This window comes from Campylobacter estrildidarum, assembly GCF_005406205.1.
GTDB lineage: Bacteria > Campylobacterota > Campylobacteria > Campylobacterales > Campylobacteraceae > Campylobacter_D > Campylobacter_D estrildidarum.
The window spans coordinates 1-55,388 of record NZ_NXLZ01000007.1 but is presented as its reverse complement, the minus strand read 5'-3'; the positions used below and the strand labels follow the sequence as shown (position 1 = coordinate 55,388).

The 55,388-nt window shown below is 29.4% G+C and carries 72 protein-coding genes, 1 tRNA gene and 1 pseudogene (1 of these 74 running past the window's edge); 35 read left to right on the top strand and 39 right to left on the bottom strand.

Going from position 1 to position 55,388, the window contains the following annotated elements; genetic code table 11:
* Positions 1-797, bottom strand: partial view of a multidrug ABC transporter permease/ATP-binding protein gene (locus tag CQA69_RS05070; protein ID WP_137620721.1) — the 5' end (the start) only. It extends 835 nt beyond the left edge of the window; 797 of the gene's 1,632 nt are visible here — the first part of the coding sequence; its start codon is at positions 795-797; its stop codon lies off the left edge, out of view.
* A gap of 193 nt (positions 798-990) precedes the next feature.
* Here CQA69_RS05070 and fmt point away from each other — a divergent pair, with 193 nt between their 5' ends.
* The 26 genes from fmt (at position 991) to CQA69_RS04940 (ending at position 21,237) form a co-directional block, all read left to right on the top strand.
* On the top strand, positions 991-1,908 hold the full coding sequence (gene fmt / locus CQA69_RS05065; protein ID WP_137620720.1) for a methionyl-tRNA formyltransferase: 918 nt from the start codon (positions 991-993) through the stop codon (positions 1,906-1,908).
* Entirely contained in the window at positions 1,889-2,524 is a 636-nt protein-coding gene (locus CQA69_RS05060; RefSeq protein ID WP_137620719.1) for a biotin--[acetyl-CoA-carboxylase] ligase, read from the top strand. The genes fmt and CQA69_RS05060 overlap by 20 nt, the downstream gene beginning before the upstream one ends.
* Complete coding sequence (locus tag CQA69_RS05055) at positions 2,521-3,306, top strand: ParA family protein (RefSeq protein ID WP_137620718.1); 786 nt, start codon at positions 2,521-2,523, stop codon at positions 3,304-3,306. The genes CQA69_RS05060 and CQA69_RS05055 overlap by 4 nt, the downstream gene beginning before the upstream one ends.
* A gap of 3 nt (positions 3,307-3,309) precedes the next feature.
* Positions 3,310-4,149 carry a ParB/RepB/Spo0J family partition protein gene (locus tag CQA69_RS05050; RefSeq protein ID WP_137620717.1) on the top strand — a complete coding sequence of 280 codons (840 nt, stop codon included), beginning with the start codon at positions 3,310-3,312 and terminating at the stop codon, positions 4,147-4,149.
* Positions 4,150-4,225: 76 nt separating this feature from the next.
* The gene (locus tag CQA69_RS05045) at positions 4,226-4,660 is read left to right on the top strand and encodes a FoF1 ATP synthase subunit B' (protein WP_137620716.1); all 435 of its coding nucleotides are present in this window, start codon (positions 4,226-4,228) and stop codon (positions 4,658-4,660) included.
* Entirely contained in the window at positions 4,661-5,167 is a 507-nt protein-coding gene (locus CQA69_RS05040; protein ID WP_137620715.1) for a F0F1 ATP synthase subunit B, read from the top strand.
* Positions 5,167-5,688 (top strand): F0F1 ATP synthase subunit delta, encoded by a 522-nt coding sequence (locus tag CQA69_RS05035; RefSeq protein ID WP_137620714.1) that lies wholly within the window; start codon positions 5,167-5,169, stop codon positions 5,686-5,688. Before CQA69_RS05040 ends, CQA69_RS05035 begins: the two co-directional genes overlap by 1 nt.
* A gap of 12 nt (positions 5,689-5,700) precedes the next feature.
* Positions 5,701-7,206, top strand: coding sequence for a F0F1 ATP synthase subunit alpha (gene atpA / locus CQA69_RS05030; protein WP_137620713.1), 1,506 nt, complete (start codon positions 5,701-5,703; stop codon positions 7,204-7,206).
* Positions 7,207-7,215: 9 nt separating this feature from the next.
* Positions 7,216-8,100: an ATP synthase F1 subunit gamma gene (gene atpG / locus CQA69_RS05025; RefSeq protein ID WP_137620712.1), complete on the top strand. Its 885-nt coding sequence runs from the start codon at positions 7,216-7,218 to the stop codon at positions 8,098-8,100.
* Positions 8,101-8,125: 25 nt separating this feature from the next.
* Positions 8,126-9,517, top strand: coding sequence for a F0F1 ATP synthase subunit beta (atpD, locus tag CQA69_RS05020; protein ID WP_137620711.1), 1,392 nt, complete (start codon positions 8,126-8,128; stop codon positions 9,515-9,517).
* Entirely contained in the window at positions 9,510-9,899 is a 390-nt protein-coding gene (gene atpC / locus CQA69_RS05015; RefSeq protein ID WP_137620710.1) for an ATP synthase F1 subunit epsilon, read from the top strand. Before atpD ends, atpC begins: the two co-directional genes overlap by 8 nt.
* A 3-nt stretch (positions 9,900-9,902) precedes the next feature.
* Complete coding sequence (locus tag CQA69_RS05010; protein ID WP_137620709.1) at positions 9,903-10,457, top strand: MotA/TolQ/ExbB proton channel family protein; 555 nt, start codon at positions 9,903-9,905, stop codon at positions 10,455-10,457.
* Positions 10,458-10,467: 10 nt separating this feature from the next.
* Positions 10,468-10,857, top strand: coding sequence for an ExbD/TolR family protein (locus tag CQA69_RS05005; protein ID WP_137620708.1), 390 nt, complete (start codon positions 10,468-10,470; stop codon positions 10,855-10,857).
* Positions 10,858-10,861: 4 nt separating this feature from the next.
* On the top strand, positions 10,862-11,641 hold the full coding sequence (locus CQA69_RS05000) for a TonB C-terminal domain-containing protein (RefSeq protein WP_137620707.1): 780 nt from the start codon (positions 10,862-10,864) through the stop codon (positions 11,639-11,641).
* Positions 11,642-11,657: 16 nt separating this feature from the next.
* Entirely contained in the window at positions 11,658-12,872 is a 1,215-nt protein-coding gene (gene tolB, locus CQA69_RS04995) for a Tol-Pal system protein TolB (RefSeq protein ID WP_137620706.1), read from the top strand.
* Positions 12,873-12,939: 67 nt separating this feature from the next.
* Positions 12,940-13,437, top strand: coding sequence for a peptidoglycan-associated lipoprotein Pal (gene pal / locus CQA69_RS04990; protein ID WP_137620705.1), 498 nt, complete (start codon positions 12,940-12,942; stop codon positions 13,435-13,437).
* A gap of 3 nt (positions 13,438-13,440) precedes the next feature.
* Positions 13,441-14,391: a tetratricopeptide repeat protein gene (locus CQA69_RS04985; protein WP_137620704.1), complete on the top strand. Its 951-nt coding sequence runs from the start codon at positions 13,441-13,443 to the stop codon at positions 14,389-14,391.
* Between the two features lie 12 nt (positions 14,392-14,403).
* The gene (locus CQA69_RS04980; protein ID WP_137620703.1) at positions 14,404-14,967 is read left to right on the top strand and encodes an FKBP-type peptidyl-prolyl cis-trans isomerase; all 564 of its coding nucleotides are present in this window, start codon (positions 14,404-14,406) and stop codon (positions 14,965-14,967) included.
* The gene (gene fabD, locus CQA69_RS04975; protein ID WP_137620702.1) at positions 14,967-15,890 is read left to right on the top strand and encodes an ACP S-malonyltransferase; all 924 of its coding nucleotides are present in this window, start codon (positions 14,967-14,969) and stop codon (positions 15,888-15,890) included. Before CQA69_RS04980 ends, fabD begins: the two co-directional genes overlap by 1 nt.
* The gene (locus tag CQA69_RS04970; RefSeq protein ID WP_137620701.1) at positions 15,887-16,573 is read left to right on the top strand and encodes a 5'-methylthioadenosine/adenosylhomocysteine nucleosidase; all 687 of its coding nucleotides are present in this window, start codon (positions 15,887-15,889) and stop codon (positions 16,571-16,573) included. Before fabD ends, CQA69_RS04970 begins: the two co-directional genes overlap by 4 nt.
* Positions 16,570-17,325, top strand: coding sequence for an ATP-binding protein (locus tag CQA69_RS04965; protein ID WP_137620700.1), 756 nt, complete (start codon positions 16,570-16,572; stop codon positions 17,323-17,325). Before CQA69_RS04970 ends, CQA69_RS04965 begins: the two co-directional genes overlap by 4 nt.
* Before the next feature lie 10 nt (positions 17,326-17,335).
* Entirely contained in the window at positions 17,336-17,857 is a 522-nt protein-coding gene (locus tag CQA69_RS04960; protein ID WP_137620699.1) for an isochorismatase family cysteine hydrolase, read from the top strand.
* Positions 17,858-17,968: 111 nt separating this feature from the next.
* Positions 17,969-18,463, top strand: a complete 495-nt coding sequence (locus CQA69_RS04955; protein ID WP_137620698.1) for a hypothetical protein — start codon at positions 17,969-17,971, stop codon at positions 18,461-18,463.
* A gap of 196 nt (positions 18,464-18,659) precedes the next feature.
* On the top strand, positions 18,660-19,274 hold the full coding sequence (gene recO / locus CQA69_RS04950; RefSeq protein WP_137620697.1) for a recombination protein RecO: 615 nt from the start codon (positions 18,660-18,662) through the stop codon (positions 19,272-19,274).
* Positions 19,271-19,675 carry an rRNA maturation RNase YbeY gene (gene ybeY, locus CQA69_RS04945; RefSeq protein WP_137620696.1) on the top strand — a complete coding sequence of 135 codons (405 nt, stop codon included), beginning with the start codon at positions 19,271-19,273 and terminating at the stop codon, positions 19,673-19,675. Before recO ends, ybeY begins: the two co-directional genes overlap by 4 nt.
* Before the next feature lie 104 nt (positions 19,676-19,779).
* Positions 19,780-21,237, top strand: a complete 1,458-nt coding sequence (locus CQA69_RS04940; RefSeq protein WP_137620695.1) for a DASS family sodium-coupled anion symporter — start codon at positions 19,780-19,782, stop codon at positions 21,235-21,237.
* Here CQA69_RS04940 and CQA69_RS04935 read toward each other — a convergent pair.
* The 25 genes from CQA69_RS04935 to mqnP all read right to left on the bottom strand — a co-directional run bounded on the left by CQA69_RS04935 (position 21,224) and on the right by mqnP (position 36,882).
* Positions 21,224-21,424: a hypothetical protein gene (locus tag CQA69_RS04935; RefSeq protein ID WP_137620694.1), complete on the bottom strand. Its 201-nt coding sequence runs from the start codon at positions 21,422-21,424 to the stop codon at positions 21,224-21,226. The two genes, CQA69_RS04940 and CQA69_RS04935, sit on opposite strands and share 14 nt — an antisense overlap.
* A gap of 24 nt (positions 21,425-21,448) precedes the next feature.
* On the bottom strand, positions 21,449-21,835 hold the full coding sequence (locus tag CQA69_RS04930; protein WP_137620693.1) for a hypothetical protein: 387 nt from the start codon (positions 21,833-21,835) through the stop codon (positions 21,449-21,451).
* A gap of 260 nt (positions 21,836-22,095) precedes the next feature.
* Complete coding sequence (bamE, locus tag CQA69_RS04925; RefSeq protein WP_137620692.1) at positions 22,096-22,419, bottom strand: outer membrane protein assembly factor BamE domain-containing protein; 324 nt, start codon at positions 22,417-22,419, stop codon at positions 22,096-22,098.
* Positions 22,419-22,622, bottom strand: coding sequence for a YqaE/Pmp3 family membrane protein (locus CQA69_RS04920; RefSeq protein ID WP_137620691.1), 204 nt, complete (start codon positions 22,620-22,622; stop codon positions 22,419-22,421). Before CQA69_RS04920 ends, bamE begins: the two co-directional genes overlap by 1 nt.
* 209 nt (positions 22,623-22,831) lie before the next feature.
* Positions 22,832-23,050 carry a hypothetical protein gene (locus tag CQA69_RS04915; protein WP_137620690.1) on the bottom strand — a complete coding sequence of 73 codons (219 nt, stop codon included), beginning with the start codon at positions 23,048-23,050 and terminating at the stop codon, positions 22,832-22,834.
* Positions 23,050-23,181: a hypothetical protein gene (locus CQA69_RS09280; protein ID WP_281275578.1), complete on the bottom strand. Its 132-nt coding sequence runs from the start codon at positions 23,179-23,181 to the stop codon at positions 23,050-23,052. The genes CQA69_RS04915 and CQA69_RS09280 overlap by 1 nt, the downstream gene beginning before the upstream one ends.
* Before the next feature lie 167 nt (positions 23,182-23,348).
* On the bottom strand, positions 23,349-24,287 hold the full coding sequence (gene trxB / locus CQA69_RS04910; RefSeq protein WP_137620689.1) for a thioredoxin-disulfide reductase: 939 nt from the start codon (positions 24,285-24,287) through the stop codon (positions 23,349-23,351).
* Positions 24,288-24,411: 124 nt separating this feature from the next.
* On the bottom strand, positions 24,412-24,726 hold the full coding sequence (trxA, locus tag CQA69_RS04905) for a thioredoxin (protein WP_137620688.1): 315 nt from the start codon (positions 24,724-24,726) through the stop codon (positions 24,412-24,414).
* A 53-nt stretch (positions 24,727-24,779) separates the two neighbouring features.
* Positions 24,780-25,118 carry a YraN family protein gene (locus CQA69_RS04900; RefSeq protein ID WP_137620687.1) on the bottom strand — a complete coding sequence of 113 codons (339 nt, stop codon included), beginning with the start codon at positions 25,116-25,118 and terminating at the stop codon, positions 24,780-24,782.
* Positions 25,118-26,368, bottom strand: coding sequence for a homoserine dehydrogenase (locus tag CQA69_RS04895; RefSeq protein WP_137620686.1), 1,251 nt, complete (start codon positions 26,366-26,368; stop codon positions 25,118-25,120). Before CQA69_RS04895 ends, CQA69_RS04900 begins: the two co-directional genes overlap by 1 nt.
* Before the next feature lie 4 nt (positions 26,369-26,372).
* Positions 26,373-27,575 carry an LL-diaminopimelate aminotransferase gene (locus tag CQA69_RS04890; protein WP_137620685.1) on the bottom strand — a complete coding sequence of 401 codons (1,203 nt, stop codon included), beginning with the start codon at positions 27,573-27,575 and terminating at the stop codon, positions 26,373-26,375.
* 10 nt (positions 27,576-27,585) lie between these two features.
* Positions 27,586-28,392, bottom strand: a complete 807-nt coding sequence (locus CQA69_RS04885; RefSeq protein ID WP_137620684.1) for a hypothetical protein — start codon at positions 28,390-28,392, stop codon at positions 27,586-27,588.
* Positions 28,386-29,402, bottom strand: a complete 1,017-nt coding sequence (locus CQA69_RS04880) for a hypothetical protein (RefSeq protein ID WP_137620683.1) — start codon at positions 29,400-29,402, stop codon at positions 28,386-28,388. The genes CQA69_RS04885 and CQA69_RS04880 overlap by 7 nt, the downstream gene beginning before the upstream one ends.
* Entirely contained in the window at positions 29,395-30,078 is a 684-nt protein-coding gene (gene rlmB / locus CQA69_RS04875; RefSeq protein ID WP_137620682.1) for a 23S rRNA (guanosine(2251)-2'-O)-methyltransferase RlmB, read from the bottom strand. Before rlmB ends, CQA69_RS04880 begins: the two co-directional genes overlap by 8 nt.
* Before the next feature lie 13 nt (positions 30,079-30,091).
* The gene (gene rsmI, locus CQA69_RS04870) at positions 30,092-30,916 is read right to left on the bottom strand and encodes a 16S rRNA (cytidine(1402)-2'-O)-methyltransferase (RefSeq protein WP_137620681.1); all 825 of its coding nucleotides are present in this window, start codon (positions 30,914-30,916) and stop codon (positions 30,092-30,094) included.
* A 2-nt stretch (positions 30,917-30,918) separates the two neighbouring features.
* Positions 30,919-31,119, bottom strand: coding sequence for a 50S ribosomal protein L31 (rpmE, locus tag CQA69_RS04865; RefSeq protein WP_137620680.1), 201 nt, complete (start codon positions 31,117-31,119; stop codon positions 30,919-30,921).
* Between the two features lie 79 nt (positions 31,120-31,198).
* The gene (locus CQA69_RS04860; protein ID WP_137620679.1) at positions 31,199-31,855 is read right to left on the bottom strand and encodes a 16S rRNA (uracil(1498)-N(3))-methyltransferase; all 657 of its coding nucleotides are present in this window, start codon (positions 31,853-31,855) and stop codon (positions 31,199-31,201) included.
* Between the two features lies 1 nt (position 31,856).
* The gene (locus CQA69_RS04855) at positions 31,857-32,264 is read right to left on the bottom strand and encodes a hypothetical protein (RefSeq protein WP_137620678.1); all 408 of its coding nucleotides are present in this window, start codon (positions 32,262-32,264) and stop codon (positions 31,857-31,859) included.
* Between the two features lies 1 nt (position 32,265).
* Positions 32,266-32,691 (bottom strand): c-type cytochrome, encoded by a 426-nt coding sequence (locus CQA69_RS04850; RefSeq protein WP_137620677.1) that lies wholly within the window; start codon positions 32,689-32,691, stop codon positions 32,266-32,268.
* Complete coding sequence (locus CQA69_RS04845) at positions 32,691-33,272, bottom strand: 6-pyruvoyl trahydropterin synthase family protein (protein ID WP_137620676.1); 582 nt, start codon at positions 33,270-33,272, stop codon at positions 32,691-32,693. The genes CQA69_RS04850 and CQA69_RS04845 overlap by 1 nt, the downstream gene beginning before the upstream one ends.
* Positions 33,269-34,012, bottom strand: a complete 744-nt coding sequence (locus CQA69_RS04840) for a 7-carboxy-7-deazaguanine synthase QueE (RefSeq protein WP_137620675.1) — start codon at positions 34,010-34,012, stop codon at positions 33,269-33,271. Before CQA69_RS04840 ends, CQA69_RS04845 begins: the two co-directional genes overlap by 4 nt.
* 2 nt (positions 34,013-34,014) lie before the next feature.
* Positions 34,015-34,977 (bottom strand): GTP 3',8-cyclase MoaA, encoded by a 963-nt coding sequence (gene moaA, locus CQA69_RS04835; protein WP_137620674.1) that lies wholly within the window; start codon positions 34,975-34,977, stop codon positions 34,015-34,017.
* A gap of 15 nt (positions 34,978-34,992) precedes the next feature.
* The gene (locus CQA69_RS04830) at positions 34,993-35,511 is read right to left on the bottom strand and encodes a DUF6115 domain-containing protein (protein WP_137620673.1); all 519 of its coding nucleotides are present in this window, start codon (positions 35,509-35,511) and stop codon (positions 34,993-34,995) included.
* The gene (locus CQA69_RS04825) at positions 35,504-36,007 is read right to left on the bottom strand and encodes a hypothetical protein (RefSeq protein WP_137620672.1); all 504 of its coding nucleotides are present in this window, start codon (positions 36,005-36,007) and stop codon (positions 35,504-35,506) included. Before CQA69_RS04825 ends, CQA69_RS04830 begins: the two co-directional genes overlap by 8 nt.
* Entirely contained in the window at positions 35,998-36,882 is an 885-nt protein-coding gene (gene mqnP, locus CQA69_RS04820; protein WP_137620671.1) for a menaquinone biosynthesis prenyltransferase MqnP, read from the bottom strand. The genes CQA69_RS04825 and mqnP overlap by 10 nt, the downstream gene beginning before the upstream one ends.
* A gap of 71 nt (positions 36,883-36,953) precedes the next feature.
* Between mqnP and miaA the strand changes: the two genes are divergently transcribed.
* A complete protein-coding gene (gene miaA, locus CQA69_RS04815; RefSeq protein WP_137620670.1) occupies positions 36,954-37,817 on the top strand; it encodes a tRNA (adenosine(37)-N6)-dimethylallyltransferase MiaA in 864 nt (287 codons plus the stop codon).
* Here the strand turns inward: miaA and CQA69_RS04810 are convergent.
* Positions 37,807-38,373 (bottom strand): manganese efflux pump MntP, encoded by a 567-nt coding sequence (locus CQA69_RS04810; protein ID WP_137620669.1) that lies wholly within the window; start codon positions 38,371-38,373, stop codon positions 37,807-37,809. The genes miaA and CQA69_RS04810 overlap by 11 nt on opposite strands.
* Positions 38,374-38,517: 144 nt before the next feature.
* Between CQA69_RS04810 and CQA69_RS04805 the strand changes: the two genes are divergently transcribed.
* The 4 genes from CQA69_RS04805 to CQA69_RS04790 all read left to right on the top strand — a co-directional run bounded on the left by CQA69_RS04805 (position 38,518) and on the right by CQA69_RS04790 (position 40,135).
* Positions 38,518-38,592, top strand: a tRNA-Glu gene (locus CQA69_RS04805).
* Positions 38,593-38,716: 124 nt separating this feature from the next.
* Entirely contained in the window at positions 38,717-39,355 is a 639-nt protein-coding gene (gene sodB / locus CQA69_RS04800) for a superoxide dismutase [Fe] (RefSeq protein WP_137620668.1), read from the top strand.
* A 91-nt stretch (positions 39,356-39,446) separates the two neighbouring features.
* Positions 39,447-39,662 carry a class I SAM-dependent methyltransferase gene (locus CQA69_RS04795; protein ID WP_137620667.1) on the top strand — a complete coding sequence of 72 codons (216 nt, stop codon included), beginning with the start codon at positions 39,447-39,449 and terminating at the stop codon, positions 39,660-39,662.
* A gap of 110 nt (positions 39,663-39,772) precedes the next feature.
* The gene (locus CQA69_RS04790) at positions 39,773-40,135 is read left to right on the top strand and encodes a hypothetical protein (RefSeq protein WP_137620666.1); all 363 of its coding nucleotides are present in this window, start codon (positions 39,773-39,775) and stop codon (positions 40,133-40,135) included.
* An 11-nt stretch (positions 40,136-40,146) separates the two neighbouring features.
* On the opposite strand, the gene CQA69_RS04785 is transcribed toward CQA69_RS04790, so the two are convergent.
* Positions 40,147-41,352, bottom strand: a complete 1,206-nt coding sequence (locus CQA69_RS04785; RefSeq protein WP_137620665.1) for a saccharopine dehydrogenase family protein — start codon at positions 41,350-41,352, stop codon at positions 40,147-40,149.
* 90 nt (positions 41,353-41,442) lie between these two features.
* Here CQA69_RS04785 and CQA69_RS04780 point away from each other — a divergent pair, with 90 nt between their 5' ends.
* Positions 41,443-42,942: a putative transporter gene (locus CQA69_RS04780; protein ID WP_137620664.1), complete on the top strand. Its 1,500-nt coding sequence runs from the start codon at positions 41,443-41,445 to the stop codon at positions 42,940-42,942.
* An 89-nt stretch (positions 42,943-43,031) separates the two neighbouring features.
* The gene (locus tag CQA69_RS04775) at positions 43,032-44,396 is read left to right on the top strand and encodes a hemolysin family protein (protein WP_137620663.1); all 1,365 of its coding nucleotides are present in this window, start codon (positions 43,032-43,034) and stop codon (positions 44,394-44,396) included.
* Between the two features lie 2 nt (positions 44,397-44,398).
* On the opposite strand, the gene CQA69_RS04770 is transcribed toward CQA69_RS04775, so the two are convergent.
* Genes CQA69_RS04770 through tig form a run of 10 tightly spaced genes read right to left on the bottom strand, consistent with a single transcriptional unit; the run spans position 44,399 to position 53,093 of the window.
* Positions 44,399-45,583, bottom strand: a complete 1,185-nt coding sequence (locus CQA69_RS04770; RefSeq protein ID WP_137620662.1) for a metallophosphoesterase family protein — start codon at positions 45,581-45,583, stop codon at positions 44,399-44,401.
* An 8-nt stretch (positions 45,584-45,591) separates the two neighbouring features.
* Positions 45,592-45,801 carry an alkylphosphonate utilization protein gene (locus CQA69_RS04765; RefSeq protein ID WP_137620661.1) on the bottom strand — a complete coding sequence of 70 codons (210 nt, stop codon included), beginning with the start codon at positions 45,799-45,801 and terminating at the stop codon, positions 45,592-45,594.
* Positions 45,794-46,513: a TerC family protein gene (locus CQA69_RS04760; RefSeq protein WP_137620660.1), complete on the bottom strand. Its 720-nt coding sequence runs from the start codon at positions 46,511-46,513 to the stop codon at positions 45,794-45,796. Before CQA69_RS04760 ends, CQA69_RS04765 begins: the two co-directional genes overlap by 8 nt.
* A gap of 14 nt (positions 46,514-46,527) precedes the next feature.
* Positions 46,528-47,103 (bottom strand): phosphoribosylglycinamide formyltransferase, encoded by a 576-nt coding sequence (purN, locus tag CQA69_RS04755; protein ID WP_137620659.1) that lies wholly within the window; start codon positions 47,101-47,103, stop codon positions 46,528-46,530.
* Complete coding sequence (locus CQA69_RS04750; RefSeq protein ID WP_137620658.1) at positions 47,094-48,452, bottom strand: NAD(P)H-hydrate dehydratase; 1,359 nt, start codon at positions 48,450-48,452, stop codon at positions 47,094-47,096. The genes purN and CQA69_RS04750 overlap by 10 nt, the downstream gene beginning before the upstream one ends.
* On the bottom strand, positions 48,436-49,134 hold the full coding sequence (locus CQA69_RS04745) for an NYN domain-containing protein (RefSeq protein WP_137620657.1): 699 nt from the start codon (positions 49,132-49,134) through the stop codon (positions 48,436-48,438). The genes CQA69_RS04750 and CQA69_RS04745 overlap by 17 nt, the downstream gene beginning before the upstream one ends.
* A 3-nt stretch (positions 49,135-49,137) precedes the next feature.
* Positions 49,138-50,643, bottom strand: coding sequence for a YifB family Mg chelatase-like AAA ATPase (locus CQA69_RS04740; RefSeq protein WP_137620656.1), 1,506 nt, complete (start codon positions 50,641-50,643; stop codon positions 49,138-49,140).
* Positions 50,640-51,167, bottom strand: a complete 528-nt coding sequence (def, locus tag CQA69_RS04735; RefSeq protein ID WP_137620655.1) for a peptide deformylase — start codon at positions 51,165-51,167, stop codon at positions 50,640-50,642. The genes CQA69_RS04740 and def overlap by 4 nt, the downstream gene beginning before the upstream one ends.
* A 16-nt stretch (positions 51,168-51,183) precedes the next feature.
* Positions 51,184-51,768 (bottom strand): ATP-dependent Clp endopeptidase proteolytic subunit ClpP, encoded by a 585-nt coding sequence (clpP, locus tag CQA69_RS04730; RefSeq protein ID WP_137620654.1) that lies wholly within the window; start codon positions 51,766-51,768, stop codon positions 51,184-51,186.
* Positions 51,768-53,093 carry a trigger factor gene (tig, locus tag CQA69_RS04725; protein ID WP_137620653.1) on the bottom strand — a complete coding sequence of 442 codons (1,326 nt, stop codon included), beginning with the start codon at positions 53,091-53,093 and terminating at the stop codon, positions 51,768-51,770. The genes clpP and tig overlap by 1 nt, the downstream gene beginning before the upstream one ends.
* Positions 53,094-53,219: 126 nt before the next feature.
* Between tig and folE the strand changes: the two genes are divergently transcribed.
* Complete coding sequence (folE, locus tag CQA69_RS04720) at positions 53,220-53,792, top strand: GTP cyclohydrolase I FolE (protein WP_137620652.1); 573 nt, start codon at positions 53,220-53,222, stop codon at positions 53,790-53,792.
* On the top strand, positions 53,792-55,165 hold the full coding sequence (gene fliI, locus CQA69_RS04715) for a flagellar protein export ATPase FliI (RefSeq protein WP_137620651.1): 1,374 nt from the start codon (positions 53,792-53,794) through the stop codon (positions 55,163-55,165). Before folE ends, fliI begins: the two co-directional genes overlap by 1 nt.
* Positions 55,166-55,279: 114 nt before the next feature.
* Here fliI and CQA69_RS04710 read toward each other — a convergent pair.
* Positions 55,280-55,388: pseudogene (locus tag CQA69_RS04710) on the bottom strand (methyl-accepting chemotaxis protein); the annotation flags it as partial.

The window sequence follows — 55,388 nt, the reverse complement described above, 5'->3', positions numbered from 1 at the left end:
ATAGTGGTTGCCTCATTTACACTTGCTAGATTATATTTTAAAGCTAAAAAAAACTCCATACCCACTAAAGCTAAAAGCGTTACATTTGTCCAATTGTTGGAAAGATTATTAAAAAGATTTCCTAAAGTACTATTTTTCTTTTTCGCTTTTGCATTATTTTCAAATTCAAGTTCATAATAAAACTTAGCTCTTTCTTGGTTGATTAAAAGTTCTTTATGGCCATCGAGTATATTTTGGTAATTGTTTTGTAAAGCATCATCGTTTTCTCTAGCCTTGCGAAAATAATAATAAACTTTCATCATTAAAAAATGATTTGTTACAAAAATAACCGCGATCCAAACCGCACAAAAAATAAAAATTTCAAAAGAAAGATAACACAGATAAATACTCGTGCAAAAAATCAAAATACTTGATTGTAAAAATTCAGGCAAACGCAAAAGCCCAAAAGATATATTTCTAACATCAGAACCTAAAGATGCCAAAATTCTTGCTTTACCCACTTTGGCTACTCGGAGTAAAGGAGTATCTAAAATTTGTTTTACGATACGCTTTTGCATTTTAAAAATAAAATTTTGTCCAAAAATACTCAACCCAAGCTCAACCATAGTCGAACTTGTAAAAAAAACTAAAAGTAAAATTAAAAAATAAAAAATAGGTATATTTTGTGCATTTTTAAGTAAGTAATCATTGATAAAAATTAGAGTAAAAACACCTACAATGCTTGTTATAAAAGAAAAAAATAAAAAAGATAAAAATTTTAATTTATTATTTTTAAGCATTTCGATAATAAAAGACATCTTCTTAACTCCAAAAAATATTTTTATTATAGCATTTTTAGAATTGTTATCAAAAACTTTTATAACTTAAATTTTTATAAAACAATATTCTTTTATGTTCGGGGCTAAATTTAAATTATCTTAAATTTTAAACCATTTTTTAATTTCAAATTCGATATTATTTCAAAAATTTTTATTTTAAAGTTTATAGACAATGAAAAAAATTATTTTTATGGGAACACCAGCTTATGCAACTTGCATTTTAAAAGCTCTTTTAGAAAATGAGAATTTTAATATCGTAGCACTTTTTACTCAACCCGATAAAACAGTAGGCAGAAAACAAATTTTAACTCCAAGTCATACAAAAGCTTTTTTAAGCAATCATTCTTCTTGTATTCCAATTTTCACACCTAAATCATTAAAAGATGAAGCAACCATTAAACAAATTAGCGAATTTAAACCTGATTTTATCGTAGTGGCTGCTTATGGAAAAATTTTACCTAAAGCTATTTTAGATATAGCCCCTTGTATCAATTTACACGCTTCTTTATTGCCAAAATATCGTGGTGCCAGTCCTATTCAAAGTGCGATTTTAAATGGTGATAAAAAAAGTGGGGTTTGTACTATGCTTATGGAAGAAGGGCTCGATACAGGTGCTATACTTGAAAGTGTAGAATGTGATATCAAAGATAAAAATTCAAGCGAAGTTTTTGAAATATTGGCTAATTTAGCTGCAAAGCTTATCATTTCCACTCTTTTAAATTTTGAAAATTTAATCCCTAAAAAACAAGATGAAAATCTAGCAACTTTATGCACAAAAATAAAAAAAGAAGATGGGATGATTACATTAAGCAGTGCAAGAGAAATTTATCAAAAATATCTCGCATTTACTCCTTGGCCAAATGTTTTTTTAGCTAATGGTTTGAAATTTTTAGAATTAGAGCTTGTAGATGAAAATGAAATATTTAATCAAGAAGGAGAAATTTTAGAATTAGAAAAAGAAAGTTTTTTACTATCTTGCAAACAAGGTATTTTGCGTATAAAAAAATTGCAAGAAAGTGGAAAAAAAGTCCTTGATGGGCGTACTTATTTAAATGGAAAGAGGTTGAAAGTTGGAGATTATTTGCATTGAAAGTATAAATTCAACTCACCTTTTTTTATGTGAGCAAATTCGCAATAAAAAAATAATAAAAAATACCGCTTTATATGCTTTAGAACAAACTCAAGGGATAGGAAGTAGAGAAAATTCATGGCAAAGTTCAAAAGGAAATTTACATTTGTCCTTTTGTTTAAAAGAAAAAGATTTACCAAAAGATTTGCCCTTGGCTTCGGTTAGTATTTATTTTGCCTATTTGATCAAAGAAATTTTAGAAATTCAAGGTTCTAAAATATGGCTCAAATGGCCAAATGATTTGTATTTGGATGATAAAAAAGCTGGTGGAGTTATGAGTACAAAAATTTCTGATTTTATCATCGGAGGAGTAGGATTAAATATCACTTTTGCTCCAAAAAATAGAGCTTTATGCGATATTAAAATTTCCATTGAAAATTTAGTTAAAGAGTTTGTAAAAAAGCTAGAAAAAAAAATTTTATGGAAGAATATTTTTAGCAAGTATATGTTAGAATTTGAAAAATCAAGACATTTTAGCGTCCATTACGAAGGCAAAATTTTTTCACTTAAAGATACTTGTTTATATCAAGATGGATCAATTTTATTAAATAATAAAAGGGTGTATAGTTTAAGATGAGCGAGATTATTACAATAGCAAATCAAAAAGGTGGAGTTGGAAAAACAACAACAGCTGTAAATTTAGCAGCTTCTTTAGCGGTAGCAGAAAAAAAAGTTCTTTTAATTGATGTTGATCCTCAAGCAAATGCTACAACAGGACTTGGCTTTAATCGTAATAATTATGAATATAATATTTATCATGTTTTTATAGGCAAAAAAAAGCTTTCTGATATTATTTTAAAAACAGAATTACCACAACTTAATTTAGCACCATCAAATATTGGACTTGTAGGTATAGAGCAAGAACTTGCTAAGGGCGAAAACAACGAAAAAAAAACTATATTAAAAAATCAAATTCAAGAGGTTTTAGAAGAATATGATTTTATCATCATCGATTCTCCACCTGCTCTTGGAAGTATTACTATCAATGCTTTTGCGGCAAGTGATAGTGTAATTATCCCTATACAATGTGAATTTTATGCACTTGAAGGTGTTGCAATGGTTTTAAATACTATTAAAATCATCAAAAAAACTCTCAATCCAAAACTTAAGGTGCGTGGATTCTTGCCAACTATGTATAGCTCTCAAAACAATCTTTCCAAAGATGTTGTAGAAGATCTAAAACAAAATTTCAAAAAACAACTTTTTACTATAAACGACAATGAAGATGATTTTATAGTAATTCCACGCAATGTTAAATTAGCAGAAAGTCCTAGCTTTGGTAAACCAATTATACTTTATGATATTAAATCGCCCGGATCTTTGGCTTATCAAAATTTAGCTTACTCAATTTTAGGATAAAACATGGGTTTAAATAAAAATAAAGGATTAAGCACACTCATAGGAGATGTGAGCGAAATTTATTCTAAAGAATTAGGACTTGATAAAAATCAAGTAAGTCTTATTGAAATTGAAAAAATCATTCCAAATCCTTTTCAACCAAGAAAAGTTTTCGATCAAGCAGCCTTAAACGAACTTGCAAATTCTATCAAAGAATACGGACTTATTCAACCTATAATTGTTCTTAAAAAAAATGATACCTTTATTTTAGTTGCTGGTGAAAGAAGATTACGTGCTACTCAAATTTTAGGCGAAAAAAATATACTAGCTTTTGTTTCAGATAGCGACGAAACAAAACTCAGAGAGCTTGCTCTTATAGAAAATATCCAAAGAGAAAATTTAAATCCTATAGAACTTGCACATTCTTACAAAGATTTAATCGAAGTGCATAATATCACTCAAGAAAATTTAGCAGAACTCATTTATAAAAGTCGAACTCAAATCACAAATACTCTAAGGCTTTTAAATTTAGATGAAAAAACTCAAGAGCTTATAATTCAAGGAAAAATTTCTCAAGGACACGCTAAAGTTTTAGTTGGTTTAAATAAAAAAGATGAAAAAATGCTAGTAGATAGCATTATAGGTCAAAAATTAAACGTAAGAGATACAGAAAAAATTGTTCAAAAAATAAAAAATAAAGAAAAAATACAAGAAAATGAAGATATAGAATTTGATAATTCTATGCAAAATTTAAAACAAATATTAAATAAAATTGGCTTTACCTGCACAAACAAAAAAAATAATCTCACTATTCATTTAGAAAATATTGCTAAAATTAAAAAATTAATTAAATTTTTTAGTTAATTTAATAAAAATCTTATTTTCTTGTGCTAAAATGATAATATCCTAGATTTGTTCTAGTATATTAAAGGAAAAACCTATGTTTGAAGATATGCATTTATCTATAATGTTTGCTACTATGGCTATTTTTTTAGCTATGATAGTCATTTTAAATTCTATGTTATATAAACCTCTTTTAAAATTTATGGATGAAAGAAATGATTCTATTAAAAATGATGAAAATAAGGTTAAAGAAAACTCTCAAGAAATGCTAAATGCAAACGATGAAGTTGAAGCAATTTATGCAAACACTAGAGAAGAAGCTTCAAAAATGAAACAACAAGCAATTTATGCAGCTAGAGAAGAAGCAGAGCAAATTATTAAAGCAAAAAAGGAAGAATTAGAACGAAGAATGAGTAGTTTTTATTTAGAACTAGAAAATCAAAAAAAAGAATTCCAAGATAATTTATATAAGCATTTACCTGAATTTAAGCAGGCTTTATCAAACAATATTAAACAAATAGGGATAAAATAAATGAAAAAATTATATTATGCTATTTTATTGTGTCCTTTATATGCTATAGCTGCGGGTGATAGCGAATATGATATCATTCCAAGAACGATTAATTTTCTTATTTTCGTTGCTATATTGTATTATTTTACAGCTGATTTTTTTAAAAATTTCTATAAAAATCGTATATTGAAAATTTCTTCCAAGTTGGACGATATCCAAAAAAAACTTTTAGAAAGTAAAGCAAAAAAAATCGATACAATAAAAAAACTTGAAGAAGCAAAAGCAAATTCTGCCGCAACTCTAGCTACAACAAAAAAAGAAATAGAAATACTTGTACAGAAAATTCAAGAAGAAACTCAAAATGAAATTGCTTCACTTGAACAATATTTTGAAGATCAAAAAAAATACGAATTAAGAAAAATGGAAAAAGAAGTTGTTTCTTCTGTTTTAAAAGAAATATTTGAAGATTCAAGTATGCTACTAAAACAAAATGAAATTGTGGATATTATAATGAAAAAGGCATCTTAATGGATAATTTAATAGCTAAAAAATATGCAAAAGCTATTGTTTCGAGAATAGACGAGGAGGAATTTTGCAAAAATTTATTTATTTTAAATTCAGCATTTTCTTCGCCTAAATTTAAAGATATAATTAATTCTAGTCAAATTCATAAAGATAAAAAATTAGATTTGCTAAATTCTTTTTTAGAAAAAATAAATCCTAATTTTACAAATTTTTTAAAATTGTTGATAAAAAATTCAAGACTTTCTTATATTCCTCAAATTTTCAAAGAACTTGAAAAACAAAAAGCACTCAAAAATAATGTTTTTTCAGGCATTGTCTATTCTAGAGAAGTTTTGAGTGAAAACAATCTTAAAGAACTAGAAAATAAAATCGGAACAAAATTAAATACCAAAATCAAACTAGAAAATAAAATAAATTCAAATAATGGTATTAAAATTTATTTAGAAGAGTTGGGTTGTGAAATTTCTTTTTCTATGAAAAGCCTTCAAAACAAAATAAGTGAATATATACTTAAAAATATTTAAGGAGAACGTATTATGAATTTTAAAGCTGATGAAATCAGTTCTATTATAAAAGAAAAAATTGAAAATTTTAATTTAGATATCGAAATTGAAGAGACTGGGAAAATCATCTCCATAGCTGATGGTGTTGCTAAAGCCTATGGTTTAAAAAATATTATGGCTGGAGAAATGGTTGAATTTGAAAATGGTGATAAAGGCATGGCTCTTAATCTTGAAGAAAGTAGCGTGGGTATTATCATACTTGGAAAAGGAGAAAATTTAAAAGAAGGCTCTTCAGTAAAACGCTTAAAAAAACTTCTTAAAGTCCCAGTAGGCAATGCTTTAGTTGGAAGAGTTGTTAATGCTCTAGGAGAACCAATTGACGCTAAAGGTCCTATTGATAGCAATGAATTTCGCTATGTAGAAGAAAAAGCTAAAGGTATAATGGCTAGAAAAAGCGTTCACGAGCCTTTACAAACAGGAATTAAGGCAATAGACGCACTTGTTCCAATTGGTCGTGGTCAAAGAGAGCTCATCATTGGAGACAGACAAACAGGCAAAACCACCGTGGCAATAGATACTATTATTGCTCAAAAAGGACAAAATGTAATTTGTATTTATGTTGCTATTGGACAAAAACAAAGCACGGTAGCACAAGTAGTTAAAAAACTTGAAGAACACGGAGCAATGAGTTATACTATAGTGGTAAATGCGGGAGCAAGCGATCCTGCAGCTCTACAATATCTCGCACCTTATTCTGGTGTAACTATGGGAGAGTTTTTTAGAGACAATGCAAAACACGCTTTAATCGTATATGATGATTTGAGTAAACATGCTGTAGCTTATCGTGAAATGTCACTCATTTTACGTCGTCCTCCAGGTCGTGAAGCTTATCCGGGTGATGTATTTTATCTTCACTCAAGACTTTTAGAAAGAGCAAGTAAATTAAATGATGAATTGGGTGCAGGCTCTCTGACAGCTTTACCTATTATAGAAACTCAAGCAGGAGATGTTTCAGCATATATTCCAACTAATGTGATTTCAATTACAGATGGACAAATTTTCTTAGAAACAGATTTATTTAACTCTGGAATTCGTCCTGCGATCAATGTTGGATTATCTGTTTCTAGGGTTGGTGGTGCTGCACAAATTAAAGCAACTAAACAGGTTTCTGGGAATTTAAGATTAGATCTAGCACAATATAGAGAACTTCAAGCTTTTGCACAATTTGCAAGCGATCTTGATGAAGCAAGCAGAAAGCAGCTTGAACGTGGTCAAAGAATGGTAGAGCTTTTAAAACAACCACCATATGCTCCAATTAGCGTAGAAAAACAAGTTGTTTCTATATTTGCTGGAACTAAAGGTTATTTAGATGATATAGCTGTTTCAAAAGTCAAAGATTTTGAAGACGGAATTTATACATTTATAGAAACAAAATATCCAGATATTTTTGAACAAATTCGTTCTAAAAAAGCTTTAGATGTAGAATTAGAAGAAAAGCTAATTAAAGCTATTAATGAGTTTAAGACAAATCACCTATAAGGTTCTTTTATGTCCAATTTAAAAGAAATTAAACGAAAAATAAAGAGTGTTCATAACACTCAAAAAACAACCAATGCTATGAAGCTTGTTTCTACTGCTAAATTAAAAAAAGCAGAAGAAGCAGCTAAAAGATCGAGAATATATGCTCAAAAAATTGATGAAATGCTAGGTGAAATTTCATTTCAAATCAATAAAATTATTCACGATGAAAATGATTCTAGATTTACCTTATTCCATAAAAAAAATCAAATTAAAAATATTGATCTCATTTTTATTACTGCGGATAAAGGACTTTGCGGTGGTTTTAATATTAAAACTTTAAAAGCCGTAAGCGATTTTTTAAAAGATTGTAAAACAAAAAATATCAATGTGCGTTTAAGGGCGATTGGTAAAACTGGAATAGAATATTTAAATTTTCAAAAAATAGAAATTTTAGAAAAATATATTGGACTTAGTTCTAGTCCAGATTATGAAAAAGCTTGTTCAATCATCCATTCTGCTGTAGATGATTATTTAAAAGGAATCACTGATGAAGTTATTTTAATTCATAATGGATATAAAAATATGATCACTCAAGAATTAAAAATTTCTCATCTTATCCCAGTGGATCCAAAAGAACCCGAACTCGCTTCAAACTCTCTTTTAGAGCTTGAACCTGATGATACAAGTCTTTTGGAAGATTTGATGAAAACTTATTTTGAATATAATATGTATTATGCATTAATTGATTCTTTAGCGGCAGAGCATAGTGCAAGAATGCAAGCGATGGATAATGCAACCAATAATGCAAAAGCTAGAGTAAAACAGCTTAATCTTGCTTACAATAAGGCAAGACAAGAATCCATTACCACTGAACTCATAGAAATTATCAGTGGTGTTGAATCAATGAAATAGTAAATTTTTAAGGAGAGTATTAATAATGCAAGGATTTATTTCACAGATATTAGGTCCGGTTGTTGATGTAGATTTTGATAACTATTTACCTCAAATCAATGAAGCCATTATCGTTAATTTTGAAAGCGAAGGAAAAAAACATAAACTCGTTTTAGAAGTAGCTGCACATTTAGGAGATAACAGAGTTAGAACCATTGCTATGGATATGACAGATGGTTTAGTTAGAGGAATGGAAGCTCAAGCTTTAGAAACTCCTATTAGTGTGCCTGTTGGTGAAAAAGTTTTAGGAAGAATTTTCAATGTTACGGGTGATCTAATAGACGAAGGCGAAGAAATTACCTTTGATAAAAAATGGGCAATCCACAGAGATCCACCGGCCTTTGAAGATCAAAGCACTAAAAGTGAAATTTTTGAAACAGGCATTAAAGTCGTTGATTTATTAGCACCTTACTCAAAAGGTGGTAAGGTTGGACTTTTTGGTGGTGCTGGTGTAGGTAAAACAGTTATTATTATGGAGCTTATTCATAATGTTGCCTTTAAACACAGTGGATATTCAGTTTTTGCAGGTGTTGGTGAAAGAACTCGCGAAGGAAATGACCTTTACAATGAGATGAAAGAAAGTAATGTTTTAGATAAGGTTGCTTTATGTTATGGACAGATGAATGAACCACCAGGAGCAAGAAATCGTATCGCTTTAACAGGTCTTACAATAGCAGAATATTTCAGAGATGAAATGGGACTTGATGTGTTAATGTTTATCGATAATATTTTTAGATTTTCTCAATCAGGTTCTGAAATGTCAGCACTTTTAGGAAGAATCCCTTCAGCTGTTGGTTATCAGCCGACTTTAGCAAGCGAAATGGGTAAATTCCAAGAAAGAATTACTTCTACAAAAAAAGGATCAATTACTTCAGTACAAGCCGTATATGTTCCAGCTGATGACTTAACTGATCCAGCTCCTGCAACTGTTTTTGCACATTTAGATGCAACAACAGTTTTAAATAGAGCCATTGCTGAAAAAGGTATTTATCCAGCAGTTGATCCGCTTGATTCTACTTCAAGAATGCTTGATCCAAATATTATTGGAAAAAAGCACTATGAAGTAGCACGTGGAGTACAATCTGTTCTTCAAAAATATAAAGATTTACAAGATATTATTGCAATTTTAGGAATGGATGAACTTAGCGAAGAAGATAAACTTACAGTTGAAAGAGCAAGAAAAATAGAGAAATTTTTATCTCAACCATTTTTTGTTGCTGAAGTATTTACAGGTAGTCCAGGAAAATACATTTCTCTTGAAGAAACTATAACAGGCTTTGAAGGAATTTTGGAAGGAAAATATGATCATTTACCAGAAAATGCTTTTTATATGGTTGGAAATATTGATGAAGCAATCGCAAAGGCTGATAATGAGTGATTTATTTAAAATTGAAATTATTACACCTATGGGTGTAATTTATGAAGGTGATATAAAATCAGTTACTTTGCCAGGAAGTGAAGGAGAATTTGGGATATTAAAAGGACATGCAACATTAGTTTCTTCATTAAAATCTGGCTTAATTGATATTGAAAAAGATGATTTAAATCACGAATTAATTGCAATTGATGCAGGTCATGCAAAAGTTGATGAAAATAAAATTAGCATTTTGGCAAAAGGTGCAATTTGGATTTCAGGATCAGATGAAAGCGAAATAAAAAGAAATCTTTCAAACGCTAAAGAATTAATCAAATCTATGAGTTCAGATAGCGTGGCCTTAGCTGCCACCTTTTCAAAAATAGACAATATATACAAAGGTTAATGAATGAATTTTGAAGCGATATTTCATTTTTTTGGAGATTCAAGTATCATTACTTATGTAGTTTTAGCTTGGCTTTCTCTGTATTTTATACTTTCTTTTTCTATATTTTTTTCAAAAATGACTTATTTGACTGTTTGGAGAAACAAGGAGAAGGAAAGTTTAGAAGCTTTACTTTTAGGAGAAAAAGATTTAAGCAGAACGGATTCTATTTTAAGAAAGTGTACTGATACAAGTCTTAATCACTTAGAAATTTATAAAAATCTAGCTAATCGACGTGCATCTGGTGGTTTAACTTGGCTTAGTATTGTTGCTTCAACCTCTCCTTTTATAGGTCTTTTTGGAACAGTTATTTCCATACTTGAAACTTTTGGAGGTCTTGGATCGCAAAATTCTTTGAGTATTATTGCCCCAAAAATAAGTGAGGCTTTAGTCGCGACTGGTTGTGGAATTTTAGTTGCCATACCTGCTTATACTTTTCATCTTATTATTAAAGCAAAAGCTTTTAATCTATTAAGTATTATTGATAGCGAAATTAAAGTTATAAGTTCTAATAATTAAAGGTTTATTTATGCATTTTGATGAACAAAAACCAGAACTTAATATTACACCTTTAGTAGATATTATGCTTGTTTTACTTGCTATTTTGATGGTAACAGCTCCAAGTATAACTTACGAAGAAAAAATAAACCTTCCACAAGGAAGTCAAAAATCTACTAGTGCTCCAACAGTCAAAAGTTTAATTGTAAGCATTAATTCCAAAAAAGAAATTTTCTTAAATCAAGAAAAATATGATTTTGTAAGTTTTGCAGATAATCTTGCACAAAAAAAATCTCAATTTAATACTGAAGAACCTGTTTTTATAAGAGCAGATAAAAGCTTAAAATACGATGATGTTATTTATGTATTAAGAAATATCAAAAATTTAGGTTTTAGCAAAGTTGCCCTACAGACAGAATAAAATTATGAAAAATTACGGCTTAAGCAATTTAAATTCTTTTTTATTAGCTCTTGGTGTTTATCTTATTGTAGTGGGTTTTATTTTTTTTAGACTTATCATCCCAACTGAACCTGCTATACAATATACAGATATTAAAGATAGTTTTATTGATATTGAACTTGCTGAACCATCAAAACAAGTTGTAACGCAACAAAATACTGCTAAAGAAACCCAAAAGCCAAACGATCAAATCGATATTGAAAAACTTTTTGCACAAACCACAAATCAAAGTGTAAAAACTGAAGATGTTGAACAAAAATCGAGTAATTTTAATGAGCTTTTTGGAAACATTAAAGAAATACAAGATGAAAAAACTACTAAAATTCAATCGAGTGCAAAATCAGGAACTTCAATTGCTCCAAAGCCTCAAGTATCAGAACTTGTTAAACAATTAAATGATAGTTTAATCCAAGAAGAAAATCTCACCCAAGGCGAAAATACAAATGCTCAAAAAACAGGAATTTATGACGAATTTTTAGGCAAAGTAGTTCGCATTATTACTCAAAGATGGAAACAATATTATCCAAATAATAAAGAGATTGTCGTAAAAGTTAAAATTTTTATTGATGAAAATGGAAAATTTGGTTATACTTCAGTGGAAAAAAGTGGTGATTCTTTATATGATGCTAAAGTGGCAGAATTTTTAGAAAATCAAAAAGGAAAATTTATTACCTATCCGCCACAAAATAAAAGTATAAGTATTACTATGAATTTAAAGGATGAAATTAAAACCAAAACTCAATAATAATTTAGGAGAAAAAATGAAAAAAATTTTTACTATTTTCTTGCTTTTTTTAGGCATTCTTTGGGCTGAAGATCCAACCATTACCGTTGTAAATTCTGGCGTAGAATTACCAAAAATTATCGTTAAAGATAACTCCAATTTAGATAATTCTGCCTTAAAACGCAGTTTTTATAATATAATTGTAAATGATTTAAAGGTAAGTTCAAATTTTGAAGTTGTAAGTAATGGAGCTGAAAAAAGTAATTATATTTTTGAATACGCTTTAAGCAAAAATGGTGATAATTTAAGTTTAAATGTCAAGATTAAAGCTGGTGGAATTGAAAAATCAAATCAAACTTATACCCTAAACAATGGTATAGAACAATATCCTTTTTTAGCCCATAAGAGTGTAAAATCTTCTGTTAATGTATTAGGTTTGCCTCCTATTGAATGGATGGATCATAAAATTTTAATTTCTAGAAATTCAAGTTCAAGAAAAAGTCAAATTATAATAGCTGATTACACTTTAACTTATCAAAAAGTTATAATTGATGGTGGTTTAAATTTATTTCCAAAATGGGGAAACAAAGAGCAAACTATATTCTATTATACAGCATATGATAATAATATGCCGATACTTTACCGCTATAATCTAAATTCAAATAGAGCTGATAAAATTTTATCAAGTGGGGGTATGGTTGTAGCTAGTGATGTAAGTTCTGATGGAAATAAACTATTGGTTACTATGGCTCCAAAGGATCAACCGGACGTTTATTTATATAACTTACGTACTAAAAATTTAACACAAATTACAAATTATTCAGGTATTGATGTAAATGGTAATTTTATAGGCAACGATGATAGTAAAATAGTTTTTGTAAGCGATCGCTTAGGCTATCCAAATATTTTCTTGCAAAAGCTAAATGATACAAGCGGTGCTGAACAAGTTGTTTTCCATGGTAAAAATAATTCAGCTGTTTCAACTTATAAAGATTTTTTAGTTTATTCAAGTAGAGAACCTAATCAATACGGAGTTTTTAATATTTATCTAATGTCACTAAATAGTAATGATATAAGGCAACTTACAGCAAATGGAAAAAATTTATTCCCTAGATTTTCTAGTGATGGCGGAAGTATAGTGTTCATAAAATATCTTGGAGCACAAAGTGCATTGGGTGTTATCAGGGTTAATGCAAATAAAACTTTTTATTTTCCATTAAAAATTGGAAAAATTCAATCTATTGATTGGTAAAAAGTTGCAATTAATGAAAAATTTAGATATAATATCTAGGAAATTTATCAACTTTGAAAGGTCGTAAATGAAAAAAATTCTTTTTAGTTCGATTGCAGCATTTGCAGTAATCATTAGTGGATGTAGCACTAAAAGCTCTAGTGTAAGTGGTGATACTAGCGTAGATTCTAATGGTGGTTCAGGCGGTAGAGATAATTGGGATATTGACTCAAGAATTTCTCATCTTAATGAGACTTTAAATAAAGTATATTTTAATTTCGATAAATTTAATATTCGCCCAGATATGCAAACAGTTATAAATACAAATGCTAACATCTTTAACACTGAAGTAAGCGGTGTTAATATTACAGTTGAAGGTAATTGTGATGAATGGGGAACTGATGAATATAATCAAGCTTTAGGTTTAAAAAGAGCAAAAGCTGTAAAAGAAGCTTTAATTGCTCAAGGAGTAAACGCTGACAGAATTTCTGTAAAAAGCTATGGAGAAACTAATCCGGTATGTACCGAAAAAACTAAATCTTGCGATGCACAAAATCGTCGTGCAGAATTTAAACTATCAAGATAATTGATGAGAAAAATATTTTTAGTAGCTCTTTTTATGGGAGCTACTTTGCTTTATGCTGAAAATTCTGCTTTTGGTGCAGGAGATTTAACAAGCAACTCCCCTTATGGTTTAAGCTCTAATGAAATATTATTAAAAAATAAATTAGATACTCTAAACAATAATAATGCTCAAACAAATGCAAAAGTTAATGAAATAGAAGAAAGAGTTGAGGGCTTACAAAGCACTTTAGAAGGCATAAATTCTCAATACGCTAAATCCAATTCTAGATTAACTCAATTAGAAACAAATAACGATATTTTAGAAAGTAATTTAACTGCAGAAATTCAAAATTTAAAAAAATATGTTGAAGAGAGTAGAAAAATTCAAGAAGCCAATAACAAGCAATTTAAAAAAATTTTAACAGAACTTAGCTCTTTGGTGGATTCTATCAATGCAAGCTATGTTTCCAAAGATGATCTTAAAGACTTAAATTTAAGTAACTCAATATCTAATCCTAGAATAAAAAGTGATAACGAAATTTCAGAGAAAGAAAATAATTCTACAAACAACACACAAGTCGAACATAAAGAAATTAAAAATATAGATGATTCTTGGAAAAAGAAAAAAGGTGATGAAATTTTAAATCTAGCTATAAAAGATCTTCAAAAAAATTCATATGAAGATTCTAAGACAAAATTAAACTATCTTATAAAAAAACAATATAAACCAGCAAGGGCAAATTTTTGGCTAGGAGAGATAGAATATAAACAAAAAAATTACAATAATGCCATTGTATTTTATAAAAAAAGTTCTGCTATAGGTTCGAAAGGAGATTATTTTCCAAAGCTTTTATACCATACAGCAATTTCACTAGATAAAGTAGGAAATACAAAAACAGCTAATGGTTTTTATAAAGCTCTAAAGAAAAATTATCCAAATTCACCTGAAGCAAAAGCTTCACCAAATAGAAAATAAAAAAGGAAAAAAATGTCAATAGAAAAAAATAATGTTGTTTCAATGTTTTATGAACTCAAAGATGCAAATACAAATGAAGTTTTAGAGTCCAATCTATATGCTCAACCTATTTCTTTTATAGTTGGCAAAGGACAAATTTTAGAAAGTTTAGAAGAAGAAATTATGAAGCTTGATTGCCCAAGTAATACCGATATTCTTGTAAAAAAAGAAAAAGGTTTAGGCGAATACGATGTAAATGCTATTCAAACACTCCCTAAAGAACAATTTGCCGGAATTGATTTAAAAATAGGCATGGAACTTTTCGGAGAAGGTGAAAACGGTGAAACCGTTCGTGTAAGTGTTAAAGAAATCAATGAAAACGATGTGGTAGTTGATTATAATCACCCTTACGCTGGAAGAGATTTGCTCTTTTCACTTAATATCGTGGATGTTAGACCAGCTAGCGAAGATGAAATTTTAACAGGCATTATTGCAGGAAGCCATAGTTGTGGATGTGGTGGAGGACATCATGATCATGATCATCATCACGGAGGTGGCGGTTGCTGCGGTGGTGGCGGAGGTTGCGGTTGTCACTAATGAATATTGCCTTTATATTTCCAGGACAAGGTTCTCAAACTATTGGAATGGGAAAAAGCTTTTATGAGAATTCTAAAAATGCAAAAGAACTCCTTGAAAGCGCAAGTGATTTTTGTAAGATTGATTTTAAACATTTGCTTTTTGAAGAAAATGATCAATTAAATAAAAGCGAATTCACCCAACCTGCTATTGTATTAAATTCTTTGATGGCTTATGTAGCCTTAATCGAACAAAAGCCGGATTTGCAAGCTGTATTTTCCCTAGGTCATTCTTTAGGGGAATTTTCAGCTTTAGCTGTAAATGGAGCTTTAGAATTTTTGCAAACTCTTACTTTGACTAATAAAAGAGGATTTTTCATGCAAGAAGATTGCTCTAAAGTTGAAGCAGGAATGATGGTTGTTTTAGGGTTAGATGATCAAATCGTAGAAAGTATTTGCGAAAAAGCACAAAAAGAAAATAAAAAAATATTTGCAGCAAATTATAATTGCGATGGTCAAATCGTTGTAGCAGGTTTAAAACCTGATCTTATAAGCTATGAAAATGAATTTAAAAATGCCGGAGCAAAAAGAGCAATGCTTTTAAATATGAGTGTTGCAAGTCATTGTCCTTTACTAGAAAATGCTTCATCAAAACTTTGTGTTGAGCTTGAAAAAACACTCAAGCCAAATTTTAAAGCTGTAATTTCAAACGCAAATGCAAAAATTTATACCGATAAAGAGCAAGCATTGAAATTACTCAAATCTCAATTAATCTCTCCAGTCCTTTATAAACAAAGTATTAAAAATTATGAAAATGAAATCGATTGCTTTATAGAATTTGGAGCAAGTGTTCTTAAAGGCTTAAACAAAAAAATAAGCTCTAAGGAAACTTATTCTTTAACTAATTTTAACGATATTGATGAATTTTTAAAGGTTATTAAATGAAAATAGCAATTTTAGGTGCAATGCCTGAAGAAATAACTCCTTTGCTTGAAATTTTAAAAGAATATAAAAGTATAGAATATGCAAACAATACCTATTATTTAGCAAATTATAAAAATCATGAGCTTGTCTTAGCTTATTCTAAAATAGGAAAAGTTAATTCAACTCTAAGTGCAAGCATAATGATTGAAAAATTTGGAGCCGAAATTTTGCTTTTTACAGGCGTAGCAGGTGCCTTTAATCCAGAATTAGAAATAGGCGATTTGCTCTATGCTACCCAATTAGCACAATACGATCTCGATATAACCGCTTTTGGACATCCACTTGGTTTTGTTCCCGGAAATGAAATTTTTATAAAAACAGATGATAAATTAAATAATCTTGCTTTAGAGGTTGCAAAAGAATTAAATATTAAACTTAAATCAGGAATCATTGCAACTGGAGATGAGTTTATCTGCGATGAAACAAAAAAAGCAAAAATTAGAGAAATTTTTAAAGCTGATGCTTGTGAAATGGAAGGCGCAAGTGTTGCTTTAGTTTGTGATGCTTTAAAAATTCCTTGTTTTATTTTAAGGGCTATGAGTGATAAGGCTGGAGAAAAAGCAGAATTTGATTTTGATGAATTTGTCATCAACTCTGCAAAAATTTCAGCCAATTTTGTTCTTAAAATGTGCGAAAAATTATGATAAATCTTAGCAAAAAGCTTATACGACAAGTTGCTCAAGCAAATGCTAAATTTGGACTTATTAAAGATGGAGATCGTGTTCTTTTAGGCTTAAGTGGTGGTAAAGATTCTTTAGCTTTAGCACATCTTTTAAATCGTATGCAAGCTCACGCTCCTTTTAAATTTGAACTTGAAGCTGTAACTTTAAGCTATGGCATGGGTGAAGATTATTCTCATTTACACGCACATTGTGAAGAATACGGTATTAAACATAGTATTCTTGATTCTAACATCTACGAAGTTTCAGGCGATACTATAAGAGAAAATTCAAGTTTTTGTAGCTATTTTTCAAGAATGCGTCGTGGAGCTTTATATACTTATGCTCTTGAAAAAGGTTTTAATAAACTTGCCATTGCTCATCACTTAGATGATGCGGCGGAAAGTTTTTTTATGAATTTTATCCATAATGGATCCTTAAGAACTCTAGCTCCGATCTACAAAAGCAAACGCGGTATAACAGTGATACGCCCTTTGATTTTTGTAAGAGAAAGACAACTTAGAGACAATGCGATACAAAATGAGCTCCAAGTTATCGGAAATGAATTTTGTCCTGGTATGAAACTCAGTGAAAAAAATGTCAAATTTCCACACGCAAGAGAGGAATCTAAGCAACTTTTAGCAAATCTGGAAAAAGAACACCCTAAACTTTTTACGAGCTTAAAAACTGCCTTTTCTAACCTACACACAGAGACTTTTTGGATCAATCAAGTATAAAAAAATTTATATGGAAAAAGCCTTTGTTATTGTTGATTATCAGAACGATTTTATCAACGGAAGCTTAGGTTTTAAAAAAGCTTTAGAAATCAAACAAAATATTCTTAAACGTTTAAATAAAATTGATTTTAATACCACACATTTGCTTGTTACTTGTGACACACACGATCAAAATTATTTAAAAAGTAAAGAAGGGTTAAATTTACCTATAAAGCATTGTATCAAAGATACTTTTGGTTGGCAAATGCCAAGCGAAATTCAAACTTTTTTACAAAAATCCCATAAAATTTTTTATAAAAATACTTTTGGAAGTTTAGAATTTGCCAATTTTATCAATCAAAGTCAATATAAAGAAATCTATTTTTGTGGTCTTGTTTCACATATTTGTGTATTTTTTAATATAATCTTAGCTTTTAGTGCAAAACCTGATTCTAAGATTATCTTATATCAAAATTCTACAGCAAGTTTTGATGAAAATTTGGAAAATTCAGCTTTTTCTTTACTTAAAAGTTATGGTGTCGAGATAATCTAATAATTAAATTTTTAAATAGTTTTCATAATAAATCAATCTTTAAAAATAATGGAACAAAAATTGCTTATAAATTTCAGAGTATAATCTCTAAATTCAATGAAAGGAGAAAACATGCAAATAAATTATTTAAATTCTCAAAGTTATTATTCTTCTAGTTTTGCTCAAAAGAAAAATGATAACTATGGTTTAGATTATTCAGATGCTAAAGAACAAGTAGAAAATGGTAATATTAAAAATATGGAAGATGTTATAGATTATGCTTATGATAAAGCTATACACGCTTCAAGTAAAGAAGAAGCGGATAAATATGGTGCTATAGGATTTCAGCTTTTCTCTGCTACCATCAATCAATCTTTAAATGAAGCTATGCAAAAGCAAGGCGTAAATGACATTAAAGACTTTAACACAAGCGGTTGGCAAGAAAGTCGAAATGAAATAATGTCTGAAGAAGGACAAGAATTTGGAAGCAATTTGGCTATAGGCCTCAAAATTTTAGAAGAATCTAAAAAATTTGATGGGGATATAGATCCAAGTATAGGTTTTACGCGTTTAGAATCTATAGAAGTTTCGCAAAATCTTTTAAAAGATTTATTAAATGCTATTTAACGACTAAGGTAAATTTCACCTTGGCCTAATTATCTAGTTTTATATTTTCACAATTCTTAACTATAAAATTTCTCATTCTCTTTAAAAATGTTAATTTAAAAGACATTGAATTTATAAAAAATAGATCTTATTTGTTTAAGGTTTAAATTTTATAATACAATTTCTAAAAAATAGATATGTTTTATCAAAGGAAAATATGCAAGGCTTTATACTCCATACACAAAAAGTAAAAGATGAGGATTTAATTGTCTATATATTAAGCCCAAAAATGCTTATAAAAACCTATCGTTTTTATGGATTAAGGCATTCTAGTATTTTAAATGGTTATAAGATCGATTTTGCTTTAGAAGAAAATCCGAGTTTTCTACCAAGACTTAAAGATGTTTTGCATTTAAATTTTACTTGGATTATGCAAAGGGATAAAATGTTTATTTGGCAAGAATTTATTCGTCTTTTATTTCAGCATTTAAAGGACGCTGAGACACTTGAAAAATTTTATTTTTTACTCTTAGAAGATTGTGTAAAACGTTTTGAAAAACAAAACCCTAAACGTGTTATTATTGATGCTTATCTTAAAATTTTGGAATTTGAAGGTAGATTGCGTAAAGATTTTATTTGCTTTTCTTGTGATGAAAAAATTCAAAATGATATCACTTTAATAAGGGCTTTTTTACCTTCGCATAATCATTGTGCTTTAGGTTATAATTTTGAAGAAAAAAAGATTAAAGACTTTTATGATAATAAAAATTGCGGAATTTTTAACGATGAGGAAATACAAAATTTATATAATTTAATCAAGGAAGGTTTATGATACTTAGCGATGAAAAATATGATTTTTTAGAAAAAATAGCTAATTTTTTAAGTCCAAAAGATATAGAACTTGTTTTTGTAAATAACCAAGAAATGCAAGAAATTAACCTCAGTCAAAGAAATCAAAACAAAACAACTGATGTTTTATCCTTTCCACTTGAAAATATAGACGAAAATATTCCTTTAGGTTCTATAGTTATTAATACAGAATTAGCTAAAGAAAAGGCGGAAGAGTTTGGACATAGTTATGAAGAAGAAATAAGTTTGTTATTTATCCACGCTATGCTTCATTTGCTAGGTTTTGATCACGAGAAAGATAATGGAGAAATGAGAAAAAAAGAAGAAGAACTTATAAAACATTTTAAATTGCCTACGAGTTTGATTATTAGAACTCTTAATTAAACAATTAATTTCAATTCAATTATTTATAAAGAATTTATTTATTTAAAATTTAATATAAGATTTCTAAAGTATAATTTGTTTTTATATTCTAAAAAGGATCGATTATGTTTTATGCAAAACTTTTAGCACCTTTGATTGTTGGGATATTTACTTATTTAATTCCAGTGCCTGAAGGCTTAAATCCCAATGCTTGGCTTTATTTTAGTATTTTTATAGGTCTTATTATTGGTTTGATTTTAGAACCAATTGCACCAGCGTTAATCGGAGTTATCGCAGTCACTTTAGCTGTTGTGTTTAAGGTTGGCCCTGCTGGATCGGGTAATATAGATACTATCATTAAAGATTCAGTTGCTATAAAATGGGGACTATCAGGTTTCTCTGATTCTGTAGTTTGGCTTATTTTTGCTGCTTTTACCATAGGGCTTGGTTTTTCAAAAACAGGACTAGGTGAAAGATTAGCTCTTTATCTTGTTTCAAAGCTTGGAAAATCAACTTTGGGTTTAGGTTATGCTATTGCTATAGTGGATTTAGTTTTAGCTCCTTTTATTCCTAGTAATGCTGCAAGAAGTGGTGGAACTGTTTATCCTATAGTAACCAATATCGCTCCTATGTTTGAAAGTTATGCGGATAAAAATCCTAGAAAAATTGGTGCCTATCTTGTATGGATGGGTTTAGCAAGTTCTTGTATTACAAGTTCAATTTTTCTTACAGGTCAGGCTCCAAATCCACTTGCACTTTCCTTAATCTCTAAAAATGGAGTTGCTGTTGTGGATTGGCTTAGTTGGTTTTTAGCCTTTTTGCCAGTAGGATTAATACTTTTTGTTATTACTCCAATTTTGGGATATTTCATATACCCACCAGAAGTTAAAGGTTCTAAAGAAATAGCAATTTGGGCAAAAGAAAAATATCAAGCTTTAGGAAAAATGCCTACTTCTCAAATTTTTATGCTCCTTATAGCTTTTATTGGACTTATACTTTGGGTTGGATCAAGCTTTTTTAAAATCAATGCTACAACTACAGCTTTAATCATGATCATTTTAATGATAGCTTGCAAAATAATCACTTGGCAAGATTTTTTAGGCAATAAACCAGCTTGGAATACTCTTGTGTGGTTTGCTACCCTTGTTACAATGGCAGGTGGGCTTAAAAATGTCGGTTTTTTAGATTATTTAGCTAATTCTTTAGGGCATAGACTTTCAGGATTTGAGCCATTTATGGCTACGATTTTACTTTTGATGTTATTTTCTTGGCTTAGATATTTCTTTGCCTCAGGAACTGCTTATGTAACAGCCATCATTGCTGTTTTTGTATCTTTAGCTAGCTCGATTGAAGGTGGAAATCCAGCACAAATTATGCTAATACTTACTTTACCAATGGGCTTTATGGGTATTATCACTCCTTATGGAACAGGTTGTTCTCCTTTATGGTTTGGAAGTAATTATATCAAAGGGCCTCAATTTTTCTTATTGGGTGGAATATTTGCTGTAATTTACATGGCAATTTATTTTCTTGTAGGAATTCCTTGGATCGGATTTATAATGCCTCATCTTAACTTTCATTAAAAATTAATTTTTGCGTTTGTTTTAAAAGCCATATAATACAATAGATTGCAAAAATACTAGCTCCCATTCCACTAAACAAGGCGTTATGAACGCCTTGAAACATTTTTTGAAACATAGGAGATACTGCATTTTCTATTGTATAACTTATACTATCTATCCAGTTTGAAGATAATTTTACTTCGTCCATTTTTTTCTTTCTTTTTATAGACTATTATTTCATTTTTAATTCATCTATTTCGCAGTCTATACGTTTTAATGAAGTATGTCTTGCATCATAACAACTTATTCTTATTAATTTATACTCTCCATTTTTTTCTAGTAAAATATTTTTTATATAACTTGAAGATTTACTACCAAAAATAGAACCCATAGCATCTATCTGTTGCCAACGATCATATAATTCTTTTGCATTTTCAATACTTTTCATTGTTTTAAGCGATTTAAAAGAATAAAGATTATAATCAGGATATTTTTCTTTAACAAGATTACTTGCTTTTTCAAATAATTCCTTATTGTCTCCTTTTTCGTATTCAAATTTAACAAGTTTATCTCCATTTCCACAAGCAATAAAAAATACTGCAACTATTGCAAATAACATTTTTTCATTTTCTTTCCTTTGTCTAGTAATTTGGTATGTTTCAGTCTTGATGATTTCTTCTTCTCCATCAGGACTGATTGATGTTTGGGTCTTTACTCTAAATAATTTATTGTTTTTATTGACAATTTCTTCCTTTTCTATAAAAACCTTTTTACTTTTAGAGTAAAGATCGCTTCTCTTTCTAAATTCTTCTTTTGTAGTAAATCCTCTTTCATTTAAAGGGATTACATTTTGATTTTCTTTAGAAGGTTTTGTTTATTTTATCTACCTAATAAAGGATTTGAATTTCCAGAACCTGTAGTTTTATATTTCTTGACCACCACACCTTTTTTGTTAAATTCAAAAACTGTGCTTTCGTCTTTATCAAATCCAGGAAATGAAGAAATTCTAGTAAAGTCATAATACCATACTTCTTTATTGCCCAAACTTGTTTTTCTTACAGGATAGCCTATGATTTTTTCCACATCTTCTTGTGTGCTTTTGCCTATAACAATAGAATTTAATTTACCTTGATTAACCTCTAAGCCTTTTTGATAACAAGCACCTAAAATAAAAACTAGAAAAATATATAAAATATATTTCATTAAATCCCCCTATTTTGTTCTTTTAAAATTTTTGCAATTTTTTGATCTGTTTTGTATTGACTAAGAGCATACACAGCCCAAATCATAGCAGGTAACCAGCCTATAAGAGTAATTTGCAAGATAAGACATATAATAGCTGCAAAAGGTCTTCCTATAGTAAAAAATCCTAGCCAAGGCAATAAAATACAAATGATTAGCCTCATTTTTTCTCCTTAAAAAATTAAATGCTATTATACCCCCCCCCATTAATTCAAGCTGAAATTTAAAACTATTATTAAATATAAAAAGAAGCAAAAAATTATTAAATCGATTAGTAAGATGTTAAAAAAATAAAATCATTTTAAGTATCTGCAATGGATAAAAAATTTTGAAATTTCTTAGGAATTAATAAAAATAGGGTGTAAAAACACCCTTAAGCAGATATATCTAAAAGTTTATCTTTTTTGTTTTTAGAGTTTGGACTTAAAGAATTACTATCGTCTTTATCTTGTGAGCGAATTTCTTCTTTTTTCTTATCTTTAGCTTCTGCTTTTTCGTTTTTTTCTTGAAATTTTAAAGATAAAGTTATATTTATTCTTTTGCTTTCAAAATTTGTATCTACTATTCCCCTACATGGTGTACTCAGTAACATTAGCAAGTTCCTAAATAGTGGCAACAATCTTTTTGCGGTTGAATTATAGATTGTTGAGATACAGTGATTTTTGCTAAAGCAACGCTAGATAATGAAGTAATTATTGTTAAGCCTGAGATAATTTTTTTCATTTTTGACCCTTTCTATTATTAAAATTTTTGATATATGAATAATGATAAAAATTATAAAATGAATTTTGACTTAATTTTTAAAATGTTTTTTTAAAAAAAGAAAAAGTTACATTTAGAAACAAATTTACACATTTAAATAGGTTAGAGAAGTTCTAACCTAAAAGATACTAATGCAAACTTTCTATATAAGCCATAGCACTAAGTGCAGCTACAGCACCATCTCCGGCAGCACAAATGACTTGCTTAGGAGCATCTTTTCTTAAATCTCCGGCAGCAAAAAGCCCTGAAATACTTGTTTGCATTTTAAGATCAACGCTGACTTGACCGCCTTCTTCCATAGCACATAAAAATTGACCATTATCTTGTTTTAAAATTTCATTTCTTACATTTAAACCAACAAAAGTAAAAATTCCTGGAACTTTCAAATCCCTGATACTTCCATCTTTTAATTTCACTCTTACTCCATTAACTCCCATTTTATCGCCATAAACCTCATCTACACTCGCACTAGTAATCAATTCAATTTTTTCATTTTTCTTAACTTTTTCAACCGTTGAAGGAGCGGCTCTAAATTCATCCCTACGATGGATAAGATAAACTTTAGAGCAGATATTAGCAAGATATAAAGATTCTTCTAAGGCTGTATCGCCACCACCTAAAACTGCTACTTCTTTATTTTTGTAAAAAAATCCATCACAAGTTGCACATGTGCTTACACCTTTTCCAAAAAATTCATCTTCTCCTTTAAAACCCGCTCTTTTTGGAGCTGATCCTGTGCAAACGATTACAGCTTTTGCTGTTTGAGTTTTTCCACCTTCTATTTTAATAGTAAAAGTCTTATCATGATTTTGTAAAATTTGCTCCACGCCTACCATTTCGTGTTTGAGCCCAAAACGCATACATTGTTCATTCCAAGGAGTCATAAAAGACATTCCATCCATTACTTGTGCTACACCTGGATAATTTTCAATTTCAGAACTTGAAGTGATTTGTCCTCCTGGCATACCTTTTTCAAACATAACTACATTCTTTAAACCACCGCGAGTTGCGTAAAGACCTGCACTAAGTCCAGCAGGACCTCCACCTATGATTGCTAAATCTAACATATTATTTTCCTTATTTTTTGTTTTTCACATAATATAAAAATTTTTCTTAATATCAGTTAATAAAAATTATTATTTAGTATAAATTTAAAGAAGAAAAAGCTAGTATATAACTAGCTTTTTAAGATTAAAGTAGAGAATTAAGTTTATCAGTGATTGCCTGTTTTGATTGAGCACCTACAAGCTGATCAACAACTTCTCCATTTTTAAAAAATATTAAAGTAGGAATAGATCTTACTCCAAATTCGGCAGCCAAATCGCCTTGTTCATCAGTATTTACTTTGCAAATTTTTGCCTTGCCATCAAAGTCATTTGCAAGTTCATCAATTACCGGAGCAAGCATTCTGCAAGGTCCACACCAAGGAGCCCAAAAATCAACCAAAGCAACACCCTCTTTTGCTTGTGAAAAATTTTCTGAAGTTAATTCTATATATTTTCCCATTGTATTCCTTTCGTTATTTTGTCTAATTGTATTTTATTTTTTTAAATATTAGCTTAAAAACTAATATTTTCATAAAATTCTACTATATCATCTTTAATACAAATAAGATCAACTTGAAAATCATAAAAAATTCCTTGTTTAATCTTGTAAAACTCTATAGTCTTTAAAATCTTTTTATACTTTTTATAATTTAAACGTTCGGTAAGTTCATAATTTCCTTGAGTAAATTTAACCTCTATAAAATGCAATATTTCATCTTTTTGAGCGATAATGTCAATTTCGCCAAATTTAGAATGAAAATTACGTTCTAAAATTTCAAATTTTCTTTTTTTTAAAAAGGCACAAGCCTTATCTTCGCCTATGACTCCACTTAAGTATGAAACTAATCCCATTATTCTTCGATACGCATCATAAAAGGTTTGCCCTTGATAAAATCTTGTTTTTCTAAAATTAAAAGTAAATTTTTAATATCTTTTTCAAAAGTGCTATGAGTTGTAAAAAATAAAGTGCTATGAATTTCATCTTGTTTTGGCTTTTGTAAAAAACTATCAATTGAAATTCCATTTTCACTCATCAACTGAGCAATCTTAGATAAAACTCCAACTTTATCTTCTACCTTAAGCCTTAAATAATATTTTGTAAAAATTTCATCTTTATTTAAAAGTTCAAATTGAAAATCATTTCTAAAACCTAACATTGGACCTTTAAATTCATTTCTTGCTATATCAATAAGATCAGAAATTACTGCACTAGCAGTTGTCATACCACCAGCACCAGCACCATAATAAAGATTTTCTCCGAGTAAATCTCCTGTTATACTCACTGCGTTCATTACTCCATCTACTTTCGCTATCATTTTATCTTTATTGATCATAGTAGGGTGTACTCTTAATTCTACTTTTGAATTCTTAGTTTTAGCAATTCCTAAAAGTTTAATTGTAAAATCAAATTCTTTTGCAAAATACATATCTTCTGAAGTGATATCACTAATTCCTTCTATTAAAATATCTTCAGGTTTGGCACGCAATCCATAAGCAATGCTTGCTAAAATCAAAAGCTTGTGTGCTGCATCTTGTCCTTCTATATCAAAACTTGGATCAGCTTCGGCATATCCAAGCTCTTGTGCTGTTTTTAAAGCATCATAAAATTGAATACCTTTAGTATTCATAGCACTTAATATATAATTGCTTGTGCCATTAAGTATTCCTTTGATACTTAAAATATTATTTGCACTTAATCCTTCTTTTAAAATTTTTATAATAGGAATTCCGCCACCAACACTTGCCTCATATCCAAAAGCTAAATTTTTTGCTAAATTTTCAAGCTCATATCGATAATAAGCAAGCATAGCTTTATTTGCACTTACTACAGGCTTTTTTTTCTTGAGAATTTGACTTACTATTTGAAAAGGTATTTCAATTCCTCCCATAAGTTCCACAAAAACATCAATATCATCTCTTTGTAAAATTTCATCTATATTTGTAGTGATAGGAATTAAAGCATTTTTTTTATTTTTTCTTGCAAGTGCTATAACTGGAATTATATTTTCTCCACATCTTGCACGAATGATCTTATCATTTTCTATTAGAGCTTTAGCAACGGCACTTCCTACAACACCATATCCTAAAATAGCAATTCTCATAAGATTATTCTTTTAAATAATTTTTAATATTGCGCGCAGCTTGGCGTATGCGATTTTCATTTTCTATTAAGGCAATTCGTACATAATCATCTCCGGCTTCTCCAAAACCAATTCCAGGACTAACGGCCACATTAGCTTCTTGCAGAAGTTGTTTTGAAAATTCTAAGCTTTTTAAATGAGCTTTTTGAGGTGGAAGCTTAGCCCAAACAAACATGCTTGCATTAGGTTTTAATAAATTCCAACCTATATTGGAAAAAGATTCGATTAAAACTTGCATTCTTTTTTCATAATTTAATCTTATATTTTCCACACAACTTTGATCAGAATTTAATGCAATGGTTGCTGCTACTTGTATAGGAGTATACATCCCATAATCAAACCAAGATTTAATTTTTTTCAAAGCACTGATTAAACGCTTATTTCCTACAACAAATCCTACTCTCCAACCAGCCATATTGTAAGATTTTGAAAGAGTATAAGTTTCTACAGCCACATCTTTAGCGCCATCAATTTCTAAAATCGAAGGAGTTTTGTAAGAATTATAAGTCAAATCAGCATAAGCAATATCTGAAATGATATAAAATCTTTCTTGCTTTGCTATTTTAACCAATCTTTCATAAAAACTTTTCTCACAAGTTACTGTTGTAGGATTGTGTGGAAAATTGACAACCAAATACTTAGGTCTTGGAATACTTTCTTGTAAGGTTATATTTAAAATTTCAAAGAATTTATCTTCATTCAATTCAAATTTTTCATTGTAAATCAAAGGCATTTTAACCACATTGCCCCCAGCTATAATAAAAGCTTGAGTATGTATAGGATAAGCAGGAGTTGGCACTATAGCTACATCTCCTGGATTAATCACCGCTCTAGCAAGATTAACAAATCCTTCTTTTGAGCCCATAGTTGCAACAACTTCGCTTTCAGGATCAAGATCGACATTATATTTTCTTTTATACCAATCACAAATTGCTAGTCTTAATTTAAAAATTCCAATTGAAGCAGAATATCCTGAAGTTTTATCTTTATTGGCACTTTCGCATAGTTTATCAATAATATGTTGCGGAGTTTTTCCATCTGGGTTTCCCATAGAAAAATCTATAATATCTTTTCCTAAGCGTCTTGCATTCATTTTAAGCGTATTCACTTCTGCAAAAACATAATTAGGTAGTCTTTCTATGGTGTTAAAACGAATTTCATCAAACATTTTTCTTCCTTTATTTTTTCAAAAACACCCTTAAGCCTCTACGGATATTATCTAAACTATACATATCACTTACTACAACATAACATGTTCCACTTGGAATAAATTCTGAAAAATGATTATTTTTCTCATTACTCTTTACACTTTTAATCAAATTAAGATTTTTATCTAAAAATAATACCTTAGGAAACCAAAAATCAGCATCGCTTGCATCTATAACTAATTTAGAAGCATCTTTGGTTTTAAAAATATAATCTTTTAACGGTCTTTCTAAAACCGCTAAAGAATTTAGAGAAATATTAACATTTGTATTAAGCTTCGCGTTGTCAAAATCTAAATCGTATTGATAATCATAAACTCCAACTCGTTTAACATTTTTTATATAAACTGAATTCTCTTTTAATAAATTATATAAAGTACCAGGATCTAAAACATATTGAGATTCAACTTCGACTGTATAATCAATATTTTCGTTATGTAAAATTAACTCTGTAGGAATAAAATAAACATATCCTGCATCCATAAGTGCATCGGATAAAATCTTAAAAAAAATTACAGCATCTGATTTAGATCTAAAATTTAATTTTAATGTCTGAGGGGTTGATAAATTAAGTGTGATTAAAGAATTTGTTTTTAAAACTCTTGAAATTTGGGCAATATTTAAATTGCCGTTTTTATCTAAATAGGAAGAATTTGAAAATAAAAGTTTAAGTTGAGAATTTTTAGCAGGATTGCTTACTAAATTTTGAGCCAATTCTAAGCTAGAAATTGCAAAAACACTTTCAAAGAAAAAAATAAAAATGAAAAGTATTCTTACCATCCTTTACCTCTATTTAGTTTTATAAATTCATTTATAGAAATGCTTTTAATCTTGCTGTCTTTAATCAAAAAACGCTTAGGGCTTCCTATTGGAAATTTTTGTTCCTCATTATTTTCATCAATTATACTAAGAGCAGCAGGTCCAGTTAAAACCAATCGATCGGTATCTAAAGAAAGATTAAAATCCTCGCTTTTGACAAAGCTTGTTTTAGTATATTTTTGCAAATCGATCAAACCTATCCAAGTTTTAGCCGAAATTTTAAAAGATACATTTTTATTAGGAGTTTTTGCTGTAGTATTATTCTCTTCTGTACCAAAATCAATGCTTTGAGACGTTTTATTATCTTCTGTAATGTTATTTGTAATGTCATTATTTTCAGTATTTTCAGTATTTGCATTATTGTTATTATTTTTTGCAATAGTATTTTGCTCGTCTGTATTTTGTTCTTGTTTGTTTTGTTCATCTGTGCTTTGCTCTTGTTTGTTTATATTTTGATCAGATTGAGTTTGAGAGCTTGAATTTTGTTCTATTTTTGCCTGATTATCTATCACAACAACATTGCTGTTTTCTAAAGATTTTAAGTTGGATTGTGCCTGCCCTATTATATCTACAACAGCTATACTTGAATTATCTTGCCGAGTAGTAAAAAAATCTTTAATGGTATTAAAATAATAGATCCCAACACCTAAAATAACCACGATTAAAAAAACGATAATAAAAGGTAAAAAATTAACCGGTTCTCTATGGCATAAGTCAAGCTTAGGAGTAATCTTGAGATTATTTTGGATATTTAAATTATTTTCATTTAAATAAGCCTCATATTCTTCATTAAAATCAGTAAAATCAAGATCATACTCGCGACTCAAAATTTTTAAAAAACCTTTTACATTAAAACGATTCAAAGCAACAAAATCTTTTCTTACTAAAGCTTCTAAAAAAGCAATTTCGATCTGCGTTTTAGCCGCAACATCTTTTAAATTTAAATCTTCAATTTTTTTCCAATTAAGCATTTATCATCCTGTCACAAAGTATTGCAAAAGCTGCGCTAACATTAAGACTATCAAAATTATGTTTCATCTCTATGCCCACACACTCATCGCATTTTTTTATTATTTTAGCACTCAACCCCAATCCTTCACTTCCTAAAATTAAAGCTTTTTTTTCTTTTTCTATTTTAAGTTTATGAACTCCTTTACCTCCATTTGCACTAGCAAAAATTTTAAAACCAACTTGTTTTAATTCATTAATTACAGATAAAATATCATTATTTATAACAATGTCAAGATCTAATGCCGCACCGCTACTGGTGCGTATTACTCCTTCCATAGCCAATCTTTCTCCAATAAAAATAATTCCATCTGTACCTAAAGCATAAGCGGTTCTTGCAATGGCTCCTATATTTCCTATATCGCTAATGCCACAGAGTATTACAACAAAATCACTTTTTTTTAATGAATTTAAATCCTTAAATTCATATTCTTTTATATCAAGCAAAAAACCTTGATGATTTCCGCCTCTTGCGTAAGCTTGAGCTGTTTTAAAATCAAGTTTTTTAATTTTAAAACCAGAATTTATAATTTTTTTAAAGCTTTGCTTGTCGCATTCTTTTGCCAAATAAAGCTCTCTTATCCATTCTTTATGATGTTCTAAAATATAAAAAAATATTTGCTTTCCATAAACTATCATTATTTCATTTTATCTAATTTTGACTTAAAAGCAGTTTTGTATAAATTTCTTTTGGAGTTTTTCCATTGATTTTTGCTAGAAGTTTGCTTTTGGTTTTTAAGGGTATATCAAGCTCTAAAATATCACCTTCCAATAAAGAATTAGAATTTAAATTTTGATTATTTTTTGAAATTACAAGAACCCACTCGCCATTTAAATTTGCTTCTTTTAATTGATCAAAAACTTTTTTAGCACTTCCTTTAAACTTTGTTTCAAATTTTTTAGAAATTTCTTTGATAGCAAAAATTTCACGATTTTCATCTATTGAAGCTATTTGTTCAACCAAAGATAAAATCCTTTTAGGAGACTCATAAATTATACTTGGGTAGATGTGATTTAAAGCTCTTTGAATATCTTTTTGACGCTCTCTACCTTTATTGGCTAAAAAACCTATAAAAATAAATTCTTTTTCACACAATGCTGAACTTACAAGAGCAACTAAAGCCGCATTGGCTCCTGGCAACACTTCAAATTCTATATTATTTTTTAAAGCAAAATCGACTAAAGCGTATCCTGGATCGCTAATACCTGGCATACCCGCATCGCTTAAAAAAGCTATATCTTGAGAGAAAAAATCTTGATCTAAATTCTTTAAAATTTCCTTTTCATTGTGAGTATGAAAAGCAATCATTTTTTTAGTTTTAAAATCAATCTGAAATTTATTAGAAAGTGATAAAAGTAAAGACTTGCTTACCCTTGTATCTTCACATAAAAAAACCTTACAAGTCTTTAAAAGCTCTAAAGCACGAAAAGAAATATCGTTTAAATTTCCTATTGGAGTAGGAATAAAATAGAGCATAATTACTGCATTGCGTATTTTTTCTTAAATTTCTCCACACGACCTGCAGCATCAACTATTTTTTCACTTCCTGTAAAAAAAGGATGGCAGTTTGAACAAATATCTACTCTTAATTCATTTTTATTAGATTTAGTAACAAAAGTATTGCCACAAGCACAACTAACTTTACATTCTACATATTCTGGATGAATTTCTTTTTTCATAACTTTTCCTTAAAAAATAAAACAATAAATCGTGATTATAGTAAATATAATATAAAAATTATATTAATTTAAGTAAATTTTAAAGAAGTATTTTTGATGCAATAGCTATAATAGCACTTTGACTTTTAAGAATATTTGAAACCTTAAGTCCAATTTTTTCTTTAAACATTTTCTTTTCGCTTTGACTAAACCCACCTTCAGGACCTATAAAATAAATTTTACTAGGATCAAACTCTTTAGACTCTCCTTCAAAATCAACTAAAACAGCTTCTGGAAATTTTTCATAAAAATTTCTTATATTATTATAAATTTGCATCTTCATCTTGCTTTCTCTTCCGCACTGCTCGCAAGATGCAATGATAATTTTTTCCAATCTTTTTAAATCAATTTTAAAATTTCTTTGAGAAAATTCGGTAAAAACAAGGTGTAAAGTTTTGACTCCAAGTTCATTTAAAAAAGGAAGTGTTTTTTCTAAAATTTTCACATCTATCACAGCTAAGGCTAAATTTAAAGTGGTATTTTTGCACGTTGTTTTATTTTCTTTACTTAAAAAATGCAACTCGCAAGAATGACGCTCTAAATTAGAAATTTGATAGGTGTATGCGAATTCATCTTCTAAATTTCTTAAAATTAATATTTCATTTTCTTTTACTCTTCTTGCTTTTAAATGAGAAAATTCTTCTCCTTTTAATTTTAAAAAATCTTCACCCGCTTTTTGATGGTATAAAAATTGCATTTTATAGATAATTGCTTAATAAAGAAGGTAAAAATAAAAGTAAAATCTCGCACATTAAAATTAATAAACTAATCCATCTAAAAGCTATATAACGTCTTATTTTACGGGCTTTTTTAAACTGCACAAAATGAAAAATTGCTAAAAATAAAATTAAAATCCACGCTGCAATCATCAACCAAAAATTTAAGCTCATTTGAAATTTTTTCATCGCCAAAAGCAATAAACCTGTAAAAAGCATAAAAGCTAAAAAAGTATAGTATATTGGTAAAAATAATCGAATTCTACGGATAAAAATGAATTCAGTTTTAAAACTACCTTGAGTTAAAATAAGATAAAAAAACATCAAAAAACCACTCGCATAAAGACTATAAAGATGTAATGCTAGAAAAAAATGATAACTTTGTTCCATATTATTTTACCTTAGTGATGTATTTTGCTAAATTTTCTATTTGCTCTGTGCTTAAAAAATTGTGAGACTCGTCTTTTAGTTTTTGAAGTTTTAAAACCAAAACTTCACGACTTAAATTTTTAATTGTAACACTTTTTTTAGGCTTTAGTTCTCCTTTTTCTCCATGGCAATTAGCACATTTTTGTTTGTATAAAGAATTGACTATACTAAGATTTGTATTATATTGTCCATTAAGACCTTCTGCTTCGTCATCCACAGGTAAGGGTAAATTTGAATCACTTAATTGCGTTGTTTCATCACTTTGTTCTAACTGAACCTTTTCTTCTACAGAATTTTGTTTTTTGGATTTTAACTCGTCATCACCACCACAAGCACTTATTGATAAAGCGATAAAAAAACTTGTAAAAAAAATTAAAATTTTACCCATTAAATCTCCTTAGGATTTGTAAAAATATGCGAATTTTTTAATTTATCATAAAAATCTATATCATTCCATTCTGCTTTAATAGCTGGTGAAAATTCAATATCATCAAGAGAAATTTTTGGCAAAATATCTGAATAAGCATCGTCTTTAAAAGCTTGAGCGTAACCTGTTCTTGTTTCATGAACTATAATACTTTGCAAATTTACACCATGTTCTCCATTAACCATCTTTGTTTGCTTAAGTAAAGCATCAATGAGTATAAACAACACTCGACAAAAATTTTCCGCACTCACATTAACAGGCAAAGCGATCCATCTTTGGGAATATTTTTTCATTTCTTGTAAATAAGATTGATCATCTTGATTAAAAAGTGTAATAGCATGATCAAAACTATCAATAATCTGGCGTATATAAGTTTTTAAAAGCCCAAAATCATAAACCATTCCTGCATTATCCAAATACTTGCTCTCAAGCAAAACTTCAACCTTATAAGAATGACCATGTATGCTACTTTTACAACGTTTTGAAGAGCAAAATCTAACAATATGGGCGTTTTCAAATTCAAATAATTTTCTAATAATCATACACTCTCTTTATCATTCCATAAACGAATATGAATTCTATCAGAATAATTATATCCATTCTTAATGCAAAATTCAGCAATTTTTTTTGCATTTTTGTCTAAATTAATCTGATTTTCCCCCATAGGCATACAAAAAACTTCATTGGGAGCTTCTTTTAAAATTTCTAAAATTTCTTCCAAAGAGTTTTTTAGCGTATTTGCATCCAATACAAATTTATAAAAACTATCTTTAGCATTATTTTTAAATGATTTAAGAGCTTTAAAATTTAAACGTTTATTACGATCTACCCCGCTATTTTCTAATTTAACACTTAAAGCAAAAATGCATTCTTTATAAAAAGGATATTTTGAAAAATCAATCTCTATACTACCATTGCTTTCAAAGTGAATTTCAAAATTCGCTTTTAATAAAGATTTGATCAAAGCAATGAATTCAGAATTTTGATGATAAATCAAAGGCTCTCCGCCAGTAATTACAACTATAGGATTAAACTTATTTTTAAGTTTTATTATTTGATTAAAAATTTCATCTGTGCTTAGATTTTTATATTTTTCTTTAAATTCTTGAGTAAAAACAGCCCTTATAGTATCGCAACCTTTAAGAATTTTTCCATCTTTTTTAATTTCAACTCCAAAACCACTGCAATTAAAATTACAACCTGCAAAACGGATAAAAATCGCCAATTTTCCGCTATATTTACCTTCTCCTTGGATACTTAAAAAACTCTCAACTATTTGCAAAATTAGCCTCCGGTTTGGTAAAAAGCACGCGATGAAGTTTCATTATCTACAACACTCCATTTATTTTTTTCAGGTTTATTACGCAACACTTCTTGCAAAATTTCTACAGCAGCTTTGACATCGCCTTTTCTAATGGCCTCTTTGATACTCAAAGCTTCATCAAAATAAAGACAAGGGATCAAAAGTCCTTCAGCACTAAGACGGATACGATTGCAAGAATCGCAAAATTCGTGACTATGTGGATCTATAATCCCAAATTCATAATCATCAGCACTATAAAGACTCACTGGAGCTTTTTCTGCTTTTTTGATGAGTTTTATGTCGTATTTTTGACTTAAAATTTGGATGATTTCATCTCTTTTTAAACCTTGCAATTTTCCATAAGCGTGAGTATTTTCCATAAATTCTATAAAACGAATTTGCATATTTTTAGCTTTGGCAAATTCTAAAAGAGCTATGAGTTCATCATCGTTTAAATTTTTAAGCGCAACGGTATTTAACTTAACTTTTAATCCAACATTTAAAGCTTCATTAATTCCAGCTAAAACACTTGATAAAACATCTTTTTGCGCTAATTTTTTTGCCTTTTTTTCATCTAAGGTATCTAATGAGACATTTAAACGCTTTAACCCTGCATTTTTAAGATCTTTAGCAAAATCTTTAAGTAAAAATCCATTAGTTGTAATAGCTAAATCAAGATCTTCTTTATAATCACTAATCATTTTAATAAAAATACTTAAATCTTTACGCAATAAAGGTTCACCGCCCGTGATACGAATTTTTTCAATTCCTTCATCAATAGCTGCCTTTACAAACAAAAAAAGCTCTTCAAAGCTAAGTAAATTTTCTTTTGGTTGATGATTAAATGGAATTTTTGGCATACAATAAAGACAACGAAAATTGCATCGCTGAGTTACTGAAATTCTAAGATAATCGATTTTTCTACCAAATTGGTCAATAAGCATTAAAATCCTTAAAAATCATTTTATAAGTTGTTTAAATTTTAAAACAAGCTCGACATTTCCTGTTCCTATTCTTAAATCTTTAGCAATTTGTTCTATGGTTTTACCTTGTTTAAATAAATCCACAATTTTTTGCTCTTCTGTGTCGTAATTTGGAGTAAGCTTAGTCATACTTTGTGCTTTTTGCTCTAAGCTTAAAAGGCGATTTTGTTGTTCATTTTGAAAGTCTTCAATAATATGCTCCATAGTTTTAAGCGTTCTTAAAACAGGAGTAATTTTAGCACTGATTTGTTTTTCAAGTTCAATTTGTATTTCTTCTTTTAAAAGTGTGATTTTATAATCCTCTTCTTCATTCTCTTCTTCATTTTTAATACCTAATTCCTTACGAAAATAATGCAATTCTTTTGTGATATCTTCTATAACCCCTTGAAGCTTTGCAAATTTTGCATTACTCTCTCGTTCTTTAATATTAATATACGCCAACATTGCAACCAAAAGCACAAATACAAACACCAAATAAAGCACATCATTACTCATCTTCTAGCTCCTTTTTATTTCTAATCATATCCCTTTGCACCTCAACAACAAATGCATCAAATGCAACCTTATCTTCTGGTTTAATCTTAACTATTTGAACTAATGTTTGACTTTTAGCTTTTGCAAAAAGTGCTACTTTTTGATTATTAAGATTAAATCTTATATAGTATTCTTTATCACTTTCTAATACATTTTCTGAAAAATTCAAATGTTCAAAATTTAAAGACTCCACAATGGCCTTTTGTTTTAAAGATATAAGATCTTCATCTTTATTTAAAGCACTTTCAACTCTTAAAATATCTTCTTTTAAACTTAAAAGCAAATCAAAAATTACCTTCTCACCTTCACTAAAATCGATACGAAAAGCCATTTTTTTCCATTTTGAAAGTTGAGAAATAGCTCCGAGTTTAAGATATTCTTGTAAAAAATGATTATCTTCTATCTTACAACACTCCAATTGAGCTTCAAATCCAGCTTTAAAAAGTTTTAATTCCATAATAAATCAACCAAAATAAAAATAAAAAATAAAACGCTTAAATAACCATTTAATGTAAAAAAGGCTTTATCAATGTGATTAAAATTATTGCGGACAATTTTATGTTCAAAAAATAAAATAATACCGCTAATACATACACCAAAAAGTGCAATATACCCTAAAGCTTCACCCCAAACTTGCCATACAAAAAGTAACCAAAACAATACCGCCAACACATGAAAAAATGCAGAAATTAGCAAAGTTGCCTTAGCGCCAAATTGAGATGGAATTGAATAAAGCCCTGCTTTCTTATCATAATCCATATCTTGCAAAGAATAAAGCAAATCAAAACCTGCTGTCCAAAAAGTCACTCCTAAGCATAAAATAACGCTATAAATGTGAATTTCGCCCATTACAATCACACTTCCAGCAATAGGCGCTAATCCTAAGCAAAATCCTAAAACTAAATGTGCTAAAGAACTAAAACGCTTAAAAGCAGAATAAATTACCAAAACAAAAAGCACTGGAAAAGAAAGATAAAAAGCTAAAGTATTGATAAAATAAGAGCAAAATAAAAAAATCACTGCATTAAGAATAATAAATAGCCAAACACTTTTTTTTCCTATTTTTCCACTTATATTTGGGCGATTAGCACAACGTGGATTATCCTTATCAATATCTTCGTCCATTAAACGATTTGTTGCCATAGCAAAATTTCTAGCACTCACAGCACAAATAATACCTAAAATCAAAGCCTTAAAGCCAAACCAAGGTGTTCCATTTATAAGCTTTGAGCCTATAATCATCGATGAAAATAAAAAAGGCAAAGCAAAAATTGAATGTTTAAATACGATAAGTTCTAAAATATCTTTAAATTTTATCCAAAATAAATTCATTTTTCTACTTTATTAAAATTTTGCTATGATTTTACTCAAATTTTAATAAATTTTAGGATAAATTCATTATTATGTTTTTCGAAATCGCTCTTATAGGAACAACTGCAAGTGGAAAAACCCAAATAGCAAATTTATTAGCCAAAAATTTTAATGCTGTTATTTTAAGCCTTGATAGTCTTTGTGTGTATAAAGAAATCAATATTGCAAGCGCTAAACCCTCTCAAGAAGAACTTAAAAATTTAAATTATTTTGGTGTTAATTTATTAAGCATTAAAGAGCATTTTAATGTAGAGATGTTAATTCAAGAATATCAAAAAGCAAAAGAATTTGCTCTTATAAAGAATTTACCACTAATTATAACAGGTGGAACCGGATTTTATTTAAAAACTATGATGGATGGCTTAAGCCAAAAAATAGAAGAAATAAAAACTGATCTAAACAACGATGAAATTTACTCTTTAATGTGTAAAATCGATCCTGATTATAAAGTGGAAAAAAATGACACTTATCGTTTAAAAAAATGGTTAAGTATGTATGAAACTACGAAAGAAATTCCTAGCGTTTTCTTAAAAAGAACTCAAAAAGAAGGGATTTTAAAAAATATAGAAATTTATGAACTTGTATGGGAGCGCGATTTACTAAAAAAGCGTATAGGTATTAGAACTAAAAAAATGCTTGAAAATGGACTCATAGAAGAAGCTAAAGAACTTTTTTCAAGCTTTAATCACAAACTTAAAGCTTTAAATTCTATTGGTTTAAAAGAATGTAAAGAATATTTAGATGGTAAAATTTCTTTTAACGAACTTGAAAATTTAATCACAACACATACAGCACAACTTGCTAAGCGTCAAAGAACTTTTAATAAAAAATTTCAAAGTACGCCTTTAAAATTTAACGAAGCTTTCGAAATTTTAAAACAAAAATTTATGAATTAAAAAATAAATGTTCAATTAAAATTTTTATTCCCAAAACAATCAATACTGCACCTCCTAAAAATTCAGCCTTGTTTTTTAAAAAAACGCCAAATTGATTACCTATTTTTAAAGCTAAAGCACAAAATAAAAAAGTAATCAAACCTATCAATAAAATTGATACTAGTAAATTTACATCTAAGAATGCAAAGCTAACACCTACTGCTAAGGCATCAATGCTAGTTGCAATCGCTAAAGCAAGCATAATTTTAAAGCCAAATTGATTTGCATTTGTATCACAATTTTCACCCTCAAAGGACTCTTTGATCATTTTTAATCCAATCAAGCCAAGCAAAATAAAAGCTATCCAATGATCAATACTCGCAACAAAAGATGCAAAACTTATGCCAATGATATATCCAAATGCTGGCATTAAAGCTTGAAAACCACCAAAATAAATTCCTACTATAAAATAATGCTTCAAATTTAATTTTTTTACGCTAAAACCCTTACACAAAGAAACTGCAAAAGCATCCATTGCTAAAGCACAAGAAAGAAAAATAAGACTTATATAATCCATAAAAACTCCGAAAAATTAAAGCAAAAATTATAATCAAAAAATCTTAATTTATTTTTTAGCAACACTAAAATAACCTGTAGTTTAATTTTTATTTGTATTTAAGAATAAAAAATATATAATCTCGTTTTATTTTTTCTTTAAAATGGCCCATTCGTCTAGCGGTTAGGACATCGCCCTTTCACGGCGGTAACACGAGTTCGAGTCTCGTATGGGTCACCACTCATTGCAAATCTACTGAAAAATTTTCAATCTAAAAAATATTTTTCACAAAGCTTGTTTTAAATTGCTTTTTTTATAACTTTTTATGTTACAATGTTTTACCAAAAATAAAAAAGGAGAAAATATGTTTGAATTAAGAAAACTACCTTACGATATCAATGCTTTTGGCGATTTTTTAAGTGCTGAAACATTTAATTATCATTACGGGAAACATCATAATACCTATGTAACTAATTTAAATAATCTTATTAAAGATACGGAATTTGCAAATAAAGATCTTGTAAGCATTATCAAATCATCAAATGGTGGAGTTTTTAACAATGCAGCTCAAGTTTATAATCATGATTTTTATTTTGATTGCATCGCTCCAAATACCTGTGAAGCAAAAGGAGATTTAAAAGTGGCTTTAGAAAAAGAATTCGGTTCTTTGGATAATTTTAAAGCTGAATTTATCAAAGGGGCTACAGGTCTTTTTGGGTCTGGATGGTTCTGGCTTGTTTATAATAGCAAAAATCAAAAATTAGAATTAGTTGCAACTTCAAATGCTGCCACTCCTATCACTGAAGATAAAATTCCTTTACTTGTAGTCGATGTTTGGGAACACGCTTATTATGTAGATCATCGCAATGCTCGTCCTGCGTATTTGGAAAAATTCTATGCTCATATTAATTGGGATTTTGTTTCAAAAGCTTATGAATGGGCTTTAAAAGAAGGAATCAACTCTATTAGCTTTTACGCTAATGAACTTCATCCTGTAAAATAATTTATTCCGCTTTATGCGGAATAATTAAAATTTGATTTTCAATTTTTTTATATTAATGTTAAACTTTATATTTAAATACAAAGGAGAAATTATGGATAATTCTTTATCTGCTTACACTCAAAAATACGAAAAAGAAAACTATGGATTACAATATCCTGATGGTCATATCATAAGGTTTTACGAAAGAATTTTAAAGTATAAACTCAACAAAACAAGTGGAAATTTACTTGACTTTGGTTGTGGAAATGGTATTCATTCTAAATATCTTCAAGATACTACGGGGGGGGGTATAAGGCTTACGGCTTAGATATAGTTCCTAGTTTAAAAGAAATTTGGGAAAGAGATCCTAAATTAAACTCTAATAATTTTCATGTTATTGCTCCCAATTCAAATATAAAAAATCTTTTTAATGTAAAAATGGATTTGATTTTAGCCAATCAAAGTCTTTATTATCTTCCTTTTAAAAGTTTTAAGCAAACCATTCAAGAATTATATGATATTTGCAATGAAGATGCTATTATTTTTGCAACAATGATAAGTGATAAAGGCTATAGCATGGCCGAAAGAGGGGAAATTATGGAAAATGGCTTACGTGAAGTCAAAGGACGCCCTGGTAGTAGATTAAGCGGCTCTTCTTTCATTCGCTTTACTCAAGATATTGAAGAATTAAAAGAAGATTTTAAACCTTTTAAACCTTTATTTTGGGGTGATTATGAGCTTATTAACCTTTATAATTTTGAAGGTAGTGTGCAACATTTTATCTACATAGGACAAAAGTAAGTGTTTTACACTTACTCTCCTAAATTTGGTGTCATTTCAATGATTTTCCAAGGAAGACCTTGAGAATTAAGTTCATCCATAAAAGGCTTAGCGTCAAATTCTTCCATATTAAACACACCTTTTCCTTGCCAAATTCCTTTAGCAATTAGCTTAGTGCCTATCATAGCAGGAACTCCTGTAGTATAACTTACTGCTTGTGCGCCAGTTTCTTTATAACATTCTTCGTGATTACAAACATTATAAATATAAATTTGCTTATCTTTGCCATCTTTAATCCCGCGTATCACACAACCTATATTTGTATAGCCTTTGGTTCTTGGTCCCAAACTTGCAGGATCTGGCAATAAAGTCTTTAAAAATTCTATTGGAATGATTTCTCTTCCTTGATGCATTACAGGCTTAATGCCTAGCATTCCAACATTTTCAAGACATTTCATATGAGTAAGATAGCTTTGCCCAAAAGTCATAAAGAACCGAATTCTTTTAAGTCCTTTGATATTTTTTACCAAACTTTCAAGTTCTTCATGATAAAGTAAATAGCTATCTTTGACTCCAATCTCTGGATAATCCCACTCCATTTTTATTTCCATAGGTTCAGTTTCTATCCATTTGCCATTTTCCCAATAACGTCCTTTAGCTGAAACTTCGCGTAAGTTAATTTCAGGATTAAAATTAGTTGCAAAAGCATAGCCATGATCACCCGCATTGCAATCTAAAATATCAATATAATGAATTTCATCAAATAAATTTTGCTGTGCATAAGCACAAAAAACATTAGTCACTCCTGGATCAAATCCGCTTCCTAAAAGCCCTAAGATTTCAGCTTCTTTGAATTTTTCATTTCTGGCCCATTGCTCTTTATACTCAAATTTGGCTAAATCAGGGTGTTCGTAATTTGCTGTATCTATATAATGAATCCTAGCTTTTATACAAGCATCCATTAAACTCAAATCTTGATAAGGTAAAGCGACATTAAGTAAAATTTGTGCTCCTGTTTTTTTTATAAGCTCTATAACTGCATCGCTATCATCAGCATCAATTTGTGCGGTTTCAATTTGCACTCCTAAACGTTCTTTAATAAAAGCGGCAATTTCATCACATTTGCTTTTAGTTCTACTGGCTAAAGTGATTTTCGAAAAAGTATCAGAATTCATTGCGCATTTTACAGTAGCTACGCGACTAACACCTCCTGCGCCTATGATTAAAAGATTTTTCATTCTTCATTCCTTTAATAAACTAAAGTCATATTATATCATTTTTTACCTTGCTAAAGTAGAATATCAAAATGTAAATAAATAAGGAGATTGATGTTTCATTCTTTTTTTGTTTCTAAAAAATGGGCTTTATGGGCTTATTTGGGACTTTTTTTGCTTTTACTTTTTTTATATTTGCAAACAAGTTTTAATGTAGCACTTAATTCTTGGTATAATGACTTTTACAACACTATCCAAAAACCAAAAATTAATGCCATTGTTTTAAATTTTGACGAAGCAAAATTTAAAGAAGACTTTAAAATCACACCTTCTTTGCTTAGAGAACTTTATATAAATCCTAAGGACTATAATCAAAGTTTGGTTTATGAAAAAGCTAAGGTCAAAAAAATCCAAGAAATTCAAAATGAAAATAAACAAAGACTTGCTATAGAAACTATGCAAAATTCATCCAATATTGATAAAAATATTTTTAAACAAATGATTGAAATTTTAAACGATCAAAAATCATACAAAGAGCAAAATTTAACCCACATTTCTCAAGAAATTAAAAACAAAAATATTTTAAAGCAAAATTTATCTCTTGAACAAATTAACTCGGTAGCGCAAAGTATAATTAAAGCTAATGAGCAAGCTAATAATTCTTTTGAAAATGCCAATTTTATTAATAAATTTGCAATTTATTATTATCAAAATTTATTAAAATATTTTCTTCACACACCCGCCATACTTGAAAAACCTTTTTATGATTTACAAGATTTTTATTCACTCATTTTTGTTTTTTTAGGTATTGCTATTCCTTATGTTTTAATTGCAACAATTAATATTTATTTTGCAAGTGTTTATGCTTTTAAATGGCGAGAAGCAATGACTTTTTCTTATTTAAAATTTTGGAAAAATAAAAATGACAATATCGAAGGAAGCTCTCAAAGAATTCAAGAAGATGTTTATAATTTTTCTAAAATTGTAGAAAATCTTGGTCTTGCTTTTATAAAAGCTTTAATGACTTTAATAGCCTTTATTCCCATTTTGTGGAATTTAAGTGATATAGCTACAAAAGCATTGTTTTTTGATTTAAACGAAAATTCAAGCTTTTATTTTTTAAAAAATGCAGATGGATTACTTGTTTATGTTGCCCTTTTTATTTCTTTGGGTGGTTTGATAGCTTCTTGGTTTGTAGGGATTAAACTTCCAGGGCTAGAATATAACAATCAAAAAGCAGAAGCGGCCTTTAGAAAAGAGTTAGTCTATGCCGAAGATAACCGAGAAAAATTTGCAAAAAATGAAACCATAATAGAACTATTTACCGGACTTAAATTTAACTATAAAAGACTTTTTTTGCATTATGGTTATTTTAATATTTGGCTTATTTTATTTGAGCAAATTATAGTTATAATTCCTTTTTTGATTATGGCTCCAAGCCTTTTTGGAGGTATCATTACACTTGGAATTGTAATGCAAATAAACAATGCATTTGATCAAGTTAGAAGTTCTTTTAGTGTTTTTATTACAAATTGGACAACCATTACCCAACTTAGAAGTATTTACAAGCGTTTAAAAGAATTTGAAATCAATATAGAATATAAAAAACTTTAAAATAGTTTTTTAACACAAAAAATTAAGCTAAAATTTTACTTTTAATTGTGTATAATTAGATATTCAATTTTAAAAAATAAGGAGCTTCATTGGACCCCAGTCAGGTTATCGATTTAAATCAAACTTTACCTACAGCATCTTTTGATGCAGGATACTCTATATTTATGGTTATCATTGCATTCGTTTTAGTATTTTTAAATGGCTTTTTTGTTTTATCTGAATTTAGTATTGTTAAAGTGCGTCGTTCAAAGCTTGAAGAAATGGTCAAGGAAAAAAAATCAGGCGCTCAACAAGCCTTGGAGGTTACCTCAAAGCTTGATACTTATCTAAGCGCTTGCCAATTGGGAATTACTCTAAGTTCTCTTGCTTTAGGTTGGATCGGTGAACCAGCTATTGCAAAGATACTTGAAGTTTTATTTTTAAACTTCGGCTTTAATACTGTATTAATCCATACCATTTCTTTTATCATTGCTTTTAGTATTATCACTCTCTTACATGTGGTTTTAGGAGAGCTTGTACCAAAATCCATCGCTATAGCTGTAGCCGATAAAGCTGTTCTTTGGATAGCTAGACCACTTCATTGGTTTTGGATATTATTTTTACCTTGTATAAAAATTTTTGATTTTTTAGCAGCTATTAATTTAAAAATATTCGGAATGAAACCTGCTAAAGAAAGCGAATTAACCCATAGCGAAGAAGAGATTAAAATCATTGCAAGCGAAAGTCAAAAAGGCGGAATTTTGGATGAATTTGAAACTGAAATTATTCGCAATGCAGTCGATTTTTCAGATACAGTTGCTAAGGAAATTATGACTCCTCGCAAGGATATGATTTGTTTAAACAAGCAAAAAACTTATGCAGAAAATATGCAAATCATTTGCGAACACAAACACACTCGTTTTCCTTATATAGATGGTTCTAAAGATAGTATTTTGGGCATGATTCATATACGCGACATAGTCCAAAATGAACTCAATTCTAGAAGTGAAAATTTGGACTCTTTTGTAAAGCCACTTATTTTAGTTCCTGAAAATATCAGTATTTCAAAAGTTTTAGTAAGAATGAATAAAGAAAGATCCCATACCGCACTTGTTATCGATGAATATGGCGGCACTGCTGGAATTTTAACCATGGAAGATATTATGGAAGAAATCATTGGCGAAATTAAAAGCGAAAATGAAGAAGATAGTTATAAAAAACTTGCTGATAATATTTATGAATTTCAAGGGCGTTGCGATATTGAAACCGTTGAAGAAATGCTTATGATAAGCTATGATGAAAATTTAGAGCAAGTAACCATAGGTGGTTATGTTTTTAATTTATTAGGACGTTTGCCTGTGGTTGGCGATCGCATTGATGATGAACTTTGCTATTATGAAGTTAAAAAAATGGATGGAAATTCTATAGAACGAATTAAAATTGTAAAAAAAACCGGCAATGAAGAAGTAAGCTAATCTTACTTCTTCTTATAAACATTATTTTTTATTTCTATACACTTAAAACCTTCTTTATTTAAAGTCACCACGCGTAAATAACCTCCAGCATCGATTTTTCCTTCACATAAAAAAACACGCTTTGCAATCTGAGTTGGCAGCTTTTCTCTGTTTCTATGTCCAAAAATTTGATAAATATTTTCTTTGTTTAAATTACAAAACTGATTAGCAATACTTTGACTATTTTCACAATGCCCCACACCATAAATGAAATCATAACTTGGTATAAAACTAATTTGCCAAGGTTCTAAAGGTAAGACATTTACACCCCCATGGGAGCAAAAAATCAATTTATCTTCAAATTTATAATACAAACACTCTTTTAAATAAGGATAAAATTTTTGCGCGTCATTTGGAGTGAGTTTTTCTTTTCTAAAATCTTTTAATGTATTTTCATTAAATTCTTTAGAGTTAGTAAATTCTCCATTTGCCCAATTTATAAGATATTTTTCATGATTTCCTTCTAACAAGCACACATTTTCTTTTTCGCAAATTTTTAATAAAAATTTCAAAACCTTACCATTTTCTATGCCTCTATTGATATAATCTCCTAAAAAAATATAATACTCATCTTCTTTGATTTTTTTAATGTATTCTCTTAAAACACTATAGCACCCTTGTATATCTCCTATGTGGTGAATCTTTTTATAAGCACTTAAATCAGGGGATTTATAAAGACATTCTCTCCAATTCTGCGGAGTTAAAATCGGATATTTTTTAGGAGTTTTTTCCAGTAAAAAATGCATTCTTTCTAAAAGAGCATAAGGGATTAAAAAACCTTTTTCTTTAGCTTTTCGTATATTTTTTGTAAAACATTGCTCTAAAGAGCTTTTAAATTCTACAATATAAACTGCATAACGATATTTATTCGCTAATTCTTTATAATTTTTCAAAACTTGATCATAAGTATTAACAATACAAAATTCACCTTTTTGCATACGCAATTCTAAAAGGGTAAGTAAAATTTTATAAAGCTGTGTATCATTTTTAGTATTTAAATTTCTGTATTCGCTTGCAACTTCTTTCACGCTCCCAGAAAGCAAACGAAAAAAATTTAAATCAAGCGTATAATCTTGTAATTTATTTTGAGCAATAAATTCTTCTTGTCCTGCGTAATAATTTCCTCGCAATATGAGTAAAATTCGCAACTTTTTACCTAAATTTTCTTTAAAAATTCTGTTTTAAGAACAATAGTTCCAAATTTATCCACTCTCGCTTCAATTTCATTATCTTTTGAGCTTAATTTAATATTTTTTACCGTTGTTCCTCGTTTTAAAGTAGCACTAGCCCCTTTTACTTTAAGATCCTTAACCACACTTACATTATCTCCTGAATTTAACTCAACTCCATTTGCATCTTTAGGCATTTTCTTCCTTTTTTTGATCTAAAATATTTAAAATTTGAACCACTAAAGCAAAAACCATTGCTATATAAATATAAGCTTTATCTATATGTATATCAAAACTTTCTGCAACTAAAACTCCTCCAATTAATACCAAAAATGATAAAGCCAAAATTTTAATACTTGGATATTTTTCTACAAAATCAGCTATAGGTTTAGAAGCAAAAAGCATCACCCCTACAGCAAGAACTACTGCTATAATCATGATCGTAACATCCTTGGCAATCCCTACAGCCGTAATCACACTATCTAGTGAAAAGACAATATCTATGACTGCTATTTCTGCCACAACCACCCAAAGTTTATTGCTTGCTTGAAATTGATTTTGGCTTTCTTCTTTATGTGAAATTTGCTCTCTAATTTCTTTAATAGACTTAATAATTAAAAAAAGACCACCAAGCAAGAGCACTAAATCTCTACCTGAAATTTCATTACCCAAGAGACTAAATAAGGGCTTTGTAAGTTTCATAACCCAAAAAAGCGATAAAAGAAGTAAAATTCGTGTTATCATTGCAAAAGCAAGACCTAAAATACGTCCTTTATCTCGAGATGTTGGAGGCAATTTAGCCACCAAAATAGCTAAAAAGATGATATTATCAATACCCAGTACTATTTCAAGTGCGGTCAAGGTAATTAAAACAATCCAAGAATCAAAACTAAAAATCCACTCAAACATTGTTGTTTTTCCTTTTATAATTGCTTTTCAAATATTTTTATCACGCTATCAGGCAAAATTTCATATTCTAAAGTATGAATTTTAGTTTCAAATTCATTAAAATCCATATCTTCTTTTTCAAAAGCCTTTTGAGAAATGATTTTTCCTCCATCAAGTTCTTCATTAACCCAATGCACACTCACTCCAGCCACTTTCATATCGCTTTTAAAACTCTCTTCTATCGCATGAGCTCCTTTAAAAAGCGGAAGCAAAGAAGGATGAAGATTAATTGCTTTAATATTTTTTGTAAAAACAGGACTTAAAATTCTCATAAAACCTGCCAATATTGTTAGATCTGCTCCACTTTTTTGAATTTTCTCCACCAAAACTTGATCAAATTCTTCTCTTGAAGAAAAATTCTCATGCTCCACAATCACACTTTCAAGCTCATATTTTTTCGCTCTTTGTATACCAAAAGCATTTTTTTTATTACAAAGACAAAGCACCACTTCATAAGTATTGCCTCTTATGGTTTTTCGATGGAGCTTTTCTAAAATATTTTCTAAATTACTTCCATTTCCACTAAAAAGAACCGCTAACTTTATAAGCATTTTAATCCCTTTACAAGTTTTATTGCATCAAAACTATTTTTATTAAATTGATATTTTTTTGCAACCAAAGCGTGGGCTAGACAAGCATTTTTAGCTGCTTTTAAAGCACTAAATTTAGCCCCTAAAAGTGCAGCGATCATACCACTTAAAACATCTCCACTTCCGCCTTTTGCCAAAGCTTCATTGCCTAGATTAATCACAAACACTTTTTCTCTTTGTATGATAATAGGATTAGCACCTTTAAGAACTAAAACACAATTATAATTTTTAGCAAATTTTTTAGCATAAAAAAAACGATTTTTTTGCAAATTCTCCACGCTTAATTCTTCATCAAAGCATATTTTCCAAAGTCTTACAAATTCTTTTGGGTGCGGAGTAATTACTACATCTTCTCTATTTACATACCACAAAATCGCCTCACTTAAAAAGCAATTTGCATCCAAAACCAAAGGAATATTTTGCAATATTTCATCTCTTAAAAAATCTAAATCCTCAAGTCCCATACCTAAAGCTATAGCCGTAGCTTCGTTTGAAATTTTTTGCTTTAGCATTAAAAGGGGAGAAAGAGTTTTTTTAGCAACTAAAGATACAAGTCCGCTTCCAAAATTAAGCGCTCCAAGTCCTGCCAAAGTTCCGGCAGTCGAATTCCCAACTATATAAACATGACCGAATTTGCCTTTATTAGAATTTGCATTTCTTTCAATCGTTTTTAAATCTTTCTTTTCCAAAAGCTTACTTTGTGGATTAGGAGCAAATTTTTTCATTTTTACGCCTAAATTTAAAAGCTTTATTTTTCCAACAAATTCCTTAGCAAAATCTTCAAGTAAAATTTCTTTAAAAGCTCCCATACAAGCGGTGATATTGGCTTTAAAACAAGGATTAAAACCCAGATTTGTAGGTATATCACAAGCAATTTTTAAGGCTTTACTCTTATTAATTTTTTGCAATAATAGACAATATTTTTCATCCAAAGCCCTATTAGTTCCTGTACCTAAAATACAATCTACAATAATTTTAAATTTGCTAAATTTAGGCTCTTTTTTCATCATCTTAAAGCCAAAATTGCTTAAAATTTGTTCTTGATGTTTAAAAATATCGTTTTCTTTAAAACCTAATTTATAAGCCTTAACTTTTTTAAGATGTCTTATAGCGACAAGTCCATCGGCTGCATTATTTCCACCACCTAACAAAAATAAAATTTCAGAATTTTTAATTCCTAATTTTTTAGCTTTTTGTGAAATAAGCTTTGCTAAAGCTATGCCTGCATTTTCCATTAAAATGATTTCGTTTAAGCCTTTATTTATGGCATTTTGTTCTAAAAATTTTATATTATCAGTAATTGCTTTCATCGTCTTTTGCCACTAAAAAATAAATATTTTTCTCTCTTTTTTCTTTAAATTTTTTCATTTTAGGTAAAAACTTTTGCACAAGAGCACGAAAATTTTTAAATCCATAATTTTGCGGATTAAAATCAGAATATTTTCTATTCATATTAGTGCGAATTTGAGCGTATTCTGCACGACCCTTTTCATCGATAAGTTGCTCTGTAATATTAATCAAAGTTTTTAAATAATCATTGCTTAAAATTGTTTTTTTCTTATTTTCATCTTGATCTAAATAAAAAAATTCACTAAAAGCATTCACGTAAGATTGTATCGATTTTTCAAGACCCATACCAATGACTTGCTTTTTATTTTCTCTAAGTTTTTGTATCAGTGAAGTATAATCGCTATCGCTTGAAACGATGACAAAAATATCAATATTTTTCTCATAAAATACGCTCATAATTTCTGTAATCAAATACATATCACTAGAATTTTTATTGGCTGCAAAATTAAATTGTTGCATAGCAATAAGTGAGTATTGCGCGATTTGTTCTTTCCAATTTTGAATATTTTTTTGAGTCCAATCCCCATAAATTCGCTTGATAATAATCTCTCCATAATCTGAAGCAATATCAAAAATACTTTTAGCGTATTTTGCGGGAATATTTTCAGCATCGATAAAAATAGCTATACTTTTATTTTCCATTTATCAACCCCTTATTCTAAAGCTCAAAGCCTCTAAAATATGACTTTTATTTATAATTTCTTTCTCTTGTAAATCTGCTAAGCTCCTAGAAACTTTTAAGACTTTATTGACAGATCTTAATGAAAGATTATAACGAGAAATTGCTAAATCAAGTGTATCTTTAGCATCTTTTTCTAAAGGACAAAAATTTTGTAAATCTTCATCTTTTAATTTCCCATTAAATTCTTTCTGTCCTCTTTTTTTTCCAAAAATAAAAGCTTGTAAAATTTTCTCACTCATTTCTTTAGAAGTTATATTTGTTTTATCATCTTTGCTGATTTCATCCATAGCAACATATAAATCGATACGATCCATCACAGCAGATGAAATATGATTTTTATATTTTTTAATTTCATTATCCGTGCAAATGCAAGATAAATTTTTAGAAAATAAATTAGCACAAGGGCAAGGATTTTGTGCTGCAACAAAGCTAAATTTTGTTTCATAAGTCGTTTTAGAATTTACTCTTGAAATATGAATTTTATAATCCTCTAAAGGTTCTCTTAAACTTTCTATGATTTGTTTATTAAAATGTGGAAATTCATCAAAAAACAAAACCCCTCCATTTGCTAGTGCCACCTCTCCAATTTTAGCATTTTTAGCACCACCTCCAAAAATACTTGCCCTAGTAGAGGTGTGATGTGGATGACGAAAAGCTCTTGTTTTAGCAAATTCGCATTCTTTAGAATTTAAGGATAAATAAGCATTTTGCATTAAAACTTCACTCAAACTTTGAGGAGGCATAATATAAACAAGGCGTTTTGCACACATACTTTTGCCACTTCCTGGACTTCCTTCAAAAAGTATATTATGCATTCCAAGCGCAGCAATCATACAAGCTTTTTTAGCTTTTTCCTGCCCTTTTACATCTTTAAAATCCAAATCAAATTGATTATTAGGGATAAAAATTTCATCATTAATTTTTAAAGGATTGCTAAACAAGGGATGATTTTGCAAGAATTTAAATTTTTCATAATTTTTTTCTTTAAAAAATTCAATCGCCTCGTTCAAATTTTCAAGTCCATAAATCTCTAAATTTGGAATCATAGAAGCTTTTAAAGCTATATTTTTAGGAACAACAACTCTTGCGTGTTTCACTTTAGCGGATAAAAACAAAAGAAGGGAAAAGAGTTCATTTGTGCTTTTTATATTTCCATCAAGTCCTAATTCTCCTACTACAAAAAAATCATCTAATTCTTCATTTTGAAGTAAAATAAGCACCGCAATAGCTAAATCAAAATGCGATCCTTTTTTAGGAATTCCTGATGGACTTAGATTGACAGTGATTTTTTTAGCTGGAAAAACAAAATCACAGCTTAAAAGCGTCGCTTTGATACGCTCAATGCTTTCTTTTATAGCCGTATTTGCAAGTCCCACTATGCTTAAATTAGGCAAACCTCTTGTAAAAGTTGATTCAACCTCGATAATATCTAAATTTTCATCAAAACTTATACATTTTAATTTTTTCATTTAGCTTTTTTTTGATTTTTTAATTTCTTTTTAAAATCTTTATCAAATTTTTGCCTTTTTAAAAAAGAAATTTTTTCTATAAATAAATGCCCGTTTAAATGATCGTTTTCATGCTGGATAGCTACAGCTAAAAAGCCTTTAGCTTCTAGTTCTTTAAATTCTCCAAAACGATTTTGATATTTTAATAAAATATGATTATAGCGTTGCACCTCTTCAAAAAAATCAGGAACACTTAAACACCCTTCTTTATAAATAATCATTTCTTCACCCAAAGGAATGATTTCTGGGTTGATGATTTCAAGCAAATCTTCTTTTTTTTGCTCTTCATTCTCATCTAAAATATTAACCAATAAGGCTCTTAAAGGAACATCGACTTGTATAGCAGCTAAACCCACTCCTTGACTCGCAATCATTGTTTCATACATATCATCAAGCAAAGTATGCAAATCAGAGTTAAATTCCTTAACAGACTCTGAATTTAAAAAAAGTCTAGGATTGGGGTAAGTAATGATTTTTCTAACCATAAAAGCTCATTTTAATCTATTTAAAACTTTTCTCTAAAACCTTATCGATCAAACCATACTCTTTGGCTTCTTGCGCAGACATAAAGAAATCTCTTTCAGTATCCTTGGCAATTTTAGAAACTTTTTGCTTGGTATTTTTTGCCAAAATATCATTAAGTATAGTCTTAAGTCTCAAAATTTCTTTAGCTTGAATTTCTATATCTGTTGCTTGTCCTCTTGCACCACCTAAAGGTTGATGGATCATAATTCTTGAATTAGGTAAGGCAAAACGCTTTCCTTCTGCACCACAACTTAATAAAAACGCCCCCATAGAAGCTGCTTGACCTATACAAATAGTGCAAACATCTGGTTTGATATAATTCATAGTATCATAAATACTAAAGCCGCTTGTGATCACTCCACCTGGAGAATTAATATAAAGATAAATATCTTTTTGAGGATCTTCAGCTTCTAAAAAAAGAAGTTGAGCCACAATTGAAGCAGCAAGATCATCATGAATTTCTCCACTAAGCATAACAATGCGATCTTTTAAAAGTCTAGAGTAAATATCATAACTTCTTTCCCCGCGACTTGATTTTTCAATAACATAAGGAATAACCATTATTTATCCTCTTTTTGTTTTTTGCTTGATTTTTCTGTTTTTGGCATAAAAATATCATTAAAGAGTTTTTCTTCAATTAAAGCCATTTTTACAGCCGGTAAAGCTCCTTGTCTTTTATAATTATCTAAATGTTCTTTTGGATTCATTCCGTAACGATATGCTTCAAAATAAATCGCTTGGACAAGTTCTTGATCGCTGACTTCAATTTTTCGAAGTTTTGCAAGTTCATCAATAATAAAAGTAAGTCTCACACTCTTTTGTGCTTCTTCTTTAAAAGAATCACGTTTTTCTTGATATTTTTCCTTACTTGCTTTTATTTCTTCAATTTCTTTTTCATCGAAGGTATTAAATGCTGCACGAAATTGCATATCTGTTTCTTGTTCTACTATACCGCGTGGCAAATCAAAATTATATTCTGCTATCAAAGCATCTGCGAATTTAGCCTTTAACTCATCATTTACAAGTTTAAAAAATTTCTCATTTTTAATTTGCTCTTTTAATTTCTCATCTAAAAGCTCTAAACTTGGTTTTTCTTCATTTGGTAGAAGTTTTTTAAGCATTTCTTCATCAAGTTCTGGTATTTTAAGTTCTTGAATTTCGTGAAGTTTTACTTTAAATACCGCATCTTTTCCTGCTAAGTTAGGAGCTCCATATTCTTTAGGAAAAGTAACTTTTATATCTTTTTCTTCTCCTATTTTCATTCCTACCATGCCTTCTTCAAAACCTGGTATAAATTGCTTAGAACCTATTTCTAAAATATAATTTTCAGCTTTTCCACCATCAAAAGGTTTTTCATCCACAAAACCTTCAAAATCAAATTTAGCAAAATCTCCCTCTTTTAAAGCTCTTTTTGTTTTTATAGCTTCAGGAGTTGCAAATCTTTTTAACAATTCTTCTTTTTTTTCGTCAATTTCTTTTTTTGTTACCTTAGGAGTTTGATACTCAGGAATAAGCTTTTCATAACCATCAAGTTTAAATTCAGGTTTAAAAGAAAGTGCTAACTCAGCAACTATTTCTCCATTTTGACGATCGAATTTTTCAAAATAAGGCTCACCCACAAGCTCTTTTGCCTCTTTTTTTAATTCTTTTAAGGCATTATCTACAGCGGATTTAAAAAGATTTTGTTCTGCATCTTGGGTTAATTCTTTTGCATATCTTTTAAGCACAGCTGCGACTGGAACTTTTCCTGGTCTAAAACCATCCATTTTTATATTTTTAGAAGCCTTTTTTGCTAAATTTTCTACTTCATTTTTTATAATTCCTGAAGGAATTTTTACACTAGCAGTCGCATTTACAGAATCTAATTGCTTTGCTTTTACTTCCATGATTATTTTTCCTTATAAAATAAAATTTAGCTTTAATAATAACAAATTTTTCCTTATTACTTGCATAAAATTTTAAAGCAATTTATGATAAAATGACAAAAATCAAAAACTACCATGGAGATAATTTTGCAAAAAGAATTTGAAAAATGCGTAACAACCATACTTGAATCCGTAGGAGAAAATCCAAATAGAGAAGGATTGCTAAAAACTCCTAATCGCGTTTTCAAGGCTTTTCAATTTTTAACTAAAGGCTATCATGAAAATATTAAAGATGTTTTAAATGACGCTTTATTTGAGAGCTCCAACAATGAAATGGTTTTGGTCCGAGATATAGAATTTTATAGTCTTTGTGAGCATCATCTTTTGCCATTTTTTGGACGCGTCCATGTAGCTTATATTCCTGATAAAAAAGTTGTGGGCTTGAGTAAAATTCCTCGTCTTGTAGAAGTTTTTGCAAGGCGTTTGCAAATTCAAGAACAACTCACAGAGCAAATCGCTGACGCACTCATGCAAAATGTCAATGCAAAAGGAGTAGGCGTTGTTATAGAAGCACGCCATATGTGTATGGAAATGCGTGGAGTGCAAAAGGTTAATTCCACTACTTCTACTTCAGCTCTTAGAGGATTGTTTTTAAAAAATGAAAAAACGCGTAAAGAATTTTTTGAACTTATCAATTCTCCTAAACAGGTTCGTTTTTAATGAATTTAGAAAAACTTCGATCTAAACTGGGTAAAGAAAATTTAAGTGCTGTTTTTGGAGAAATTACAAAAATATCAGCTACTAGTATAGAAATTCGTGGACTTAAAACAGGGGTTGGAGATATCGTTAAACTTATTTCCAATGAAAATGCAAATTTAAATACTTTGGCTATGGTTGTAGAAATCAAAGAGCAATTTAGCTATCTAAGCCCTTTTAGCTTTATAGAAGGTTTTAAAATCGGAGATCGTGCATTTATTAGCGATGCTGGAATGCAAATAGGGGTGAGCGATGAACTTTTGGGGCGAGTAGTTGATCCTTTTATGCGTCCTAAAGATGGAAAAGCTCCTATTGAAGTAAGTAAATATATGCCTATTATGCGTGCTCCTATTGATGCGATGAAAAGGGGTTTAATCGAAGAAGTTTTTCCTGTAGGCGTTAAAACCATAGACGCTTTATTAACTTGTGGAGTGGGACAAAAATTAGGTATTTTTGCGGGGAGTGGAGTAGGAAAATCTACCCTTATGGGAATGATAGTTAAAAATTCAAAAGCACCCATAAAAGTAGTAGCTCTAATCGGCGAAAGAGGGCGTGAAATCCCAGAATTTATACAAAAAAATTTAGGTGGAAAACTTGATGATACAGTCATCATTGTAGCAACAAGTGATGATAGTGCTTTGATGCGTAAATATGGTGCGTTTTGTGCTATGAGTGTAGCAGAATATTTCAAAGAACAAGGCAAAGACGTTCTTTTTATTATGGATAGTGTAACGCGTTTTGCTATGGCTCAAAGAGAAATAGGACTTGCTCTTGGCGAACCTCCTACCACCAAAGGATATCCACCTAGCGTTTTAAGTCTCTTGCCTCAACTGATGGAAAGAACTGGAAAAGAAGAAGGAAAAGGAACGATAACAGCATTTTTTACCGTGCTTGTTGATGGAGACGATATGAGTGATCCAATTGCCGATCAAAGCAGATCTATTTTAGATGGACACATAGTTTTAAGCAGAGAGCTTACTGATTTTGGAATTTACCCACCCATTAATATACAAAATTCAGCCTCAAGGGTTATGGGGGATATCATCACGCCCGAACACAAACTCCTAGCAAGAAAATTTAAAAGACTCAACTCCTTATTAAAAGAAAATGAAGTTTTACTTCGTATCGGTGCTTATCAAAAAGGAAGTGATAGAGAGCTAGATGAAGCTATCGCTAAAAAAGATTTTATGCAAAAATTTTTAGGACAAAATCCTGAAGAAAGTTTTGAATTTGATGAAACCATAAAACTTTTAGAACAAATTGATGCAAATATCCAAAATCCAAATACTGGTAGCATGAACGCTGTTTTACCAAATCCAAACCAATCTCAACAATAAAAACTCTTTATAAATTTAAAAAATTTTATTTAATTTGAAAGTCATTTAAAGAAATGTAAAGCCAAAAACAACCAACAATGTTTAATCACTCAATAGTGATTAAACACAATGGATTTAGAATTTCTTCTTCTTAACATCTTCTAAGATATTATTAGCTATATCACTTACTGCATTAGAAATAATAGCTGATTCATTAGCAATTTCTACATTATCTTTAGTAGTT

Coding starts and splice junctions, on each gene's coding strand:
- fmt (WP_137620720.1), top strand. CDS start 991: ATGAAAAAAATTATTTTTATGGGAACACCAGCTTATGCAACTTGCATT.
- CQA69_RS05055 (WP_137620718.1), top strand. CDS start 2,521: ATGAGCGAGATTATTACAATAGCAAATCAAAAAGGTGGAGTTGGAAAA.
- CQA69_RS05050 (WP_137620717.1), top strand. CDS start 3,310: ATGGGTTTAAATAAAAATAAAGGATTAAGCACACTCATAGGAGATGTG.
- CQA69_RS05045 (WP_137620716.1), top strand. CDS start 4,226: ATGTTTGAAGATATGCATTTATCTATAATGTTTGCTACTATGGCTATT.
- CQA69_RS05040 (WP_137620715.1), top strand. CDS start 4,661: ATGAAAAAATTATATTATGCTATTTTATTGTGTCCTTTATATGCTATA.
- CQA69_RS05035 (WP_137620714.1), top strand. CDS start 5,167: ATGGATAATTTAATAGCTAAAAAATATGCAAAAGCTATTGTTTCGAGA.
- atpA (WP_137620713.1), top strand. CDS start 5,701: ATGAATTTTAAAGCTGATGAAATCAGTTCTATTATAAAAGAAAAAATT.
- atpG (WP_137620712.1), top strand. CDS start 7,216: ATGTCCAATTTAAAAGAAATTAAACGAAAAATAAAGAGTGTTCATAAC.
- atpD (WP_137620711.1), top strand. CDS start 8,126: ATGCAAGGATTTATTTCACAGATATTAGGTCCGGTTGTTGATGTAGAT.
- atpC (WP_137620710.1), top strand. CDS start 9,510: ATGAGTGATTTATTTAAAATTGAAATTATTACACCTATGGGTGTAATT.
- CQA69_RS05010 (WP_137620709.1), top strand. CDS start 9,903: ATGAATTTTGAAGCGATATTTCATTTTTTTGGAGATTCAAGTATCATT.
- CQA69_RS05005 (WP_137620708.1), top strand. CDS start 10,468: ATGCATTTTGATGAACAAAAACCAGAACTTAATATTACACCTTTAGTA.
- CQA69_RS05000 (WP_137620707.1), top strand. CDS start 10,862: ATGAAAAATTACGGCTTAAGCAATTTAAATTCTTTTTTATTAGCTCTT.
- tolB (WP_137620706.1), top strand. CDS start 11,658: ATGAAAAAAATTTTTACTATTTTCTTGCTTTTTTTAGGCATTCTTTGG.
- pal (WP_137620705.1), top strand. CDS start 12,940: ATGAAAAAAATTCTTTTTAGTTCGATTGCAGCATTTGCAGTAATCATT.
- CQA69_RS04985 (WP_137620704.1), top strand. CDS start 13,441: ATGAGAAAAATATTTTTAGTAGCTCTTTTTATGGGAGCTACTTTGCTT.
- CQA69_RS04980 (WP_137620703.1), top strand. CDS start 14,404: ATGTCAATAGAAAAAAATAATGTTGTTTCAATGTTTTATGAACTCAAA.
- fabD (WP_137620702.1), top strand. CDS start 14,967: ATGAATATTGCCTTTATATTTCCAGGACAAGGTTCTCAAACTATTGGA.
- CQA69_RS04970 (WP_137620701.1), top strand. CDS start 15,887: ATGAAAATAGCAATTTTAGGTGCAATGCCTGAAGAAATAACTCCTTTG.
- CQA69_RS04965 (WP_137620700.1), top strand. CDS start 16,570: ATGATAAATCTTAGCAAAAAGCTTATACGACAAGTTGCTCAAGCAAAT.
- CQA69_RS04960 (WP_137620699.1), top strand. CDS start 17,336: ATGGAAAAAGCCTTTGTTATTGTTGATTATCAGAACGATTTTATCAAC.
- CQA69_RS04955 (WP_137620698.1), top strand. CDS start 17,969: ATGCAAATAAATTATTTAAATTCTCAAAGTTATTATTCTTCTAGTTTT.
- recO (WP_137620697.1), top strand. CDS start 18,660: ATGCAAGGCTTTATACTCCATACACAAAAAGTAAAAGATGAGGATTTA.
- ybeY (WP_137620696.1), top strand. CDS start 19,271: ATGATACTTAGCGATGAAAAATATGATTTTTTAGAAAAAATAGCTAAT.
- CQA69_RS04940 (WP_137620695.1), top strand. CDS start 19,780: ATGTTTTATGCAAAACTTTTAGCACCTTTGATTGTTGGGATATTTACT.
- CQA69_RS04935 (WP_137620694.1), bottom strand. CDS start 21,424: ATGGACGAAGTAAAATTATCTTCAAACTGGATAGATAGTATAAGTTAT.
- CQA69_RS04930 (WP_137620693.1), bottom strand. CDS start 21,835: ATGTTATTTGCAATAGTTGCAGTATTTTTTATTGCTTGTGGAAATGGA.
- bamE (WP_137620692.1), bottom strand. CDS start 22,419: ATGAAATATATTTTATATATTTTTCTAGTTTTTATTTTAGGTGCTTGT.
- CQA69_RS04920 (WP_137620691.1), bottom strand. CDS start 22,622: ATGAGGCTAATCATTTGTATTTTATTGCCTTGGCTAGGATTTTTTACT.
- CQA69_RS04915 (WP_137620690.1), bottom strand. CDS start 23,050: ATGTTACTGAGTACACCATGTAGGGGAATAGTAGATACAAATTTTGAA.
- CQA69_RS09280 (WP_281275578.1), bottom strand. CDS start 23,181: ATGAAAAAAATTATCTCAGGCTTAACAATAATTACTTCATTATCTAGC.
- trxB (WP_137620689.1), bottom strand. CDS start 24,287: ATGTTAGATTTAGCAATCATAGGTGGAGGTCCTGCTGGACTTAGTGCA.
- trxA (WP_137620688.1), bottom strand. CDS start 24,726: ATGGGAAAATATATAGAATTAACTTCAGAAAATTTTTCACAAGCAAAA.
- CQA69_RS04900 (WP_137620687.1), bottom strand. CDS start 25,118: ATGGGATTAGTTTCATACTTAAGTGGAGTCATAGGCGAAGATAAGGCT.
- CQA69_RS04895 (WP_137620686.1), bottom strand. CDS start 26,368: ATGAGAATTGCTATTTTAGGATATGGTGTTGTAGGAAGTGCCGTTGCT.
- CQA69_RS04890 (WP_137620685.1), bottom strand. CDS start 27,575: ATGTTTGATGAAATTCGTTTTAACACCATAGAAAGACTACCTAATTAT.
- CQA69_RS04885 (WP_137620684.1), bottom strand. CDS start 28,392: ATGGTAAGAATACTTTTCATTTTTATTTTTTTCTTTGAAAGTGTTTTT.
- CQA69_RS04880 (WP_137620683.1), bottom strand. CDS start 29,402: ATGCTTAATTGGAAAAAAATTGAAGATTTAAATTTAAAAGATGTTGCG.
- rlmB (WP_137620682.1), bottom strand. CDS start 30,078: ATGATAGTTTATGGAAAGCAAATATTTTTTTATATTTTAGAACATCAT.
- rsmI (WP_137620681.1), bottom strand. CDS start 30,916: ATGCTCTATTTTATTCCTACTCCAATAGGAAATTTAAACGATATTTCT.
- rpmE (WP_137620680.1), bottom strand. CDS start 31,119: ATGAAAAAAGAAATTCATCCAGAATATGTAGAATGTAAAGTTAGTTGT.
- CQA69_RS04860 (WP_137620679.1), bottom strand. CDS start 31,855: ATGCAATTTTTATACCATCAAAAAGCGGGTGAAGATTTTTTAAAATTA.
- CQA69_RS04855 (WP_137620678.1), bottom strand. CDS start 32,264: ATGGAACAAAGTTATCATTTTTTTCTAGCATTACATCTTTATAGTCTT.
- CQA69_RS04850 (WP_137620677.1), bottom strand. CDS start 32,691: ATGGGTAAAATTTTAATTTTTTTTACAAGTTTTTTTATCGCTTTATCA.
- CQA69_RS04845 (WP_137620676.1), bottom strand. CDS start 33,272: ATGATTATTAGAAAATTATTTGAATTTGAAAACGCCCATATTGTTAGA.
- moaA (WP_137620674.1), bottom strand. CDS start 34,977: ATGCTTATTGACCAATTTGGTAGAAAAATCGATTATCTTAGAATTTCA.
- CQA69_RS04830 (WP_137620673.1), bottom strand. CDS start 35,511: ATGAGTAATGATGTGCTTTATTTGGTGTTTGTATTTGTGCTTTTGGTT.
- CQA69_RS04825 (WP_137620672.1), bottom strand. CDS start 36,007: ATGGAATTAAAACTTTTTAAAGCTGGATTTGAAGCTCAATTGGAGTGT.
- mqnP (WP_137620671.1), bottom strand. CDS start 36,882: ATGAATTTATTTTGGATAAAATTTAAAGATATTTTAGAACTTATCGTA.
- miaA (WP_137620670.1), top strand. CDS start 36,954: ATGTTTTTCGAAATCGCTCTTATAGGAACAACTGCAAGTGGAAAAACC.
- CQA69_RS04810 (WP_137620669.1), bottom strand. CDS start 38,373: ATGGATTATATAAGTCTTATTTTTCTTTCTTGTGCTTTAGCAATGGAT.
- sodB (WP_137620668.1), top strand. CDS start 38,717: ATGTTTGAATTAAGAAAACTACCTTACGATATCAATGCTTTTGGCGAT.
- CQA69_RS04795 (WP_137620667.1), top strand. CDS start 39,447: ATGGATAATTCTTTATCTGCTTACACTCAAAAATACGAAAAAGAAAAC.
- CQA69_RS04790 (WP_137620666.1), top strand. CDS start 39,773: ATGGATTTGATTTTAGCCAATCAAAGTCTTTATTATCTTCCTTTTAAA.
- CQA69_RS04785 (WP_137620665.1), bottom strand. CDS start 41,352: ATGAAAAATCTTTTAATCATAGGCGCAGGAGGTGTTAGTCGCGTAGCT.
- CQA69_RS04780 (WP_137620664.1), top strand. CDS start 41,443: ATGTTTCATTCTTTTTTTGTTTCTAAAAAATGGGCTTTATGGGCTTAT.
- CQA69_RS04765 (WP_137620661.1), bottom strand. CDS start 45,801: ATGCCTAAAGATGCAAATGGAGTTGAGTTAAATTCAGGAGATAATGTA.
- CQA69_RS04760 (WP_137620660.1), bottom strand. CDS start 46,513: ATGTTTGAGTGGATTTTTAGTTTTGATTCTTGGATTGTTTTAATTACC.
- purN (WP_137620659.1), bottom strand. CDS start 47,103: ATGCTTATAAAGTTAGCGGTTCTTTTTAGTGGAAATGGAAGTAATTTA.
- CQA69_RS04750 (WP_137620658.1), bottom strand. CDS start 48,452: ATGAAAGCAATTACTGATAATATAAAATTTTTAGAACAAAATGCCATA.
- CQA69_RS04745 (WP_137620657.1), bottom strand. CDS start 49,134: ATGGAAAATAAAAGTATAGCTATTTTTATCGATGCTGAAAATATTCCC.
- CQA69_RS04740 (WP_137620656.1), bottom strand. CDS start 50,643: ATGAAAAAATTAAAATGTATAAGTTTTGATGAAAATTTAGATATTATC.
- def (WP_137620655.1), bottom strand. CDS start 51,167: ATGGTTAGAAAAATCATTACTTACCCCAATCCTAGACTTTTTTTAAAT.
- clpP (WP_137620654.1), bottom strand. CDS start 51,768: ATGGTTATTCCTTATGTTATTGAAAAATCAAGTCGCGGGGAAAGAAGT.
- tig (WP_137620653.1), bottom strand. CDS start 53,093: ATGGAAGTAAAAGCAAAGCAATTAGATTCTGTAAATGCGACTGCTAGT.
- fliI (WP_137620651.1), top strand. CDS start 53,792: ATGAATTTAGAAAAACTTCGATCTAAACTGGGTAAAGAAAATTTAAGT.